This is a genomic window from Alteromonas sp. 4NS20-0143 (genome assembly GCF_057542855.1).
The window spans coordinates 576,715-634,385 of the sequence record NZ_BAAJLR010000002.1; the positions used below are offsets into that span (position 1 = coordinate 576,715).

At 43.9% G+C, this 57,671-nt stretch carries 48 protein-coding genes and 1 other RNA gene (2 of these 49 only partly in view); 27 read left to right on the plus strand and 22 right to left on the minus strand.

The features are described 5' to 3' along the window. From AC27HD_RS06225 to AC27HD_RS06235, 3 genes are all read left to right on the plus strand, one after another. Positions 1–754 carry the 3' portion of an adenosine deaminase family protein gene (locus AC27HD_RS06225; protein ID WP_487104493.1) on the plus strand. It extends 695 nt beyond the left edge of the window, so only the last 754 of its 1,449 coding nucleotides appear in the window; its start codon lies off the left edge, out of view; its stop codon occupies positions 752–754. Between the two features lie 99 nt (positions 755–853). Then, complete coding sequence (locus AC27HD_RS06230; protein WP_487104495.1) at positions 854–1,897, plus strand: AI-2E family transporter; 1,044 nt, start codon at positions 854–856, stop codon at positions 1,895–1,897. Positions 1,898–2,281: 384 nt separating this feature from the next. Beyond that, on the plus strand, positions 2,282–3,319 hold the full coding sequence (locus tag AC27HD_RS06235) for a carbohydrate porin (RefSeq protein WP_487104497.1): 1,038 nt from the start codon (positions 2,282–2,284) through the stop codon (positions 3,317–3,319). An 86-nt stretch (positions 3,320–3,405) separates the two neighbouring features. On the opposite strand, the gene AC27HD_RS06240 is transcribed toward AC27HD_RS06235, so the two are convergent. Continuing rightward, complete coding sequence (locus AC27HD_RS06240) at positions 3,406–3,843, minus strand: SRPBCC family protein (RefSeq protein ID WP_032096395.1); 438 nt, start codon at positions 3,841–3,843, stop codon at positions 3,406–3,408. Positions 3,844–4,054: 211 nt separating this feature from the next. Further along, positions 4,055–5,320, minus strand: a complete 1,266-nt coding sequence (locus AC27HD_RS06245; protein ID WP_487104499.1) for a TMEM143 family protein — start codon at positions 5,318–5,320, stop codon at positions 4,055–4,057. 340 nt (positions 5,321–5,660) lie between these two features. Between AC27HD_RS06245 and AC27HD_RS06250 the strand changes: the two genes are divergently transcribed. The 5 genes from AC27HD_RS06250 to AC27HD_RS06270 all read left to right on the plus strand — a co-directional run bounded on the left by AC27HD_RS06250 (position 5,661) and on the right by AC27HD_RS06270 (position 7,895). Beyond that, positions 5,661–5,888, plus strand: coding sequence for a type II toxin-antitoxin system CcdA family antitoxin (locus AC27HD_RS06250; protein WP_163105117.1), 228 nt, complete (start codon positions 5,661–5,663; stop codon positions 5,886–5,888). Further along, complete coding sequence (locus AC27HD_RS06255) at positions 5,885–6,181, plus strand: CcdB family protein (protein WP_487104501.1); 297 nt, start codon at positions 5,885–5,887, stop codon at positions 6,179–6,181. The genes AC27HD_RS06250 and AC27HD_RS06255 overlap by 4 nt, the downstream gene beginning before the upstream one ends. A 162-nt stretch (positions 6,182–6,343) precedes the next feature. Next, positions 6,344–7,000: a YigZ family protein gene (locus AC27HD_RS06260; RefSeq protein ID WP_487104503.1), complete on the plus strand. Its 657-nt coding sequence runs from the start codon at positions 6,344–6,346 to the stop codon at positions 6,998–7,000. A gap of 20 nt (positions 7,001–7,020) precedes the next feature. Beyond that, positions 7,021–7,545: a YgjP-like metallopeptidase domain-containing protein gene (locus tag AC27HD_RS06265; RefSeq protein WP_032096783.1), complete on the plus strand. Its 525-nt coding sequence runs from the start codon at positions 7,021–7,023 to the stop codon at positions 7,543–7,545. Next, positions 7,545–7,895 (plus strand): YacL family protein, encoded by a 351-nt coding sequence (locus tag AC27HD_RS06270; RefSeq protein WP_032096391.1) that lies wholly within the window; start codon positions 7,545–7,547, stop codon positions 7,893–7,895. The genes AC27HD_RS06265 and AC27HD_RS06270 overlap by 1 nt, the downstream gene beginning before the upstream one ends. Here AC27HD_RS06270 and AC27HD_RS06275 read toward each other — a convergent pair. Continuing rightward, positions 7,892–9,361 (minus strand): esterase/lipase family protein, encoded by a 1,470-nt coding sequence (locus AC27HD_RS06275; protein ID WP_487104505.1) that lies wholly within the window; start codon positions 9,359–9,361, stop codon positions 7,892–7,894. The two genes, AC27HD_RS06270 and AC27HD_RS06275, sit on opposite strands and share 4 nt — an antisense overlap. Positions 9,362–9,820: 459 nt before the next feature. Between AC27HD_RS06275 and AC27HD_RS06280 the strand changes: the two genes are divergently transcribed. Then, positions 9,821–10,426: a hypothetical protein gene (locus AC27HD_RS06280; protein ID WP_032096390.1), complete on the plus strand. Its 606-nt coding sequence runs from the start codon at positions 9,821–9,823 to the stop codon at positions 10,424–10,426. A gap of 223 nt (positions 10,427–10,649) precedes the next feature. Here AC27HD_RS06280 and AC27HD_RS06285 read toward each other — a convergent pair whose 3' ends face one another. Beyond that, positions 10,650–11,735 carry a hypothetical protein gene (locus tag AC27HD_RS06285; RefSeq protein WP_487104507.1) on the minus strand — a complete coding sequence of 362 codons (1,086 nt, stop codon included), beginning with the start codon at positions 11,733–11,735 and terminating at the stop codon, positions 10,650–10,652. Positions 11,736–12,035: 300 nt separating this feature from the next. Here AC27HD_RS06285 and AC27HD_RS06290 point away from each other — a divergent pair, with 300 nt between their 5' ends. Then, on the plus strand, positions 12,036–12,956 hold the full coding sequence (locus AC27HD_RS06290) for a cation diffusion facilitator family transporter (protein ID WP_032096387.1): 921 nt from the start codon (positions 12,036–12,038) through the stop codon (positions 12,954–12,956). A gap of 160 nt (positions 12,957–13,116) precedes the next feature. Here AC27HD_RS06290 and AC27HD_RS06295 read toward each other — a convergent pair whose 3' ends face one another. Continuing rightward, complete coding sequence (locus AC27HD_RS06295; RefSeq protein WP_442853184.1) at positions 13,117–14,949, minus strand: M1 family metallopeptidase; 1,833 nt, start codon at positions 14,947–14,949, stop codon at positions 13,117–13,119. 547 nt (positions 14,950–15,496) lie between these two features. Here AC27HD_RS06295 and AC27HD_RS06300 point away from each other — a divergent pair. Then, positions 15,497–16,720 (plus strand): hypothetical protein, encoded by a 1,224-nt coding sequence (locus AC27HD_RS06300; protein ID WP_032096386.1) that lies wholly within the window; start codon positions 15,497–15,499, stop codon positions 16,718–16,720. Between the two features lie 97 nt (positions 16,721–16,817). Here the strand turns inward: AC27HD_RS06300 and AC27HD_RS06305 are convergent, their stop codons facing one another. Beyond that, positions 16,818–17,246: an organic hydroperoxide resistance protein gene (locus AC27HD_RS06305; protein ID WP_032096385.1), complete on the minus strand. Its 429-nt coding sequence runs from the start codon at positions 17,244–17,246 to the stop codon at positions 16,818–16,820. Between the two features lie 158 nt (positions 17,247–17,404). On the opposite strand from AC27HD_RS06305, the gene AC27HD_RS06310 reads away from it, so the two are divergent. Both AC27HD_RS06310 and AC27HD_RS06315 read left to right on the plus strand, forming a co-directional pair. Further along, a complete protein-coding gene (locus AC27HD_RS06310) occupies positions 17,405–17,848 on the plus strand; it encodes a MarR family winged helix-turn-helix transcriptional regulator (RefSeq protein WP_032096384.1) in 444 nt (147 codons plus the stop codon). 80 nt (positions 17,849–17,928) lie between these two features. After that, positions 17,929–19,098 carry a MerR family transcriptional regulator gene (locus tag AC27HD_RS06315; protein ID WP_487104510.1) on the plus strand — a complete coding sequence of 390 codons (1,170 nt, stop codon included), beginning with the start codon at positions 17,929–17,931 and terminating at the stop codon, positions 19,096–19,098. 43 nt (positions 19,099–19,141) lie between these two features. On the opposite strand, the gene AC27HD_RS06320 is transcribed toward AC27HD_RS06315, so the two are convergent. Then, complete coding sequence (locus tag AC27HD_RS06320) at positions 19,142–19,513, minus strand: hypothetical protein (protein ID WP_487104512.1); 372 nt, start codon at positions 19,511–19,513, stop codon at positions 19,142–19,144. A gap of 495 nt (positions 19,514–20,008) precedes the next feature. On the opposite strand from AC27HD_RS06320, the gene trhA reads away from it, so the two are divergent. Both trhA and AC27HD_RS06330 read left to right on the plus strand, forming a co-directional pair. Further along, positions 20,009–20,665: a PAQR family membrane homeostasis protein TrhA gene (trhA, locus tag AC27HD_RS06325; protein WP_487104514.1), complete on the plus strand. Its 657-nt coding sequence runs from the start codon at positions 20,009–20,011 to the stop codon at positions 20,663–20,665. 8 nt (positions 20,666–20,673) lie between these two features. Next, positions 20,674–21,213 (plus strand): protein-tyrosine phosphatase family protein, encoded by a 540-nt coding sequence (locus tag AC27HD_RS06330; protein ID WP_487104516.1) that lies wholly within the window; start codon positions 20,674–20,676, stop codon positions 21,211–21,213. Between the two features lie 122 nt (positions 21,214–21,335). Here AC27HD_RS06330 and AC27HD_RS06335 read toward each other — a convergent pair whose 3' ends face one another. Continuing rightward, positions 21,336–22,244 carry a hydrogen peroxide-inducible genes activator gene (locus tag AC27HD_RS06335; RefSeq protein ID WP_032096381.1) on the minus strand — a complete coding sequence of 303 codons (909 nt, stop codon included), beginning with the start codon at positions 22,242–22,244 and terminating at the stop codon, positions 21,336–21,338. A gap of 186 nt (positions 22,245–22,430) precedes the next feature. On the opposite strand from AC27HD_RS06335, the gene AC27HD_RS06340 reads away from it, so the two are divergent. Continuing rightward, complete coding sequence (locus tag AC27HD_RS06340) at positions 22,431–23,414, plus strand: universal stress protein (protein WP_032096380.1); 984 nt, start codon at positions 22,431–22,433, stop codon at positions 23,412–23,414. Between the two features lie 166 nt (positions 23,415–23,580). On the opposite strand, the gene AC27HD_RS06345 is transcribed toward AC27HD_RS06340, so the two are convergent. From AC27HD_RS06345 to AC27HD_RS06365, 5 genes are all read right to left on the minus strand, one after another. Beyond that, entirely contained in the window at positions 23,581–24,849 is a 1,269-nt protein-coding gene (locus AC27HD_RS06345; RefSeq protein WP_032096379.1) for an inorganic phosphate transporter, read from the minus strand. Positions 24,850–25,171: 322 nt separating this feature from the next. Beyond that, complete coding sequence (gene phoU, locus AC27HD_RS06350) at positions 25,172–25,888, minus strand: phosphate signaling complex protein PhoU (protein ID WP_032096378.1); 717 nt, start codon at positions 25,886–25,888, stop codon at positions 25,172–25,174. Between the two features lie 119 nt (positions 25,889–26,007). After that, entirely contained in the window at positions 26,008–26,814 is an 807-nt protein-coding gene (gene pstB / locus AC27HD_RS06355) for a phosphate ABC transporter ATP-binding protein PstB (RefSeq protein WP_032096377.1), read from the minus strand. Positions 26,815–26,822: 8 nt separating this feature from the next. Next, a complete protein-coding gene (pstA, locus tag AC27HD_RS06360; protein ID WP_487104519.1) occupies positions 26,823–28,427 on the minus strand; it encodes a phosphate ABC transporter permease PstA in 1,605 nt (534 codons plus the stop codon). Beyond that, entirely contained in the window at positions 28,420–30,588 is a 2,169-nt protein-coding gene (locus AC27HD_RS06365; protein ID WP_487104521.1) for an ABC transporter permease subunit, read from the minus strand. The genes pstA and AC27HD_RS06365 overlap by 8 nt, the downstream gene beginning before the upstream one ends. Before the next feature lie 236 nt (positions 30,589–30,824). On the opposite strand from AC27HD_RS06365, the gene AC27HD_RS06370 reads away from it, so the two are divergent. The 4 genes from AC27HD_RS06370 to AC27HD_RS06385 all read left to right on the plus strand — a co-directional run bounded on the left by AC27HD_RS06370 (position 30,825) and on the right by AC27HD_RS06385 (position 36,499). Beyond that, positions 30,825–31,331 carry a glycine cleavage system transcriptional repressor gene (locus AC27HD_RS06370; RefSeq protein ID WP_487104522.1) on the plus strand — a complete coding sequence of 169 codons (507 nt, stop codon included), beginning with the start codon at positions 30,825–30,827 and terminating at the stop codon, positions 31,329–31,331. 106 nt (positions 31,332–31,437) lie between these two features. After that, positions 31,438–33,510 (plus strand): polyphosphate kinase 1, encoded by a 2,073-nt coding sequence (ppk1, locus tag AC27HD_RS06375; protein ID WP_487104524.1) that lies wholly within the window; start codon positions 31,438–31,440, stop codon positions 33,508–33,510. A gap of 16 nt (positions 33,511–33,526) precedes the next feature. Beyond that, complete coding sequence (ppx, locus tag AC27HD_RS06380) at positions 33,527–35,059, plus strand: exopolyphosphatase (protein WP_032096373.1); 1,533 nt, start codon at positions 33,527–33,529, stop codon at positions 35,057–35,059. Positions 35,060–35,332: 273 nt separating this feature from the next. Next, positions 35,333–36,499 carry a DUF418 domain-containing protein gene (locus AC27HD_RS06385; protein ID WP_487104526.1) on the plus strand — a complete coding sequence of 389 codons (1,167 nt, stop codon included), beginning with the start codon at positions 35,333–35,335 and terminating at the stop codon, positions 36,497–36,499. Here AC27HD_RS06385 and AC27HD_RS06390 read toward each other — a convergent pair. Further along, positions 36,477–38,648, minus strand: coding sequence for a prolyl oligopeptidase family serine peptidase (locus AC27HD_RS06390; RefSeq protein ID WP_487104528.1), 2,172 nt, complete (start codon positions 38,646–38,648; stop codon positions 36,477–36,479). The genes AC27HD_RS06385 and AC27HD_RS06390 overlap by 23 nt on opposite strands. A 328-nt stretch (positions 38,649–38,976) precedes the next feature. On the opposite strand from AC27HD_RS06390, the gene AC27HD_RS06395 reads away from it, so the two are divergent. After that, the gene (locus AC27HD_RS06395) at positions 38,977–39,441 is read left to right on the plus strand and encodes a hypothetical protein (protein WP_487104529.1); all 465 of its coding nucleotides are present in this window, start codon (positions 38,977–38,979) and stop codon (positions 39,439–39,441) included. Positions 39,442–39,638: 197 nt separating this feature from the next. Here AC27HD_RS06395 and AC27HD_RS06400 read toward each other — a convergent pair whose 3' ends face one another. The 4 genes from AC27HD_RS06400 to tkt form a co-directional block, all read right to left on the minus strand. Next, entirely contained in the window at positions 39,639–40,538 is a 900-nt protein-coding gene (locus AC27HD_RS06400; protein WP_487104531.1) for a fructose bisphosphate aldolase, read from the minus strand. Positions 40,539–40,852: 314 nt separating this feature from the next. Then, positions 40,853–42,028 (minus strand): phosphoglycerate kinase, encoded by a 1,176-nt coding sequence (locus tag AC27HD_RS06405; RefSeq protein WP_032096368.1) that lies wholly within the window; start codon positions 42,026–42,028, stop codon positions 40,853–40,855. 92 nt (positions 42,029–42,120) lie between these two features. Then, a complete protein-coding gene (epd, locus tag AC27HD_RS06410; protein ID WP_487104533.1) occupies positions 42,121–43,131 on the minus strand; it encodes an erythrose-4-phosphate dehydrogenase in 1,011 nt (336 codons plus the stop codon). Between the two features lie 17 nt (positions 43,132–43,148). Then, positions 43,149–45,140, minus strand: a complete 1,992-nt coding sequence (gene tkt / locus AC27HD_RS06415) for a transketolase (protein WP_487104535.1) — start codon at positions 45,138–45,140, stop codon at positions 43,149–43,151. Positions 45,141–45,547: 407 nt separating this feature from the next. Between tkt and metK the strand changes: the two genes are divergently transcribed. Then, the gene (metK, locus tag AC27HD_RS06420; protein ID WP_269517433.1) at positions 45,548–46,693 is read left to right on the plus strand and encodes a methionine adenosyltransferase; all 1,146 of its coding nucleotides are present in this window, start codon (positions 45,548–45,550) and stop codon (positions 46,691–46,693) included. A gap of 380 nt (positions 46,694–47,073) precedes the next feature. Next, positions 47,074–47,550: a hypothetical protein gene (locus AC27HD_RS06425; protein ID WP_235207787.1), complete on the plus strand. Its 477-nt coding sequence runs from the start codon at positions 47,074–47,076 to the stop codon at positions 47,548–47,550. Between the two features lie 85 nt (positions 47,551–47,635). Here AC27HD_RS06425 and AC27HD_RS06430 read toward each other — a convergent pair whose 3' ends face one another. Then, complete coding sequence (locus tag AC27HD_RS06430) at positions 47,636–48,169, minus strand: 3'-5' exonuclease (RefSeq protein ID WP_487104538.1); 534 nt, start codon at positions 48,167–48,169, stop codon at positions 47,636–47,638. A 355-nt stretch (positions 48,170–48,524) separates the two neighbouring features. Here AC27HD_RS06430 and AC27HD_RS06435 point away from each other — a divergent pair, with 355 nt between their 5' ends. Further along, positions 48,525–49,268, plus strand: coding sequence for a substrate-binding periplasmic protein (locus AC27HD_RS06435; protein ID WP_487104539.1), 744 nt, complete (start codon positions 48,525–48,527; stop codon positions 49,266–49,268). A 175-nt stretch (positions 49,269–49,443) separates the two neighbouring features. Here the strand turns inward: AC27HD_RS06435 and rnpB are convergent. Further along, positions 49,444–49,795: RNase P RNA component class A (rnpB, locus tag AC27HD_RS06440), an RNA gene on the minus strand. A 145-nt stretch (positions 49,796–49,940) separates the two neighbouring features. Here rnpB and AC27HD_RS06445 point away from each other — a divergent pair. Next, entirely contained in the window at positions 49,941–50,738 is a 798-nt protein-coding gene (locus tag AC27HD_RS06445) for a peptidylprolyl isomerase (protein ID WP_487104541.1), read from the plus strand. 203 nt (positions 50,739–50,941) lie between these two features. Here AC27HD_RS06445 and AC27HD_RS06450 read toward each other — a convergent pair whose 3' ends face one another. After that, positions 50,942–52,060, minus strand: coding sequence for a zinc-binding dehydrogenase (locus AC27HD_RS06450; protein WP_487104543.1), 1,119 nt, complete (start codon positions 52,058–52,060; stop codon positions 50,942–50,944). Positions 52,061–52,205: 145 nt separating this feature from the next. Between AC27HD_RS06450 and AC27HD_RS06455 the strand changes: the two genes are divergently transcribed. After that, positions 52,206–55,196, plus strand: a complete 2,991-nt coding sequence (locus AC27HD_RS06455) for a M16 family metallopeptidase (RefSeq protein ID WP_487104544.1) — start codon at positions 52,206–52,208, stop codon at positions 55,194–55,196. Between the two features lie 325 nt (positions 55,197–55,521). Beyond that, positions 55,522–56,550, plus strand: a complete 1,029-nt coding sequence (locus AC27HD_RS06460; protein ID WP_268746554.1) for a branched-chain amino acid aminotransferase — start codon at positions 55,522–55,524, stop codon at positions 56,548–56,550. Positions 56,551–56,693: 143 nt separating this feature from the next. Here the strand turns inward: AC27HD_RS06460 and AC27HD_RS06465 are convergent, their stop codons facing one another. Further along, positions 56,694–57,671: the 3' portion of a diguanylate cyclase gene (locus AC27HD_RS06465; RefSeq protein ID WP_487104546.1), read on the minus strand. 813 nt of this gene lie beyond the right edge of the window; only the last 978 of its 1,791 coding nucleotides appear in the window; the start codon falls outside the window, past its right edge; the stop codon is at positions 56,694–56,696.

Genomic DNA, 57,671 nt, shown 5'->3' on the forward strand with positions numbered 1-57,671 from the left:
AAGCGACGCTGCGGTAGATACCAATGTGCAAGTACGCTTCCAACTAGCGATTGTTCGCTTCTTACCTAACGCTGAACAACAGCTTGAAGAAGCATGGACGTTTGTTGATGGGCATAGAAGCTACTTTGTTGGCATCAACTTTGTGGGCAGAGAAGATAATGACAAAGGGTATCCACTGCGTTTTTTATCCACACTACGTAAGCTTCGTGCTCAGTCACCACCGGTATCGCTAAGTGTTCATGCTGGTGAGTCGGATGAGCCCAATACTCACATTAAAGATACGTTGCTGCTGGGCGCAGACAGAATTGGTCATGGGTATAACCTGATTGGAGACCCAGACACGCTATTGATGATGCGCAACTCTCCCTACCTAGTGGAGATAAACCTTATATCTAACCTGCTGTTGGAATATGCAGAGAGTATTGATGAACATCCCTTCCCAGAGTACTTGCGAACAGGCGTGCCGGTGACGCTTTCAACCGATGATAGAGGCATGTGGAGCAGCAATTTAACTGATGAGTATTACTTAGCGGTATCACACTTTGATTTATCGTGGGATGAATTGGTTGAGTTAAATACAAACGCGATAGTTCACAGCTTCATGTCAAATGAAGACCGCGAGACATTACTGCTTCGCCTCAAAAAAGAAACTCAGCGCTTTATTGATAATAGGTTGAACAATACGCCAATAGCAGACGTACAGCAGCACTACACCTTTATTTGCAGCTACGCACCTGCTGTTTGCAGCGAATAGTAAAATTGATAGGACACAGGCGATAGTGCATAGGCAATGCAGGAGCTTTGTCAGCCTTTGCACCGCTTAGCTACAGTGTATAACAGGGAGTAAGGACATATGACATCAACAGGAAAAAGGCAGATTCAATACTGGGCACTCGCCCTCGGCGCACTCATCCTTGTGCTGTGGTTTTTAGGCGATGTGCTGTTACCGTTTATTTTAGGTGCAGTGGTTGCCTACATTCTCAACCCAGTCGCAGAAAAATTGGAGAGTAAAGGATTCAGCCGACCCGCGGCTACTGCCCTGATAACACTTTCAGCAACGCTCATTTTTGCGCTCACTGCGCTTCTTGTTGTACCAGCAGTCGTGGCGCAAGCAATAAGCTTATTCGAATCTGGCCCAGATTTGTTCAACAGTTTGAGTGAGTGGTTAAGTAAAACACTCCCGTCAGTGTTTGGTGAAAGTACTACATTACGCTCAGTGATGAATTCTGCTAGTGACGTTTTAAAAGAGCGTGGCGGTGAGTTTTTAAGTACTGCATTTAGCTCTGCTGCAAACATCATCGATTTGGCAATGCTGTTTGTAATTGTGCCTGTAGTAGCCGTTTATCTACTTTTAGATTGGCACCGCATGAGTTCAACTATTTACGGTTTGCTTCCCCGCAAACATGAACCCATTATTCGCGACTTATTGAAAAAAATAGATAAAACCTTAGCTGGATTTATTCGCGGTACCGGCTCCGTATGCATTATTTTAGGCGTTTACTATGCCATCTCGCTGATGCTTGTGGGCCTTAAGTTTGGTCTAGTGGTGGGGTTTGCAGCAGGATTGATAAGCTTCATTCCTTATTTAGGCGCTATCGTGGGCGGATTACTTGCGTTAGGTTTGGCTTTATTTCAGTTTTGGAATGAGTGGATTTCAGTGGCGATGGTTGTAGGGATTTTCGTGTTCGGCCAGGCCGTTGAGGGCAACTTTATTACACCTAAACTTGTTGGGGATTCTGTAGGATTACACCCAGTATGGCTTATTATGTCGCTGTCTATTTTTGGTAGCTTGTTCGGCTTTTTAGGGCTTTTAGTTGCAGTGCCGTTGGCCGCCATAATTGGTGTACTCATCCGCTTTTTCATCGATAAATACAAACACAGCGACCTCTATAAATAAAGGGGGTCAGGTCCACATTTTCGAACTAATTAGTCACGCAGCTCTGAACTTCTGTTCGATAAGCTTCTGTTCGATTAGCTTCTAAGCTTTAAGTTTGTGCTCTTTTAACATCTGGGCTTTTAACAGCTGTTTTTTTTACACCTGGGCCATTGATTTAAGCACCTACTTTGATGCAACTTTTTGAAGCCTATTCTTTAAACGTCGTTTCTTTTAAAAGCTCAGGTGAGCTAATTCGTGTATGACTTACGTAAAAAGGAGTCTAAATGATGGTTAGTAGTGATATTCAACCAGTAAATTGGAAGAAAGGTTTTTCCCATTCTATTCGGCATTTCACAATTAAAAAAACGAGCAGTACGATTTAGCACGCTCAAGCTCAGTGTGGTTTTGGCATCATGCTTTTGTGCTGCCAATACCTTGGCAAACCCGCTCTCACTTACTCTCGTTCACGACACAAGCTATGTAGTATCGGGAGGACTAGAGGAGCGCGCTACTATAAATAGGACGCTGGGTATTGTTGCCTATGAATATCGTATTAACGACAGCACGTTATTTTTTGCAGATGCTCAAGTATTAAGAGGGAACAATGGTAGTGACTCTGTTGGCGATCTTCAGGCATTTTCGAATATTGATGAAGATGAGCTCACAAAAATGTATGAGGTTTGGGTAGAGAAATCATTTTATGAAGAAAGCCTGCGCTTCAAAATAGGTCAAGTCGATGCAAATAATGAATTTGCCTATGCTGAACATGCTGGAGAGTTTATTCACTCGTCCATGGGTTTTAGCCCAACGATTTCCTATTTCCCCACTTATCCAAGCCCTCGTCTATCGGTGAATGCATTTTATAGCGCCACGCAAAATACACAGCTATCTATTGGGCATTACGCCAATCAAAATCGCAGCTTTAGTAACGGTTTCACCGTGGGGCAATGGACACAACATATAGGCAACGTTACGGCTGCCATTGGCGGCTGGATGCAATCGGGAGACATAGTGCCATTAGTAGATAATGAAGATGACAAATCTTCATTATCTCAGGATGCTAGCGGGCTTTTCGCCACTCTGTCTGGTGAGTTTAGTTCTCAATTATTTCCAGCACAGAACGGTGGTTGGTTTTTGCAGTATGGGAGAAGCAGCGATACAACCAGTGAGATAGACACGCATATTGGCGCTGGACTAACCTGGTACGGCATGAATAATCGTGAAGACGACGTGTTAGGGCTTGGCATATCTCATATTACCACCAGCCACCTTCTCGCATCTCAATACAAACGAGACGAAACAGCGATAGAGCTGTTTTATCGTTTTCAGCTAACAGATACCCTTGCGCTTAAACCAGACATACAGTTTATTGCAAACCCTGCCGCCGACAGGGAAGCAAAAGACGCTCTTGTTTTAACAATGAGAGTAGAGTTGTCTATTTAAAGAAGGTTTCTATCTAAAGAAGTTCTCTATTTAAAGAGGCTCTCTATCTAAACAAGCCCCCTATCAACGGAGCACTGTGGCTCACGTTATGAATTGCCAATCTGCTTTAAGATACTACCAAACGCTCTTCCACCGTTTTTTTGAATTTGCTTATCGAAATACAAACTTCCCAACAAGAAAATAGTGATATGGCCTTTTGAGCGCCACGTTGCGTGGGTTTTACCGTCTTTTTCTTGAAGCGTGATTTCGCCTAGCTGATGGTCGTAAGGCAGTGGTTTCGACTTTATGACTTTGTAGCCAAGTTTATAAGGAGGCTCAAACGCGACAATTTCTTCATGTAGATTAGCGCCACCTGCGATAATTTCACGCACAGCGCCTAACCCGTTTTTATCGTCCTTACCATGAACTAGTAAGTTCGCTTCATCCACGCCTTTAAACTGCGCATAGTTTTCGTGATCGCTTAGCATCGCAAACACATCGTGGATAGGTTTATCGATTACTCTTTCTACATGAATTGAAAACATTATATACCTACTAGAAAAAACGTGAGCCTATTGAACGCTAGAATATAGAGCAATGTGTGAATAGCTCAAATAACCACTTTTTATCTGCAACTATAGGCAATTCGGCCATTATTTGAATAGGTTTGTTTTTGGAGTAAGCTGTATCTGCAGAAGATAAACCTGCAAGAAATGACCTTCAATAGATACACCTTTAAAAACTAAACCTACAAAGCTAGCCTTGGTAAATATTATCCCAATACTCGTCTAATTCGTTAATGGCACTTTTTAACGGCTTAGCCGTGAATCGCTCATTATTTTTTTCTACCAGCTTCATTTTAACTAATTTATCGATAGCATCAGACACATCAAAGTCTAAGCTGCAGTTGTGAGTTTGCTTAAACCAAGCTTCAATCTCTTTATCGAGTACATCTGCGCTCATCCCTGCTCCTTCATGTTTCAATAAGAAGGTATAAGCCAATAAAGCTTCTTTACAGTCTTCCTCTTCTGCGGCGTCTACCAGAGTGTGAAACACGCCAGCGTTGTTATCTAAATTCTTAAAATAAAGGTTGTCTGATAAGGCTTTCATAAACCGTATTTTTCGATTTTTAAACTTCGTCCATTCTTTAAAAACAAAGCTGCCAAAAACCCCCATACCAATACCAAAAGTAATAAGGCTTTGCTTAGTAAGCTCTACTGACTCATCTTTAAGCCCCAACCAAAACGCGAGAAACGACGACAGCAGTAATATAGACGCCCCTAATTTCGTCACTAACACAACAATGCCACCGACCGTTGCCGACGCCCCAATGATAAGTTTATCGAGCGGACGCATTTTCACTTCACTGTTTGGAAACAGCATTTCCAGATCTGCTTTGGGCACGTTTTGAAACAGCTTAATAATAGTGGCCCCAGGGGTGAAAGTGACAGGAAGCTGTTTTTTAGTGTTTTTGCGTTGGTCGAAGTAGTCTTTATCTTTAAAGGTAATATAAACCGCCACTCGATCGTAGTTGGTAAACGATATCGATTTTTTGCGCAAACCAAAGAACGTACGTAACGTTTCTGTTTTAACCGATTCACCTCGGCGATAAAACACGACTTCTTGAAAATCGTCAAAACTTACCGTCAAACGAACTTTAAACAGCGACTCTTCATGTAGCGCATCTTCTAAATCAGTATCGGTGACTTTTTCAAAGTTGGCAGAATCTAATAATGTGGAAAACTCACTGGCGAAGTCTTTTTGAACGGCCTTACGTTCGCTATCTGTAATGTCTTTCAGCGTGCGGGTATCTTTGTTGGGGTCGAATAGCGCGTAGCTGTTTTTCAAGCGCTCTAGCTGTTCGTGATACTGAAAGTGAATGCGACTCACCAACAAATTACAAAACACCTCAAAGGAGTTAGCAGTGCTATCAGCATCAGCGGTTTCTTTGTTAATGAGGACATCGTTACACATGTAAACAACATCGGCTTTGCGAAAAGGTATAAATCGTTCTGAGGACATAACCGTTCTAACGTAGGTAATTCACTAACACCTGGCACACCGTTTTTTATTTTGTCAGTGGTGTTATCCAAGTGGCTAACGAAACAAATTCATGTGCTCAGTAAACCATAAATGACTGATAACACAATGCACCTAAAGGCTACTTACAACATAAATTGGTGTTTGATAATAAGGTGCTCTAATTAATGAAAAGTATTAATCAAGCGTAGCGTCAAAGCTGATATTCAAACAATATTTCACCTCTTCTCGGAAGCCCGTTTTTCAACGCTTAAAATTTGCGCCATTGATACACGCATAAAAAATGCGCATAATATAGTTAGAGAGTTGATCGGAGTCAGTCATGCGCCAAAAAGTATCATGTAATACATCAATTAACAGTGAGTTACTCAGTGAGGCTAAATCACTTAATATTAAGTTATCCGAAGTATTTGAAACGGCTTTAATACAAGCTGTAAATGAAAAAAAGAAGGTTGAATGGTTTAAACACAACAAAGACGCTCTAAATACACATAATCAAAAAGTGTTAGAGACGGGGACGTTTTCAGAATCGATAAGTCAGCTTTCGTGATAACTCAGTTTTCTGTTTGTCAGTATTCATCATCATTAGTTGTTATTTTAACTAACACTGTTTTCAATGAAGTTGAAAGTATCTTGGTAGCGCCATTAAAACCGTTTGAAGGCCTTTCTTATGTAAAAGATTTACAGATACCTTGTGAAGTGAGTGGCGTTAATTATTATGTCGACTTGCTAGATATAGCGACGGTCTCAAAGCGCAATTTAAAACCTATCCCAGAACAATCATTGAAACCGATTAGAACAAAAATTAAGAATGGTATCGATCTTCTTATCGATGGTTTTTAATTCCAGCATTCATCAATTTCTAGCTGACCACAAAATATCGCAACATCCTGTTTAGGTTATCCAGCAGCTTTTCAATTTCATCAACTGCGCATACTCCGTATTTTACTTCACTACCTCTACGACCCGCTTAATTGCAGCTGCGCAATAGGTTATACTTACCGAATGAATTATCCCGTTCCCGCCAATCAGGTTGAAGTCCTGTTTGAAGTCAAGAAAAGCAAGTTTATTGCGATGGCAGCATTTGCCAACTCTCGCGAGAGCGCAATGGCTGTGCTTGATGAAGTAAAGCAGCGCTATCCCGATGCACGACATCACTGCTGGGCCTATATTTTTGGTCCTCCAAGCTCTCCCGTAAGCGCTGCTATGGCCGATGATGGCGAGCCAAGTGGCACAGCCGGCAAACCTATTTTAAACGTGCTTCAGCATAAAAATATTGGCGATGTAATGATTGTAGTGACTCGTTACTTTGGCGGTATAAAGCTGGGCGCTGGCGGCCTAGTTCGCGCTTATTCTGCATCGGCGCAGCAAGCCATTGAACAGCTCACTGTACGAGAAGAAGTTACCTTTCACACGCTTACCGTTGATGTAGACTTTAAACACGAACAATTTGTTAGGCATTTGGTTCAGCAAGTGTCGGGCAATATTGCCGACTGTCGCTATGCACAGCAGGTCAGTATTGATATTCAAATACCCGTTACTCACGTAGAAGAAATAAAGCAGCAGCTGGCGCCAATTGTTAATCAAGACATTGAAGGCCAGCTAGTTGAAAGCCCGGACGTTGACAGCAAGCAAAGCAAATTTAATGATTCGTCAGTATGAGTGCCAATATGAGTGCCAATATGAAAAGCAGGCTTCAATATCTCTCACACTACCCTGAGAGACTGCAACAACAAATTCAACAGATGATTGACGACAATGCTCTGGGAGATTGGCTGCGCACTCGTTACCCTGCCACTCATTCAGTGGCAAACGACAACGACTTACGCGAATATGTGATGGGGCTTAAAAACCAGTATATGAAAAAAACTCAACCGTTGAGTAAGGTCATATACGATCAAAAAATCCATATTGTGAACCACGCCCTTGGATTGCACTCCTATGTATCTCGGGTACAAGGCGGCAAATTAAAGAGTAAAAATGAGTTGCGAGTGAGCAGCTTGTTTAAAAACACGCCAGAGCCATTTTTGAACATGATAGTGGTGCATGAACTAGCCCACCTTAAAGAAAAAGAGCATAACAAAGCCTTTTACAAACTCTGCCAACACATGCTGCCCGATTACCATCAGATTGAATTTGATGTACGGGTGTACCTCACTGAACTCGAATTAACCGGGCATGTTTATCAAATGCCTAAGGAAGCCTAATGGATTTTCAATTTCGCACTGACATGTTAGGGGAACCCTCCGCCAAATGTGATATTGAATGCGAAGCATTTGGTGATTGGTTGAGTAACGATTTAGGCACAGATCGCGCAAGCATTAATACGGTGCTAGATGCCATTGAAAACCTGCTGTGTCGCAATATTCCTGATTACCAATTTATTGGCAAGGAATATACGTTAACCATTGAGGACGACGAAGTGATACTTACCCTCAATCACAACGAAACCAGTCACAAAGAATTTGCCGAAGATTACGACCAAGAGATGCAAGCAGGTTGCGGCTTAGCAGATTTCAAACATTTACTGCAAGAATGGAAGGCGTTTATTCGTTAATAAGCGCCCTTTGAAAGCCATCGGTGAATAACGTCGTAAATGGTTTTATTTCCCAGTAAACCAAGGTGACTGATGTTATTCCCCACCCACAGATTCTCTGGTTTGAAATCTAGATTAAACGCTTCATTTTCATGAATGCCTAGTGCGCTATTAAGGGGCACTAAACCATCACCAACGAGATGCTTATTTATAGCGTTAGGCGATGCCGAGGACGTTGTTGCAATGGCAAAACACGCTACCCCATCAGGCAATGGAATTGGCTTGCGTTGGTCACTCGCAAAATCGAACCGCCGTTCAGAGTGGGTGTCGCTTTCAACGATATATCCGTGTCGAAGGTCGGCAATACCTGCACTGCGAATTTGAGTAATGCGTGTTAAAGGGGCCGTGAAGTGATGCATACCTAAAAATAGGTCTACCCAGTTACCCGCTTTTTCAAGAGGCGCACCGTGATGTGGGGTGCCAAGAAACACTATTTTTTTCAAATACTCGGCCCATTGTGCCTTTTCTTCGGCTGCCTCTGTGATTGCGTCCGCTTCTGATATTGCAGCTTTAGCATAATAAAGCGCGCTTCTTGTGACCAACCCGCCCATGCTATGGGCAACCACTGAAATATCTAATGAATGCTGGCTTTGTAGCAGCCCAAACTGCGTCGTCAACTTGCCTAATAGCGCGTTTAACTCTATCCCGTTTTGGAAGATATGCCGCCCCGTATTGTAGTGCAAATAAGCCGTGGTGCATGAGAGGTCATTAGCAAGGTGATAACCATGATCGTGCTCACTTTGCCGCCACTGCACATCATTCATACATAAGCCGTGTACCATGATAAGAAGCTTACCCTCAGACTCTGCGATGTGTCGCGCCAATGCGTCTAGCTCTATATCGTTGCCGTGTTGACGAAATGTCATTGCGATGGACAGCGGACTTTGCTGTGTATGAAGGTAATCGCCTATAACGCCATTTATGGCTGAGAGTAATGTAGGTTTTATCGATGAAGGTGATGGTGAATGCGTTGATGATAGCGGTGCTGCTTCGCTTACATTGCCATTTACACTATCATTATCACTAGCACTGCCACCGACATTGTCTTTGAGGCTGCCGCTGTCTCTGTTATTCAAACTGTCGTTTAATACCGAGAGCGGCACACTAATGCGCTTGCTTACCTCGTTAGTAATGCCGCGTATACTGTCGTAAACCATGCCAGTAATACCACTGCTAAGCGTCTGATTTGATTTTAGTGTTGATTGTTGTATTGGTGGCGAAAGCCAATTCAGCGGATTAATACGGTTGTGCATCGTTTCAATTACCAAGGTAAGTTGAATAACCGCATCGGCAATTAGCCGATTAGCTTCTTGCGCCTGAGAGGGCTTTTTTGTTTGAGTTTGTTTGCCAGTATTTTTGGCATCAGCACCCTTGGTATTAATAGCCTTGGTATTAGTTGCTTGGGCATCTGTTTTTGGGTTAGACAAAGCATGCCCTTCCTATTATCAAGTTGCTCTAAGCATAGCAGTAATGGCGTAAGGGCAATCTAATTTTTGTACAGCACGGTTTGCTCTAATTGCTTTTACTGTACTTATTTTGCCTCTCTTACTTTGATTTGCCTATTTCAACCTATTCACCAAATTTGCACCAGCAGGTAAATACCTGCGCCTTAACGAAAAAACAAAAAATTAAAAAATAATAATCATAGCGCAGCTCACTAGAATTAGTACGCTAAGCGACATATGAGGATAGCTACTGATATCAACGACTTGTTCAACACATTTTAATTTGCTACGTTTAACTTGTATAAATTTAAAGCGCTCCTTACACAACATTGTAATAAGTAATAAAAAGAATGGACGTATGCCTATTGCAATTCACGAGCGCAGCAAGAAAAATTTTTAATAGCAAGTTGTCGTTATTCTGAAGGAAAAGAGGATTTCACTATGCTCAAAAAATACCAAGCCAAAAACTACACAGCTATACCGGTTTTCTGCCAACAATACGCCAAGCTAGCAGTATTTCTTTCTGCAGTTGTTAGCCCATTTGCCATGGCTTCGTCATATATTCCATCAACTGGAAATGCCGCAGACACAGTCACCAATGAAACCATCGAGGTATTAGGCAAACGACCAGTTTCTTATTACCGAAGTAAGCTTTTCGACGCGCAAGTGTCGTTTTTCAAAACATACAATACTGTGGCCGAAAAATCAGGCTATAAGGTAAAGTGTAAGCCATGGGAAAATAATCTTAACCACCGTGGTTGCCAGGCACTATTTGTAAATGAAATCCTCGATGAGTACAGAAATCCTGTTTTCTTAGCTTCTGGCTATTCTAACGACCACTACACTGGACCAGGCGTAGGAGGTTCAACAAGTTATCGAATAAGCCAATCTGAACTGCAGAAAAAAATGCAGGAAGTGCAAGCGGCGCAATACGAAGATATGATTGAAAAAATAGAAACCGTTGATGAAGTAAAAGAAAGCTTTACAGCATTGACTAGAGCGAAGATGAGATATGCCAAACGTGTCTCACAAGAGCAAAGCGAATAGGCTATATCAGTTTAATCAATCGGTTCAGCTTAATTGGCCGTGCTGGCTATGTTCGTTAAGCGTTTTAGTAAGCCACAGCAAAAATAGAAAAAGGCCTGAGTCCGATACAATATCGAAATCAGGCCTTGGTTGCCGCTTAGAAATGAGTCCAACTTAATGGGGTCACTTCAAAATACGCTCCTTTTTTATGTCAGTTATCTGCGACTTTGTATCATGAAGAACACTATGGACATGGTCCCTGCATAGAAAACATTTGTTCGTCTTGCGGCGAGTAAAAACGCCATGTACAGGTTTCAAGTCCACCACCACTGCTGCTTAATTGGGGAATGAACCCTCTTCCTCTGCCATAATCCACTGGGCTGCTATCGCCAAAATTTCCGCCTACAGGGTCAGATTGAACACTCGCCTCTATATAATTATTTAACTTTTCAAGTAAGCACGCGTTTACATTAATTGCTCCGCCTTGTCTCAATGCGCTAATTGCAAGACCATCGATACGTGAACCATGGTCATTTATCCCTAGAGCAATGATGTTGTTTTTCATAATAACGCTATACACAATTTTATTTCTAGCTGGGCTCGAATCATCGCTAGAAAAATTCACCTCTAATAGTTTGCCAATAGAACGAAAGTCCCGAGTGCCCTCGATTCCAACTCCTCCTGCACCAACAGAAAATGTATCTGCTGCGAAATAGCTATAGGCAAATTTAGATTCGGGCTTGGAATGCTTGCCTTTGTATTCGATTTGCAAGTATTGCTGTATGTTACTTCGGGTCCTTGCGTCAAAAGTAGCTCTTACCGCTTTTGCTATGTTTGAACTATCATCGCAGTTACTGAAGGGTTTTGTACCAGATGTATTCGCTTTGCTATCAAACAAACTTGGTGTGTTTTCGAGGTGTTGATTAACCGTTTCTCTAACAGCATCGAGCTCAGAGTAGGTTGTAAGAATATCCGTCATCAACATCTCAGCTTCACCGCTTACCGAGAAGCGCTGTACGTTTAATTTCCCGTCGTCTTCTCCTCCGCCTTTATTATCGCGAAATAGTTCAAAGCCCCAGACTTGCCCTGTAGATGGGTTGGCCACCAAAATTTGATTTGGTTGGTAGTAACATTTAGGGAGTTCTAGACCAATATCAACGTCTTTATGGCAGGTAATTTCAGTCTTGAATTTAAGTGCAATGCGTTTTGCCTCAACTTCATTGCAGTCATTGCAGATTTTGGCGCGGTAATTTTCTGCTGTGGCTGAAAAGGCAGTGAATAGCGTTGCAAGCAGGCATGATTTGGCTAGCACTTTTATCCATGTGTTCATTCGTCCATTTTTCCCTATTTCCATTTTACTATGTATAAATATAAATGCGATGCGACCTCTTCACCGCCCTCTTAACGTCTCAAATTGTCTACTCACTGTCAAAGAAACTGTTTTTGTTTATCCTTAGCGTTCTCGCAAAATACGACCAGCGTTTCTACTTTCAATCTAGTTTGCTGTTCTTGCTATAGGTGACATCCAGCCTTAAAAAAATTATTCGTTACCCACCATAAATTCGCTATCTTATTTTCAAAACAAGCGTATTATCCGCCGAATATTAACACTTGAGTCTTTGAGCCGAAAATGGCCATAGGTTTTCACCACACTAAAGAAAAAACCTTACTACGTGTATCGTTTTACGTAGCGGGTTTGTTTGTATTTATCGCACTTGGCTTTGCCTTTATTACCCATTCAGCCGCCATCCTGTTTGACGGCGCATACTCACTCATTGCCTTTTTCATGTCGTTGCTCACGCTGAAAGTAGCAAATTTGGTGCAACTGCCCGATGACGACCGTTTTCATTTCGGCTATACGGCCATAGAGCCTACGTTAAACTTATTCAAATCCATTGTTATCATTGCCACATGCTTATATGCCGTTGTGGGGGCTATTGGTAGCCTCACAGACGGCGGAATAAAGGCTGAGTATGGTTATGCAATAATTTACGGTGTTATTGCTACTACTGCGTGCTTTGCTGTGTCTGGCTACATGAAGTATCAAAGCAAGCCCTTGCGTTCAGATTTAGTGGCGGTAGAAGCTCACACTTGGTTTGTAGATGGCGTATTGAGTGCTTCCATTCTATTAGGGTTTGCCACTGCGTATGGTATTGAGCAAACCCGTTTTGCTGAGTATGCCTCCTTTGTCGACCCCGTTTTGCTAATAATATTAGGACTCGCGATATTGCCAGTGCCTTTTAAAATCATGCTTAACAGCCTGAAAGAAGTTATCAATAAAGCGCCACCAGAGTCGGTAACTGCCGTCATTGAAAAGCGTTTAAAGCAAACCTTGATTGCAGTGCCCTATCAACATGTTGAAGTACGGATAAGTAAAAGCGGAAGAGACATTTATTTACTCGTGCATATTATTGTTGATAAATCGTTTTCCGTTGCCACGATTAGTGAGTTAGACGATATCCGCATAGCCAGTGAGACCGCCATGCGACAATGGGATCCAGCCATTATTATGGATATATTGTTTATCGCTAATCCAGCGTTAGCTGATTAGCCAAGCTACTCTTTTTCACGCGACGGCTACAACCAATACAGTACAATAAAGCTACATAAAAAAGCCCTACCAACTAAAGTTGATAGGGCCTTTATATGGCGTATATTCTGAGAGAACAGGCTTTACCTACTCACTCTTTAAAACATTACTCATAAAGCGCTTAGTTAACAAAACCTTCGTTAGCTCTTATCGTTAATGGATGGTAGCCAGGCTTTGCCTCTTCAAATGCTTTTTTCGCAAATGCTTTACCTTCTGGTGTTTGCGAAAGCGAGCGATAAAGCGGCTTAACCAGTTTGTTTCGGCCAATGCTAACCAGATAGCTGTACAAACGCTCGTATGCTGGCTTGTATTCATTGGCTACCGCAATCATCAGCCAGCTGTGGGCAATTTCGTTGTTTTGCGTTTCTGTTAGCGAAAACGCACTGTCTAATTCGACAAGCTGCTTGTCGGTTAACGACTCGGGCATATTGTTAAGGAAGTATAACCATTCATGCACGGTCCATTGCGCAGTGTCAATGGCACTTGCCTTAGTGGTATTTGCTAGCCATTCGCCGCGTACCTTATCGATATTAACAAAAGCATCAGACTCAGGCTTTGGTGCGCCCTCAGGAATACCAGGTTCAAAAATCCACTGCTGAATACGCTCAGCGTCCAACTTTTCTGGATATTGCTTAAGTAGCGTTTCGTCCAAATAGTCGATAAAGGTATCTGTAGTGATGCTTTTGAATGCAAAGTCTTCGAAGTACTGCATTAAAAATGCATCAAAATTCTCGCGCCCTACTTTTTGCTCTAATTCTCGAAGAAAAAGCGCGCCTTTTTCGTAAGGGATATTTGAAAATACATCGTCAGGGTTACGACCACGTAAATCGATAGCAAGAATTTCATCGTTTTGTTCTAGCGCAGCGATATCGTTTTGCAAGTCTTGATAGCCTAGCACGGCCTCCTTCTTAAACCGCTCATGACCATAAATCATTTCCATGATGCGATAGGTTAAATAGGTGGTAAAGCCTTCGTTTAACCACAAATCACGCCATGTAGCGTTGGTAACTGTATTTCCAGACCAGCTATGAGCTAACTCATGTGCAATAAGAGACACTAGACTTTTGTCACCCGCGATCACAGTTGGAGTGATAAACGAGAGACGAGGGTTTTCCATGCCGCCAAAGGGAAACGATGGCGGTAAAATGAGAAGATCGTATCTGTCCCATTGATAAGGGCCGTAAGTCTCTTCAGTGACTTCGAGCATTGCTTCGGTGTCTTCAAATTCTTTAGCTGCACTTTCAAGAAGCGCAGGTTCGGCATACACCCCTGTTCTCTCCCCCATGGCCTTAAACTGCAGATCGCCAATGGCTAATGCAATAAGGTAAGAAGGAATAGGTTGCGGCATGGTAAAGGTGTATTCACCATCGCGCTGTGTTTGAGGATCGTTTGCTGCGCTCATTACTGCCAATAAGCTTGGCGGTGTTTTAATGGTGGCCTCATAAGTCACACGCACTTGCGGGGAGTCTTGCAATGGTATAAAGCTTCGGGCGTGAACGGCCTGTGCTTGAGTAAATAAGAACGGATGCTTTTTACCTGCAGTTTGTGCTGGTGTGAGCCACTGAACGCCTGACGCACTTGGTGATGTGGAATAGTTCACGGTAACTTGATTGGCGTTCTCGGGTAACGAGATGGAAAGAGGCGTTCCTAGGTCAACATCGGTTTCGCCTAAAGTAAAGGGAACTGCCTCACCATTTACGGTAACAGTTTCAATTTTAAGAGCGCGAGTATCAAGAACAAGCTCATTGTATTTTGGGTCGGTGCGCTCTACCTTGAGCGTTGCACTTCCTGATAACTGCTGAGTATCAAAATTAGCGCTAAGATCTAACGCCAAATGCGTTACCCGTACTTCATCGGGATTAGAGAATGAATGATAATCAACGCCTGAGGCCATGTCAGATGACCCCTCTGTAATTTCTGCTCTAGCGTTGTCTTCTGCCGCCTTGTTTCCCATATTTTTGTTTACAACGTCTTTCATGGCAGCGCTAGCGTCGGCCTTACTTGAAGGCTCAGTTGTGGAATCGCTGCACGCAAAAAGTGCTGGTACACAAATTAGCGTAGCTAGCATTTTGCAGTAGCTCATAGTGTGGTTCCCATGTTGGTTCATGCTTCTTCCTTTATAGTTCTTTCTAGCTCGTTCTATTTCTTTATAAGTTTGGGCAATTCTGTCTAAGAGTTCGTTCTACATGGTCATAGTAGCAAGTCGAGACTTCAGGAGCGATAAATAAACAATAGGGTCTAGAGAAGTTGTTCACTGGAGAGCATTTTCAATACAAATAGCACCTAAGAGACTAAAAAATAGACTATTTTTAATTTAAGTTTGATATTTCCTATCTAATATTTTCTAATAACGGGAGCAAAGGATATGCGACCATTCTTTAAAACTTATTTCACTGCAGGATTGCAGGGTCATAGTTTCTGTACGTCTATACCTTTGCTTCCATATAAAAAGCTTCAGCGCTAATAATTGCAATAAGAAGCACTCTATAGAGAAAATACTAATGAAAGCAAAACTCTTAACATCACTTATCTCAGCAACGCTTCTCACTGCTTGTGGCAGCACACCCATGACCCCAGAAGAACAGGCAATGGCAAGTCAAATGCAACAAGCCTTTTTGGCTCGACTTCAAAGTTCTACCATGCCTGGCGGCGCAGCCACACAAGCTCAAGAAACTGTCGAGCCAGAAATTGTAATTAGTGAGAATGAGCTTTTAGCACAAAAGCAAAAAATAGATTTAAGTGGTGGACCTGCAATCTTTTATCGCGAAAAAGACGGGATCCTAATAAACAACACAATATTTAACGACTTTGAAGGCCAAGTGGCTAACTTTGGCGGGAATCGTTTTACTGGCGAATTTACTTATGCTGTGAAAAACTTTAACGGCTCTTTTTCATTAAAGTACCATAAGGCTAATTCACAAGAGGCGCCCGTTAAAATTGCTACTGTTTTAAAACGTGGCAACCAATTTGAAGTGAAAACAGTAACCGGGAAGACCATTCCTGGGAACAACGTTATTCCTACGTCTGATGGCTTTATAGTGGGCCGCCCTGGCTCTGCATTCCGCTATACCATAGGCGACAATAATGTGAAGTCTATTTCCCTCCTTGATAACTATCACATTGCCAAATATCAAAATGGAGATGCGGCATCGACAGGGTTTATTCTTTTAGAAAAGAATGCTCGCAACAAGAACGATGATGTCGGCGGACTACTTGATACCTTCAAGGAAATGGGAAGTACGTTTGGACTTAATAAACTCGACGACTACGTGCTAGTTAGCCTTGACGGCCAAACTATTGTGCCTATGGATGTTGGCTTAGGCGGAAAGGAAATTGCAGAGCACTCAAATTGTACTCGCCAGAACTCGGTAATAAACAAGTGCGAGAACGTTGACTTCCGCGAGTCACTTTACACTGAGCTAGGTCTACCAAATTATAGTCACTATTACTGGTCGATTAATTGGGTGCAAACTCAGGATGGTCCGCTTGCGATATACCGCACATCTACCAAAATCAAAATTGTCGATATCAACAACAACCAAGTACACACTGCATTTTCTCGTGTGTTAGGTGTCAACGAATTCGATGTCATTGAAAATGCAAACGGTACTACTGGTATTGAAGCTCGATTAGGGTTTAGCAAAGAAAAAATTGATGATATTGAGTCTTTTATCAAAAACAATACTGTTGATATTGAGCCTATTCAAACCTTGCAAACATCGTAAGGTAATTTTTGCGGGTAGAGGCATATTGTGCCCTACCCGCATTTAAACGCCAATTTTAGAGTTTTATTAATTCACTTAAAAATAGCACTTCAACTCTTTAAGCTAGCGCTATCTCTACTTCAATATTGCCGCGAGTTGCATTTGAGTACGGGCACACTTGGTGCGCTGCATCTACTAGCGCCTGCGCTTTGTCTGTTTCCACATCACCAAGGTCAACGGTAAGCTTAACGGCAATGGCAAAGCCTTGTTCGATAGGCCCAATAGACACATCGCCAGTTACGCTAATATCGTCTGACAATTTAATTTTTTGTGAAGCAGCAACGTGCTTCAGTGCACCGATGAAGCAGGCTGAGTACCCTGCTGCAAACATTTGCTCAGGGTTTGTCCCCTGCCCACCTGCGCCGCCAAGTTCTTTTGGTGTAGAAAGTCCAAGCTCAAGTTTGCCGTCACTAGACTTTGCCGTACCTTCTCTTCCGCCTGTTGCCGTTGCTGTACCGGTATAAACGACCTGTTGTAATGTATGCATCATAAACTCCGTTGTTAAAAAGAAAATTGCAAAACAGTAAGCGAAGACTTTAGTTAGCCACACTTACTTTGCATGCAAAGTAAAATAACACTATCCCGGCTTGAAGTTCAAGTACTTTGCATACAAAATATAAAACTACTATTGAATTGGAGTTGCCTGTGTCTGAATTATTAAAATTAGAAAATCAGCTTTGTCATCGCTTTTATACGCTTTCAAATGCATTTACACGTGCTTACAGGCCGCTGTTGAAGGCGCTGGATATTACTTATCCACAGTACATTACGCTTATGGCTTTGTGGGAAGCGAATAACATCACCATTGCCGAACTATTAGAGCGCACCGCGATTGATGGTGGAGCTATGACGCTCATTCTTAAAAAGCTGAATGAAAAACAATTCCTCACTATTGAAAAAGACGAACACGACAAGCGAGTTAAACGAGTAATGCTCACCGAGGAAGGTAAATCGAAAAAGCAAATAGCCCAAGACGTACCCTCGCAGATGCTGTGCAAATTAAAAGGCATGAGCCATGAAGAAAGCGTGCAGCTTCGTTACTTACTAGACAAACTTGGTAGCTGCTTTAACGCTGACGAACAAAGATAGAGAATGAAAATTGATTCTTGACCTGTCTATAACTATATAGTTTACATTCAACGTCGCATTAAAAATGTATGGAGTTATACGTGTATCGTATTTCTGAGTTAGGTGCATTGGTAGGTTTATCGAGAACCACCTTACTTTACTACGAAAAGCTTAATTTGATTTGCGGCAAGAGGTTAGGAAATGGCTATCGAGTATATAGCGATAGAGACATACAACAAGTTCGCTTAATTCAACAGCTACAAAGCGGCGGATTGACGTTGGCTGAATGTAAATCTTGCCTTGAAAGTAAGTTGGATAGGTCTGTTCTTAAATCTCGCTATGACGAGCTAACGCAAGAGATCAGCCGAAAACAGACGTCGTTGGCGTTGTTGTCTTCCCTGTTAGGTGAAAGAAGCAGTAGATCGTGGCACCAAATACTTGCTGATGTAGCGCCAGATGCACATATAGACTGGTTAAAAATTCAAGGGTTTGATGAGAAGCAAGCTCTAAGGGTCAAATGGTTATCAAAAGACATGAATGAACATGACAAGTATATGCAAGATTTCATGAACGTATATGAACCCCTCGAATCGTGGGGGCCGAACAGCGAGTCTGACACTGTGAGAGCGTTTCAAACACTTAGTATTAATCCTAGAAAAATTTTAGAGATTGGTTGCGGCAAGGGTAATTCAACCATGCTCTTGGCTAGATTATGCGATGCACACATTGTAGCGACGGATAATGAACAAAGTGCCTTGGATGAAGTAGAAGATAAAATAAAGCAAAATAACATGGGCGAGCGAGTATCAACCCAATGTATTAGCATGACGGAATTAAGCTTTGGCGAAGAGAAGTTTGACGTAATTTGGGCTGAAGCCTCGGCCTATGTAATGGGCATAGAGAACACGTTAGAGAAATGGAAATCGCTCATCTCGGAAGATGGTGCGTTGGTGTTTAGTGATTTAGTTTGGTTGACAGAGACCCCAAGCAAAGAAGCGATTAAGCATTGGAAAAGTGACTACCCAGATATGCAAACTGTTGATACTCGAAAGTTACAGATAGAAAAGGCTGGATACAAACTACAGCATACCTTTACTCTGTCTGAACAAGCGTGGAAAAACTATTATGAGCCACTTGAACAGCGGTTAAATGAGGTTGGCCCTACACTGGCTGGTTCACAAGCAGTTGTCGATATTCAAAACGAAGTAGCGTTGTTTAAATCTCACCTTGGCGAATTTGGCTACCAATTTTTCATAGCAGAAAAGTGTTGAAGCTTTGTCTACGGCGTTTCAAACGAAACGCCGCTTGCGCCTATCAAGCAGAGGTATACTGCGACATTTCAGCATCAACTTCTTGCGCATATTGCGTTAAGTGATGCGCTAAAATGTTTTCTACTCTTCTCATGATGTCTTTGCGTTGGTGATCCCACCCACGCTTATCAGCCTGTTTCGCTTGCGCAAGATAAAATTCAATTCGAGTTTTACGTAATAGATGAGTTTTTCTATTTACGTTAAATTCCATGCTGGTGTAAGTCTCTTCCACATCCGTAATGTCTGTATGATAAGGCTTTGCATTATCCTCAGCAGTCGCCTGACTTACAAAGGTATTTCCATTGCCTACTACTCCTATCATAACGATGAGTAACGACACGACTATTCCTGAAGAAATCCATTTTAGAAAAGACATTTATTGCTCCTTGTTTCTGGCTTCTGTTTCAGCGCTACAATTTTTGGCTTTATAACTTTTTGCCATCGCTGGTTTAAACTCTTGCGACAAAACACCTATTACGTTGCATCAGTAGTGGTGCTGAAACTGTAAATTGTTTGGTTAACTTTTATGAGTTATCAACCCATTGTTCCCTAGTTGTTGCAGGTTTCGAACCAAGAGTAAAAAATCATTAAAATCAGATATTTATTAAAATAGGAGCAAGGTAACTGTGTTGATATTGGAAGTTTCTACACAAGAGGGCGTAAAAAGCACCGAGTAAAATATAACCTACCGAGCTGTAAAGGCGGCTTTGATAGGCGGGGCGGTCAGCTCTGAACGAAAAGCGTAAGAAGTAGTCTTTAGAAAGTTGAAAACTAGTGTCAATATCAGCCCGTTTTCTGCTATCATTATTTCAGCGAACACTTGTTCACTGAAATTCACAAAAATGACGACAAACACGTGATAGGATTAGTCATGTCAGAAATGCGAGACCAACTTGAAAGCATACCCGCAAGGGCTTACTCGATAATAGAGGAATGGCTTAATAGTATTAGTCACGGCGTCGGTTTGGTTGCTGCCATTGTTGGCTTAGTGTTTTTACTCTACCGAGCTGAAGGTACGCTTGCCCTAGTTACCGTAGCAATTTATGGCACTACCCTTATTCTGATGTTTTTAAGCTCTACTCTTTACCATGCTACTTCACATCATAAAGCCAAAGAATGGCTTAAGCTTTTCGACCACAGCGCAATATATTTATTGATAGCGGGCACTTACACACCTTTGCTTTTAGTGTCTATAGGCGGCGCGTTAGGTATGGTTATGACCGGGGTTATCTGGAGCCTTGCATTTGGCGGCGTCGCCTTTAAGCTAGTGGCGCAGCATCGCTTTCCAAAAGTGTCTGTTATGACGTATCTGCTTATGGGCTGGATAGCCATTGGACTTATTTATCCTCTTTATATGGCATTACCTGGAGCTGGATTGTGGCTACTCGTAGCAGGGGGACTTTGTTTCAGCGTGGGCGTCTGTTTTTACGTGGCAAAAAAGGTAAAATACACCCATGCTATATGGCACGTATTCGTTATAGGCGGATGTGGTTGCCATTATTTTTCAATTTATTATTTTGTGGTTTAACGCTCGCTGTGAATACAACTGAAACTGAGACTAACATTACTGGCACTACTGGCAATATCACTAATGATAGGTCGCCCGCCATCGCCTGGTTCTCACTGAAAGCGGGCAAGATCTGTTTGGGCAAGAAGCCCGTTGCCGAGGCCTATAGTGCATTAAAGAGCTTAGGTGTGACTCATGTGGCAACGGTTCAAACCGGTGAAGAACAAGCCCCAAATGTTCGAGACAGCGCATTGGAAAATGGTTTGGAATGGTTGTGGGTGCCCTTTAGTCATCCTTCATCTCAGTCGCCAACCGATGATGTTCACTTACATCATTACCTCCATGAGCTATCAAAAATGTTATCTGAAGGTGCCAGTATTTATTTGCACTGCGATGGCTCTCAGCATCGCTGTAGCCTACTCTTTTACGCACTTTGCCACTACGTGGGCATTCCATCAAACAGCGCTTACAATGCCCTGCATAGCTTTGGTCGAAATGCGGCAAACAACTTATCACGCTCTGAGCTTACGTGGGCTGCCGAACTCGGTCATTCAGCTCCGCATATCTAATGTTAAATAGAGCCACCTAGCAGCTGATGGCTCTGCATTAACTTCCTAAGATCATCGTTCTAAGATTATTCTTCTAAGATCATCTTTCTAATATTTGCGCTATTAAGTGTTTGCTTGCTCTATTATTTGAGCGTCGGTATTGGCAATAATGGTGAAACAATTTCACCAATACGTCGAAACAGCTGCATGCGAGTGGTACCAGAGCGCCATACAAGGCCTATTTCCCTGAAGCCTTTTTCCTCAGCAGGATAACTTTGAAGCCCAGTGTGCTCTAAAATAGACTGGTTAATCGCCAGCTCTGGTAAAAAGGTATACCCCATTTTGCTATTTGCTAATTGTACTAAGGTATACAGGCTACTCGCGGCGACACTGCTTATTTGGTCGCTGTGCTGTAAGTTACAGGCGCTTACCGCATGCCCCGTCATACAATGCTCTTGTTGAAGTAAGAAAATACTTTTCTTAGGCAGTGACGATATATCAACAGGATTCGGTAAGGCCGGCATCATGTCTTCATGGGCGATAAGGTGAAATGGGTCGTGCCCTAGCACCATTTGCTTGCACCCTGGGGTTTCCATAGGCAATGCCAGAATAAGTAAATCTAACCTACCGTCTGTTAACTGCTGAAGCAGCTTCTCCGTAGTGTCTTCCTGCATCTCTAGGTTAATTTCTGGCAGAAACGCCTTAAAAGCTCCCAACATTCCTTCAAAGAGAAAGGGTGCAATAGTAGGAATAACCCCTAGCTTTATGGTACCTCGTTGCCAATTGCCCGCATTTTGCGCGTATTCAACCAGTTCACCTGCTTCTTGCAGTATTAACTTACTGCGCTCCACAATGTCTAACCCTAGCGAGGTAAACACAAACGTTTTATGTTCGCGCTCTAGAAGCTGGCTACCGAAGTGCTCTTCGAGGTTTTGGATGGCAGTACTCAATGTTGATTGGCTCACGTTGCAACGCTGAGCGGCACGATGGAAATGCTGCTCTTGATGCAGGGTTACAAGGTAGTGTAAATGCTTAAGGTTTGGCCACTTCATACTCATCTCATAATTGATTAATAATATGGTTCTTAATCTAGCATAAGGATTACGTGTATCACATTAAAAACCCGAAAACGTCATGAAGAATTCTTACTTTCACACTGGCAAGCAAGACATTCTGGGTTTAGGATAAAGTGAAAGCGTATTCGGTAAACACAACAACCACATGCTAATGAGGCCACTATGAAGGGACACTACAAAAACATTCTCTGTGTACTAGGCGACTCTCATCGTCAGGATGATACGGTGGCACAAGCACTTCACATTGCTAAAACCCATCAGGCGAATATCACCATTGTGCTTGCACTAGAGGCGCTTCCGCCAAATGCCAATATGATCATGGAGTCGTTTTCTTATATTGAATCTCAACAGGGTATGGAAACCCAGGCTCAACAGTGGCTAACTGAGCAGTCTAAAAACTGGAGCCAGCATTATCATGCTGATACCGAGGTACTGATAGGCGATCCGCTGATTAATGTTGTGAGTTACGTCATTAATAACAATATCGACTTAGTCATTAAGCGCGCAGAAGAGAGTTTTTTAGATAAGCTTTTCGGCAGCTTAGACATGCGCCTATTGAGAAAATGCCCCTGCCCTGTTTGGGTTGTCGATCGCAAGCCCAAAAGCCAGTACAAGAATGTGGTTGCTGCACTTGATTTGAACTATCACTATCCTAAACACGAAGTCTCCGTGCGCCAAGAGCTCAATCGCGACATACTTCGTCACGCAAGTCAGATTGCCTTACTTGAATTCGCTCAACTGCATGTTGTGCATGTATTCGATGCGGTTCCCGAAAACATAGCAAGAGATGGGTTTATCACCGTCGACAACGATAGAATGGAACACGACCTCGCCAAAATATTTGCGGAACGGGATACCGAACTGGCTCTTCTGCTCAACGAACTTTCTGATGAGCTAGACGATGACGTACTGGATTTCCTTAAACCGCAAAAACACATTGTACATGGCTATCCTAGACGAGAAATTGCGGCCACTGCAGCGTCTGTTAGTGCAGATGTGGTTGTCATGGGTACCGTGGCAAGGCTTGGTGTGCCTGGTTTTATTATGGGCGGTACCGCTGAAGAAACTATTCATCAGCTGCATTGCGCGGTTGTCGGAATAAAACCAAATGGATTTCAAACACCTATTTCTGTTGAGAAAAAATGAGTACTTGAACGAAATGACCGTGGGTATAAAAAAGCCGCGATAAGTTTTCACTTATCGCGGCTTTTTTGGTGTTCTCTACGTTTACAATCACATCACTAATTAGTGTATTCGCGCTATCTAAACGAGCTTTCCAACATACTTGTGCTCGATTTACACTGCTTTGGTTTTACACCCCAAACGATGCTCTTAATATGTAGAACGAGATAATTGAGAGAATGGCGCCCGCAGGAAGCGTAACAACCCAAGACACTACAATATTTCTTACAATGCCAAGGTTAAGTGCAGAAACACCTCTCGCTAAGCCTACACCTAGCACCGCACCAACGAGCGTTTGCGTGGTAGAGATAGGTAAACCTGTTCCTGACGCGATAACAACGGTACAGGCTGCTGCCAATTCTGCTGCGAAACCACGGCTGGGTGTAAGGTGAGTTATCCCCTGCCCTATGGTTTTTATTACTCGATGACCGAATAGCGCTAAACCAGCAACTATTCCTAAACCACCAAGAGGTAAAATCCATACCGCGAGCTTGGCATTTGCATTAATTTCGCCGCCACTGCTCACTACACTCACAACGGCCGCTAATGGTCCGATAGCATTCGCTACGTCGTTCGAGCCGTGGGCGAATGCCATGCAACACGCCGTCACTACCATTAATAGTGCAAACACTTTTTCTACGTTTGCGGCCTGTAGATCTGTATCTTCAGAGCCACTGAACTTCATGCGGCCAATATACCACTTGCCTAAAACACCTAGTAACACTGCGATAATCACGGCGAGAATGTATCCATTCACCGCGCTCATTTCTAAGCCTACGTGCTTAAGCCCTTTTTTAATCGTTACGAGTGACATAACAAAGCCCGCTAACGCCATATAAAATGGCACGTAGCGCTTAGCACTTTCAAAAGGAGAGGCAGTTTGGAATATGAGTTTATGCGCACTCATAAATATTAGATAGGCAATGACACCCGAAATAGCAGGCGTAACCACCCAGCTTCCCACAATACCGGCAACTTTATCCCACGAAACCGCGTCCATACTCACGCCAGCCGCAGTAAAACCGATAATTGCGCCGATAATAGAGTGCGTAGTAGATACAGGCCAACCCAACCATGATGCTACGGCCAACCAAATACCAGCAGCCAACAGCGAGGAAATCATGCCCAGTACGAGCAATTCGGGTATGTCTGTAAAGAAGCTTGAGTCGATAATTCCTTTGCGTATGGTAGAGGTAACCTCACCACCCGCGAGGTAAGCGCCAGCAAACTCAAATATCATCGCAATAAAAATTGCTTGTTTTATTGTTAATGCTTTTGACCCTACTGATGTCCCCATTGCATTGGCAACATCGTTGGCTCCAATTCCCCACGCCATGATGAAACCTACACCACCGGCAAGAAGAATTAGAATTAGGCCATAACTTTCAAAAAAATCCACTAAGTATCGCTCCCGAGCTAATGCGATTTGGGCTTTACGCTACTTCACTGTGTAGCAGTTCCCCGAGCCAAATAGGCTAGAGTGTGATGTTAAAGACAGATTATGTTTTAGCATAATGTTCGTTTTTTGCACGACCTGTCCTCGGCTCCGGCGCATGATAACGTAATCATCTTCGAAGCCATAGCGAAAATCATCGAAATTCGGTAAAAGTATATCTCGACGCTGATTATTCAATCAAATGTTTCATTTTTATGACAGCTATATTTCAAAAAACACGCCATGCCACGCCACGCGGGCGGTATAGCGGCATCTACGCAGATAATTAAGTCAGATCTTCTATCTTCTGATGGATGCTTTCAAGGGAGGTATGACGCACATCGGTTCCCCGTGTTAGGTACACAACATATTCGCAAACGTTTTTACATCTATCGCCAATGCGCTCTAGTGAACGCAATGCCCAAAGCACGTCCAGCCAATCTTGCATATCTTCGGTGATTTTTTCCATTTCAGACGTGGTGTACGTTATCAGGCGTTTGTATTCACTGTCTATTTGATTGTCCTGGCGATAAACCTCAAGGGCTGCCGACTCATCTTGTCGCGCGAAAGCATCGAATGTGCCGCGCATCATATCGATAACCTGTTCGCCTATTTTTACCATACTACTTTTTATGGTGTCAGAAGAAGGAAGCTTGTTTCGCGTTACCAACTTAGCAATGCGCTCTATTTCATCACCCATACGCTCAATATCAGTAATAGCTTTAGAAATGGTCATGATTAAACGTAGATCGCTTGCCGTAGGGTGCCGCTTGGCAATAATTCTCAGGCATTCTTCGTCTATCTGAATCTCCATAGAATTTATTTTTAAGTCGTTCAACACCACTTTTTCAGCAATGGCCGCATGGTTGTGCTTAATGGCATACAGCGTATCTACCATCTGCTGCTCTACCTCGCCTCCCATGGTTAGCACGGAGTTACGCAAGTTTTCTAATTCAACGTTAAACGTACCCGAAATATGATTGTTTAAAGCAACTTGACGCATTCTAGTAACTCCGGTGAACGGCAAACGTGGCACAAGCAAACATCACGCATGCAACAGAGGCAGCTACTAAAGGTAGCGCGCCTCTTCGTATATGGCTAGCGGGAATAAAAAAGTCGTTCTTAGCCATATCGCCCCGTGATGTAATCTTCTGTTTGTTTTTTCTCAGGCATGGTGAACAGCGTGTCGCTATCGGCATACTCCACTAGTTTACCTTGATGGAAAAAAGCCGTGTAGTCGCTAACGCGAGCAGCTTGCTGCATATTATGAGTAACAATCACTATCGTACATTGCTTTTTAAGCGACTCCATCAACTCTTCAATGAAAAGCGTCGTCAGCGGATCAAGGGCTGAGGTTGGCTCATCAAGCAACAACACTTCTGGTTTTAAGGATAAAGCCCGCGCAATCACTAATCGCTGCTGCTGACCGCCCGATAAGGTCATTGCAGGCTCAAACAATCGGTCTTTCACTTCATCCCACAATGCGGCCTGCTTTAATGCATTTTCTACCGCATCGTCTAAATTCCGTCTTTCACGCACACCTTGAAGCTTCAGTCCGTAGCATACGTTTTCGTAAATACTCATAGGAAATGGATTTGGCCGCTGGAAGACCATACCCACTTTGGCTCTTAGCCGTGACACGTTGGTTTTTTTACTATTAATGTTTTTACCATCAATAATCACTTCACCCTTATACTGACAACCGTCATATAGGTCGTTCAGTCGGTTAAAGCAGTTTATTAGTGTGGATTTACCGCACCCGCTTTGACCTATTAACGCCGTAACTTTGTTTTTTGGGATCCGCATGGTGATGTCTTTTAACACGTGCTTATCACCAAACCATAAGTTGAGTTCGTTAACCTCAACCGCTGTCTGCGCGCTCGATAATTCGCTAACGGGCTGTATATTATGTTTAAACAACTTCAGCATGACAGCTTTTACCCTTTTAAATACCGTTTACGTAAGCGTGTTCTAAGTAGTACCGCTAAAATATTAAGTACAAATACAACCACCAGCAGTAGTAAGCACGCGGCAAACATCATAGATGCACTTTTAGCATCGGTTTGGCTGTGAAATGCACTATCGTAAATTAACACACCTAGGTGCATGAACTGTCTATCGAGGTGTAAAAATGGAAACTCACCGTCAATAGGTAAGGCAGGCGCAAATTTTACTGCCCCCACCAACATAAGTGGCGCAACCTCACCCGCGGCTCTGGCAATAGCCAATATAACGCCGGTCATAATACCGGGAGAAGCAATAGGCAATATCGTGCGTACAATGGTTTCAATTTTAGTGGCACCTAGTGCATAGCTGCCCGCTTTTAGTCCTTCTGGCACCCGCCTAAGTCCCTCTTCGGTAGCGACAATAACCACCGGAAGTGTGAGTATCGCCATGGTTAATGCCGCCCAAAATATACCTGGGCTACCCATGGTTGGCGCAGGTAGCGTATCACTAAAAAAGAGGCTGTCTATACTGCCGCCAAGTGTGTACACAAAGAAGCCAAGGCCAAACACACCATACACAATGGAAGGCACACCGGCCATATTGCTTACGCTTACGCGAATAATGGTGGTTAGGGCTGTGTTTGGCGCATATTCGCTTAAATAAATAGCCGCCATTACGCCAAACGGGGTAACGATAATGGTCATAATAAATACCATTAGCACCGTACCGAATAGAGCAGGAAACACGCCACCCGACGTATTCGCTTGTTTAGGCGATTCAGTGAGAAACACAAACACTTCACCAATGGCTACCTGCCACTTCTCAAACCCTGTTAATCGACTAACAAAATCGACACTTTGAATCGTAAATATCGGAATACTAAAGGGCTGCCCGTCGGCAAAGCTCACCGCAAGCTTGTATTGATCTCGCTGGGTTTCAAGTGAACGAACTCGCTGTTGATACTCATTGAACTGAGCGACTAGTTTTTCTCGCGCTGGTGCATCCGCTGCCACATCTCGATTGTCAAAGCGAGAGAGTGATTCGTGAATTGGCGCTAAAAACTGTTTGTTTAATTTTGTAATTTCATCTGAGATGAGTGTTACTGACTCCATTATTTGCGGCAATTTAGCTAGCGGAATATTGGCGCCCTCTGGCGTAACCACATTTTCAGGCACAGCCATTACCTGCCGTCCGTCATTGAGCTTTATCTCGGCGCTGTTTTTAGCCAGGTCAATACGCTTTATACGCTCACGCTCAACTAACAATTGCGCCCCGTATGGGTTTAGCGCGTCTGCATACTTAAGCCTAATCTCCGATTTAGCTTCATCATCGAATACATTTGCTAAAAGAGTTTCAACCTGCGGAGCAGCTTCTTTAGGTGGAACTTGGTCGGAGGCAAATTCTGGAGAGGATATGGGAGCAAGCGCAACGCTGTAGATGGGTTTTGGCCAAAAATAAGCGCCGCCCCTTGCCGTAATCAACACTAGTACGCTTATAAGGGCAATCAGCAATAGGCCAGTAAAAAAGGCGGTTAAACTAATCACCAGCGACTGACGCTGCACCGCATTTAAGCCAGAAAGGCGAAGCTTAGCCATGCTCTTTTCTCCTTCCCAGTCGCTGACGCATAACCTCGGCAATGGTATTTACCACAAAGGTGAATGCAAACAAAATGCAGGCGGTAAAAAAGAGAATTTGATAATGGGCCGATGAAACATCAGCCTCAGGTAATTCGATAGCTAAATTAGCGGTTAATGCCCTTAGCCCTTCAATAAGGCCCCAGCTAGATATGGGGGTATTGCCCGTTACCATGAGCACAATCATTGTTTCACCAAAAGCGCGACCAAAGCCCAGCATTATGGCAGCAATGATGCCAGGCAGCGATACGTGTAACACCACATGCATTAGCGTTTGAAGCCGTGTTGCTCCTAGCGCAAACGAGGCGTTTTTTAAGTCTTCGGGCACCCCGTTTATGGCGTCTTCAGCCAAAGAATAAATACTAGGCGAAATTGCAATCCCTAAGGCAATAGCAACCACAATGGTTGTTTTACCAATTGGACTGTCTGACCCCGACGCCAACAGTGCAAACCCATCAACGCCCATGATGGAGAATATAAATTGAGGCGCAAACTCCACGCTGATAAAGGCGAGTAATAACGTGCCGCCTAAGGCAAATACCAACTCGCTACCGTGGCGAATACGCTTTGGTAGGTATTGCGCTACTTGGCGCTGAAACAGCGACACAATAATAAGTGCAATTGGCACAAAGATAATAAAGAAGGCGACGGAAAATAGAAATTGCTCCGCCTTGGGCGACAGCCATATAGCGGCAATAAAACCAATGAGTACGCTGGGGATAGCCTCTAACATCTCAATAGCCGGCTTTAACAGGTGGCGAAGTCTCGCTTTTGCAAAGTAAGCAGTATAAATGGCCGCGCCAATGGCAACGGGAATCGCGATAACCAAAGCCAGTAAAGATGCTTTAAAACTGCCAATTAATAGCGGAGTTAAACTAAATTTAGCTTCTTGGTAGTCTGATGCACTGGTGGTTTGCCATACCGTCGCCTCGGTGTCGTAGCCTTCATAATGCTGTGGCTCAAATAAAGAAGACCACGTGGTGATGCCACTTAAGTGCTTACCCTGCCATGCCGTTACCGAACTGTTACTTCTTCCTATTAACACATCACCGTGCCAGTCAATACTAGAAATAGCCGTGTCACTTCGGCGAGAGCTTATTATCTCCCCAGTAATTCGGTTGATGAGCAATAGCGTATTGTTGCTCGTTAGCACTGAAATCAAATTCATGCTGGCATGCTCGGCAATATCTAGCGTTACCTCATCATCGCTTAACACAATTGAGTAAGTCTTTTGAAAGTGTAAGCCTTCGCTGCCTTTACTCAATACCCACCGCGTCAATGCTTGGGTGTTAAGGTTGTGTAAAAAGAATGAACGCTGTTTGGCCAAGGGGAATACCAATGCATCACTGCTTTCGTGAGACACATTGCTGATAAATGGCGCTGATGCATTAGCCTTGTCGTAAAGGCGATGAAGATAAACATCGTTATTTTTATGCAGCAGCATGCTTTCACTGCCAGGCATCAGCGTGACCTGTTCTACACCCGAAAAATGCTTATCGATAAACGTGGTGGGCGCTTTGCGATTAACCCAGCGCACAAAAACACCGCTATCAAGGGTAACCTGCGTCACCACCCACCGATTGGATAATTGAATTTGCCAGTGCTTTTGCCCCTGCCAAACCTGTTTAGGAAGCGCAAACGCAATGGTATTAGACGGAGTGCTTTGCACTACCTTCTTATCTAACAATTTGTCTGCATTGTAGGTTCGAACAGGAATAACACGCACCTGCCCTGTGGGTGAAATATCAATAATGAAGTTTTCGCCCATTACGCTCATAGCAGAAAGCGTGTGACCACAAGGCTTTGTGTAATCCTGTGTATTCGTTAGCTTACCTTCAGAAAAGGCGAGAAGCCCTAATCGGCAGTTTGCTTTTTCTGCCAACAGCGGTTGTCCGTTAAAGATATCGCCAGTGCTAATAATAGATTCATTGTTAGGCACGGTGGTGTGGGCAACTAGCTTAAGCGTAGGCGTGTAGGTAAGCGGTATTGCTTGGCTTATGAGGTGTGAAACTAAAATAACCAGCGTCAGCAAAACCAGACCGCCAAAGCCCGTCACTAAAAAGCGAGACCGTCTGTCAGTCCGTTGGCGTCTCTTGTTTATGCTATCGCTATCGGGAGTCATTCTACTTTTTAGTGTTTATATAATAAAAACCCTTCGCTGTGGAAGAATTTGGAGTAAATTGCACTGGTGAGCAGTGTAAGTTTTGTTATGCTAATAGCAAGTGAAAATTTTTCGTGCTACATGTTTTAGGCGGTGTGTTTATGGCGCTAATCAAACCATTGAGCGCTAACACACAAGCCATTAGCCTGCGTAAGCACGTTCAGCTTATTTCTCAGCCATTCATCAAGGAGTTTTGCATGCAATCTATAGTTATAAACATAATGGGGCAAGACAAGCCTGGGTTAGTCGATTCGCTTGCGAAATGTATATATACACACAAAGGTAACTGGTTGGGATCAAGCTTTGCGCACATGGCGGGCTTATTCACAGGCTTTGTTGAAGTGCATGTAAGTGCAGAGGGAAAACAGCTTTTAATAGACGCCATTGAAGCGTTACCCGACATCACCGTTCAACATGTAGCCGCACTTGGACCTCAAGAAAGCAACGCCGTTAAGTATACCGTTGAAGTAATGGGTAATGACAAACCCGGTATAGTGCAAGAACTGACTAATGTACTTAATCAGTTCAACCTCAACATACTTACCTTTGCCTCACACTGCGAAAGCGCGCCTAACTGGGGTAGTTTAATTTTTAAAGCGAAAGCAGAAATTGGTGTACCAGCAGAATTTGACGATGGCGCATTGCAAGATGCCCTTGAAGCTTTGGCGAATGACTTAGTTGTCGACATCACCGCAACGCATTAACGTGAAGAATACGCCGTTTCACCCATTGCCAAGTATTGCCTTGTCATCAAAGTGTAATTAACGGATGACAGCCTTTGACCATTTTTTGAGTCTTGAATGAGAAATTATGGATAACAACGTTTTATATTATCCTGCGGAACTGAGTTGGTTAGCTTTTAACGAACGCGTGTTGCAGGAAGCCGCCGATCAAAACACCCCTGCTGTTGAACGTATACGCTTTTTAGGTATTTACTCAAACAACCTTGATGAATTTTATCGCGTACGGGCGGCGGGTGTAAAAAGACAAATCACTATTGCACAAAACGACGGCAACGAAGAAGAAGCCGAGCGTCAGACAGCACTAATGGCTTTGATTCAAAAGAAGGTGGTTCAGCTTTCAGAAAAATTCGATAAAATTCATAGAGACGTCGTAAAAAGTTTAGCCCGATACAATATACATATACTTCGTAAAAACGACTTAGATGATTATCAGCAGCAGTGGGTTCGCAACTTTTTTATCAATAAAGTGCTGCGTCACATTGCGCCTATCATTATTGATAAAAAAACAGACCTTTTAAAACGGCTAAACGGCACGTCTGTTTATCTTTATGTAGCCCTGAGAAGAAAAGAGAAAAACACGAAATTCGCAGTCATTCAGGTTCCTACCACTGAAATGTCTCGCTTTATGCTTATTCCCCCAGAAAAAAGTAAAAAGAAAAAGCATATTATTATGCTCGACGACATGATTCAGCTTTGCCTTGAAGATATCTTTCGAGGTTTTATCAAGTTTGACGAGATAGAGTCATTTTCATTCAAGATGACTCGGGATGCAGAGTATTCCATCAACGATGAGATAGACGAAAGCTACGTTGAGAAGATGTCTGAAAGCATGAAGCAGCGCCTTATTGCAGAGCCGGTTCGGGTTATTTATGACACCGACATGCCAGACGATATGATGCAAGACCTGCGCAAGCGCCTTAAAATTACTAAGCTCGATACCATGCATGCCGCGGGACACTATCGTAACTTTAAGGACTTTATTGGCTTTCCCAACGTGGGCAGGGAATACCTTGAACATACGCCGCTGCCGGCTATTGATAGCAAAGCATTTTCGCAACACAACACCGTGTTTGATGCCATTACAGCCAACGATATTTTATTGCACTATCCTTACCACCGCTTTTTGCATTTCACTGAATTTTTGCGTCAGGCAGCTTTCGACCCTAATGTTCGCACCATACGCATTAATATTTACCGAGTGGCCAGTAACTCTCGCATCATTAACTCGCTCATTGACGCGGTGGATAACGGTAAAAAAGTGACCGTGGTTGTAGAGATACGCGCCCGTTTCGACGAAGAAGCTAATATTGAGTGGTCGAAACGAATGACCGAGGCGGGAATTCGCGTTGTGCTTGGGGTGCCTACTCTTAAGATTCACTCGAAGCTGTGTATTGTGACGCGAGAAGAACGTGGAACTTTAGTTAATTACGCCCATTTTGGTACAGGTAATTTTAACGAGAAAACCGCTAAGATATACACCGATTACAGCTTGTTTACGCGCAATCAAGAATTAGCTGACGAAGGCGTAGCGGTGTTTGACCTTATTCAATACCCATACCGCCGTTATAAATTCCAGCATTTACAAATTTCGCCGCTAAACTCTAGAACCAAGATCCAGTCGTTAATTCGTCAGGAAATTCAGCATTTAAACCAAGGTCACGATGCGCAAATAACGTTCAAAATCAACAACCTTGTTGATAAAGAGTTGATTGACGATTTATACCGAGCTAGCCAAGCAGGCGTTAAGATTCGCGGTATAGTTCGCGGAATGTGCTCACTGAACCCAGGTCTTAAAGGTATTAGCGACAACATTGAAATTATCTCTATTGTGGATAGGTTCTTAGAACACCCCCGCGTGATGATTTTTGAAGGCGGCGGTGACCGAAAAGTGTTTATCTCTTCTGCCGATTGGATGACACGCAACATGGACAATCGTATAGAAGTGGGCTGCCCAGTTTACGATAGAACCTTGCAGCAGCGCATTGTTGATATTATGGAGCTGCAGTTTAACGATACGCTGAAAGCGCGCGTTATCAACTCTGAGCAGACGAATAATTATGTACTGCGCGGTAATCGCAGAAAGGTACGCTCTCAAATAGAAATATACGACTACCTTAAACAACTTGAAGACAACCTGTAGGATAACCTAATCACTAATGACTGAGCATGAATCCATCTTTGACGGTGTAGAGTCCCGGGAAGTAAGTAAAGTCGCCGCGCTAGATATTGGCTCAAACAGCTTTCACCTTGTCGTGGCGAGAATTGTAGCGGGATCTGTTCAAATTCTTCACCGCGTTAAACAGAAGGTGAGACTTGCCGAAGGGCTAGATGACGACAATATTTTGTCTGATGAAGCCATAGAACGTGGCCTTGCCATGCTCAAAGTCATTGCTGAAAGTTTAAAAGGCTTCGAGCCCGATTCAGTCAGAATTGTGGCCACGCACACCCTGCGAAAAGCGCGAAACGCCAGACAGTTTATTCGCGCAGCAAAAGACGTGCTGCCCTACCCCATTGAAGTTATCTCCGGGGTGGAAGAAGCGCGCTTAATCTACTCCGGTGTTGCCCACACTAATCATGCTGATGGCCAGCAACTGGTGGTAGATATAGGCGGTGGTTCAACGGAGTTTGTTATTGGCAAAGGGTTTAAACCTCTACTTTGTAGAAGCTTGCAAATGGGCTGCGTAAGCTACACCCAGAAATTTTTTGCTAACGGCGAGCTAAAGCGCAGTGCGTTTAATAAAGCAATAACCAGTGCCGCTCAAGAGCTTGAGATGATAGACGTTAAGTATCGCAAGCTTGGCTGGGTGCAGTGTGTTGGCACCTCGGGGACTATTCGCTCTTTATTCACACTATGTCAGCAAGACAAAACCAACGAACACGATATTCCCGTTACGTTGAAAGCCTTGCGTAGCCTTATGGACCAATTCATTGATGCGGGGCATGTTGATAAGCTGGACTTTCCCAATTTAAGCGAAGATCGCCGTGTAGTAATAGCCGGTGGTATCGCTATTTTAATTGCAGTGTTTAAGGCTTTAAATATTAAAGCACTTGTTTATTCCCCTGCGGCATTGCGCGAAGGCGTGCTTTACCAAATGGAAGACGAGCTTCATCACGCGGATATTCGTGGAAGAACGGCCAGTAGCTTAGCAACCCGTTATGATGTGGATACCTCGCAAGCAACCATGGTGTTAAATACCTCGCTAATGCTGCTGCGAAAAGCGGAAAAAGCATGGAAGCTCAAAGGCCAAGACTTTAAAAATATGCTGGGTTGGGCAGCGCTGCTGCACGAAGTAGGTATACAAATTAATTCCCGTGGCGTACAGCGTCACAGTGCCTATATTCTCGCTAATGTTGATATGCCCGGCTTCACTCAAGAGCAGCAGTTATTGTTAGCCACATTAGTGCGTTTTCATCGTAAGAAAATACGCATTAGTGACTTACCTAGCTTTAACCTTTTTGACAGCAACGCCGTGAAGCGCCTTATTGCACTGCTAAGGCTCGGGGCGTTACTTAATTTAAAACGACAAGAGCAATTCTTGCCAGATATGACCATTGACGTTAACCCATCATCATTATCGTTGCGCTTTCCTGAAGGTTGGCTTGAGGAAAAGCCCATTTTATCTGCTGATTTAGCCAGTGAGAGCCAGCATTGGCAAGCGTTAGACTTAGAGTTATTGATTAATAGCTAGCTGGGTTTCTTTCTACAGCGTTTAACATCAAGAAAATAGCTAGCAGTAGTGCTAGCTATTTTTTTTAGACGTTAAACGCTGGGGCAATGTAACAAGTAACAGAGGCAGTATCGCTGGTGTCGCATGTCGTCTTAAAAACACTCCAGAAGAATCATAGGCGCAAAACACATAAACGTTTCGATACATTTTTCACTTCGATCTTATTTATCAGACTCGCTACACTGCTGTAACTCCAAACTAATGGCACTCCATCTTCTTTTACAAGGAATGTAAATGCGAATTCAATCAATAGACGCCATTCGAGGCCTAGCTATCCTCGGTATACTCTTTTTAAATATTACGTTTCACCAAAATTTTTACACTGGCTACGCGTTTTTTGAAGAACCGCTTTTATCTGATGACATCATTTCGCTAGTTAATGCCCTTTTCTTAGATGGAAGATTCCGCTCGTTATTTTGTTTGCTCTTTGGTGCAGGCTTGGCTATTCAATTTGAACGCTGCCAATCGCGAGGATACGATTTTTTAACGTTTTCTAAGTCGCGATTAAAGTGGCTTTTTGTATTTGGACTGCTGCACAGCGTATTCATTTTTGGTGGCGATATTCTGCTGTATTACAGTATTTGTGCGTTTTTAATTCTAAAAAGTTTTTCCCTTAGCCAAGACAACCTGAAAAAGAAAAGCCTCAATTTTTTGGTAATAGGCAGCGTTATTATGCTTGTTGTTGGCGTGATATCAGCATATTTTTACGAATTCGGCAGCGAACTTCCACTTAGAGCCAGTGAGGTTTATAGCGAAGAAGTGGCGCAGTGGCAGAGCAGCTATTTATTCCAAATTGAAACACAAGCTACCTTTCAGATAATAAGTATTGCTGTCGCTCCATTTACTATGTTGTGGCAATCTATGGGCCTTATGATGTTTGGCGCGTACCTTTACCGAAATGGCTTTTTCAACGAGGGCTTTTCTTCAGCGTCGTTTATAAAGATAGCCGCCATTGCAATAGTGACATCCATCGTTTCGACCCTTCCTTTGATATTGATTGAGCAAGTGACGGCAGATGTCACACCGATGCTGTCGAGTGTCCCAGCTATCTTTTGCGCGTTGGTTTACGCTCATTTATTCGTTAAGGTAAAAAATACAGCAGCGTGGTGGTATCAGTCGCTAGTTAACTGCGGAAAAATGGCGTTTACGCTATACCTCACTCAATCAATGGCGATGGCGGTGCTCTTTCGAATAGTCATGCCTGCGTACTTCCCTGACTTTGCCTTTACAGTCACCTTGCTCGATTTGCTTATCATTACGTTAGCCTTTACTGCTATTCAGGTAGTGCTGGCGAATATAATGGCTAAGCACCTCCGCCAAGGCCCTTTTGAAGCCCTTTGGCGAAAGTTGTATTTACATAGCTTTTATAAGAAACGTACTAAGGAGCATCTGGCGTTGTAACGTCATCAGCACCGCTGTACTTTTTAAACCACGCTAAGATATTTTCTACCTTGCCAATCATTCGCGACGGTTTTGCGGCAATGCCATGAGACGATTCAGGTACTTTTACGAGTACTGTATCTACTTTCTGAATTTTAAGCGCTTGGTAAAACTGCTCAGTTTCAGACATAGGAGTACGTTTATCGTTCACTCCAGTGATAAGCATGGTAGGCGTTGTAACATTGCCAACTAGCGACAGTGGTGAGCGCTTCCAATAATGCTCTACGTTATCCCAAGGTTTGCCAGGGAACTGAAAAGGTATTTGGTATAGCCCTGAGTCAGCGGTAAGCACTTTAGACAGCCAATTAATAACAGGCTTTGCCACTACCGCGGCTTTAAACCTATCCGTTAGACCAATGGCATAAGCAGATGCAATTCCCCCGGCTGAGCCACCGGTGATGTAAAGCTTTTCAGGGTCGGCAATGCCTTTTTCAATGAGCGCATCAACGCCCGACATGTGATCGGCAAAGTCATACTTTGAGCTGTACTTGCCTTGAAGTAACAAAGCAAAACGCTCTCCATAGCCAGTGCTGCCTCTGTGATTATCGTAAAACACTACGTAGCCTTCGGCCGCCATTCGCTGTAACTCTGCCGTAAACACTGGACCATAGGCCAAATTTGGACCGCCATGAATTTCTAAAATCAGTGGGTAGGTTTTACTGCTGTCGTAGTCTGGAGGAAGAATATACCAGCCCTGAATTTCCTCTCCATCTATTGAAGACTTGTAAACAATCTCTTTCACTTCACCCAGCGTTTTGTGGCCAAGTACATCTTCATTCAGCGACGTCAGTTGACGCTCATCATCGCTAGTAACATATAAGTCAGCAGGTCTGTTAGTAGTACCTTTTGTGTAGGCAATAACATCACCCGCGGCGTGGTATGTGGCAAAGACGTATGGCCTGCCTAATGTAGTGCCCCCCAACCCAGATGCCATATTGGTTACTTTACCCGATAGCGACACACTATCGACTTGCGCAAGACCTCTTACCGACTGCTGAAAATAGATGTTCTTATTATCTTTCCATACAAAGTTAGACACGGAATTGTCGATGGTTTCAGTGAGATTTTTGTGCTCTGTACCATCGGCATTCATCACATACAAATACGTATTTTTATACATGACTTTTTCATCGCTTCGGCGTTCATAAGCGACATATTTGCCATTAGGCGATACAACGGGTGACGCTTCACGACCTTTAAAACTGGTTAGCTGCTCGATATGCCCCAGCATGTCTACCGTATAAATGTCTGCTCCTATTGGCTCGTATTCCCAGTTGCTGCTTCGATTGGCTGAAAAGTAAATTTTTGCGCCGTCATGAGAGAAGCTTAAGCTTCCTCGATGGTGATAATCGCCAGAGGTAAGCTGCCTTGCGGTACCGCCTTGTGATGGCACGACAAATATATGTGTATACGCTGGCTCTAATACCCCTCTTCCGTCGGCTTGGTACCTTGCTTTAGTAATATATTCAAAGCTTGGAGACCAGTTGGCCCCTTTCGGTTTTTTAGGCATATTCACTTTCAGCGGCTTTTCTTCGGCATCGACGCTCATGGTAAATGCAATGTGCTTTCCATCAGGCGACCAGGTAATGGAGCTAGGGGAAGAGGTGACATTGGTAACAAGTGCCGTTTGCCCTGTATCCATCCAGCGTACATACAGCTGTGGCTTACCTTCTTCGTTCGACAAGTACGCCAAACGTTTTCCATCAGGAGACCAACGAGGCGAGTAGAAGTTATGTTTAGACGATAGTAAAGGCCGGTGCTTACTGCCGTCGACACTGGCAAGCCAGATATTAGCGCGCGTGCTATCAGACATAATGTCATTAGAGCGGCGCACGTAGACCACCTGCTTTTTATCTGGCGATACCTGTGCTTCGCTCACATACTCCAAATTGAAAATATCTTCTGACGCAAAGTGGTGAGCTTTATTGGATGCTGGTGATGTTGGCGTCGAATTCACAGTGCTTGTGTCTTCTTGAGCCACACTGGTAGCAGGAAGTAACGTACTCAGCAAAGAAGTACCTAAGGAAAATAATATGGCCGTAGAAATGCGGCCTGTAGAAAATGACTTCTTGGTCGTTTTGCGATGTAGGTGTAAATAATGTGCTGTCATTGTTGCCCTATTTTTTTTTGTTTTTGATCTTCAAACTTGTTCAGCTCTCATACTAGCGCAATCAAACGCCATGAAGATAAAGCAGGGTTAAATATGCGGCCACTCACTCGATTTAGTCGATAAAATGTACATACTTTTAAGACAAACTGTCCTTTATTTAAAGCTGTAGACCACGCTTGCTGCGATTTACTCTTACCGCGTTCTTTGCTCTTCGTCCAATTGTAGAGTCTATTTTTAAGCAACCGCTAACCGTATACGAAGGGAGAATATTGAAAAAGTAGATGACATGGTAGTGTGACTTTACCAACAAAAAGGTGGCATTAGGTATATGCATAATCATCATGGTGAATACAAAAGCGCAGTGAGCGAGCAGCTTGTGCTTTTTTCTGCAAGAGGCCCGTGGAATGACGAAACAATGCGACATGGCGTGGTCAAACTCTCACAACACATAGAGACCGTATCAAGCAACACAGACAACCCAAGCAAGCAGTGGGCGCAATTAAGTGTGTTATATGGTGAAAGCCTTATGCCTCCCTCCACATTTGATATTTTCATCAAGCAAACCCGCATTCGTCAAACTCGTGGATTAAGATTACTTGCAGTAGTGATTAAAGATTCTGATGTGGCAATGACAATAAGACAGCAACTGCGCTTTTGTTACGATGCTGCTGAAATTGAATATGCGTTTTTTGATGACATTGATGCCGCCCTTAACGCTATTTCACAAGCAGGGTTGCGTTTTGATGAACGAGAAGTCAGGCAGTTTTTAAGTCAAAATGACTTTTCATCTTGAGTCAAATGCCCTTTCGCTTTCTTTATGAAAATGGGATATTTCAGCACGGGATAAACAGGCACAAAAAAGGAGAGCGATGCTCTCCTTTTTTGTGCCTGTTTTGCAAAGCTCATATTTCGAAGCTTCTGTTGCAAAGCTTATGACGCAAAGCTAATGCCGCTTGTGGCGGCAAAGCACAATGCCATACAAGCGCTAAATTAAGACTTAGAAGCAGTATAAATACCATCAATTGCGGTATCGAGTAGTGCTTCAAATTCTTCTTTAGACTGCTTGGCAGAGGTACCCTCGGTAAGTGCGCGAGAGAAGCTTGCGATCATGCCTTGGTTTTCTGACAACTTTGCATTAGCGTCGTTACGAGTATAACCACCCGATAAGGCAACTACTTTTAGTACACGTGGATGGTCTACTAACTCTTTGTAGAAGTTAGCTTGGTCAGGTAATGTTAGTTTTAACATCACCTCTTGCCCTTCACTTAACAAGTTAAGCTGGGTAAGGATCTCAAGCTTAAGGAGTGCTTCAGCTTCGGCTTTCTGCGGGCTGTGAATATCAACCTCTGGCTCGATAATAGGCACAAGTCCTGCGGCAAGAATTTGCTTACCTACTTCGAACTGCTGTTCGACAACGGCTTTAATACCCTGCTGATTAGCGAGCTTTACTACGCTTCGCATTTTAGTACCAAACACGTCTTGCGCCACGGCTTTCGCTAGCAGTGCATCTAGTTCTGGCATCGGCTTCATGAGCTGTACGCCATCACTTTCTTCCTGAAGCCCTTTGTCTACCTTCAAAAACGGAATAACACGCTTCTTCTGCCATAAATAGTGAGCAGTGGACATGCCTTCAATTTCTCTATCTAAGGTATTTTCAAACAAGATGGCGCCAAGAACGCGCTCGCCACTGAAAGGAGCACTGGTAATAATACGAGTGCGCATGTCGTGTACAAGGTTGAACATTTCTTCGTCTGAACTGTATTCTGACTCTTCAATGCCGTAAAGACGTAGCGCTTTCGGTGTACTGCCGCCGCTTTGATCTAGCGCTGCAATAAAACCGATTTGTGTGTTGAGTTTATCCAGCATAGATTGCTGAGCTTGTGATGCCATTGCAACACTCCTTTTGTATTGTTCTGCCTATACGACAGCTGTAGGGTTTATAGTTATTTCGTCAGCAAACATCACTGTAAAGCTAACCAGTTCTTCTTCACAAAGAACCTTTTTTAAAAAAAGAGTCTTTCGAAAAGCGCCGTTTTCAAAGAAGCTTGCTCTTTAAAAAGGGGCAATTTCGAAAGGCACTTACCTACACCATGTTATTGCTGTTTTCAGTATAGGTAAGCACCGGTAGCATACTAGGCGCTATTTCTTACGTTATAGTTTCAAGTTAATTAATTTGATTAGCTAACTTGAGGCAACGACAGCGCTTATTTATTTTTTTCTTCTAGTATCGCTACAGCAGGCAGTGTTTTTCCTTCAAGAAACTCAAGGAATGCACCACCGCCTGTTGATATGTAAGAGACCTTATCGGCAATCCCATACTTATCGACTGCTGCAAGTGTATCACCGCCCCCTGCAATAGAGAATGCGTCACTTGCTGCAATTGCTTCAGACAGGGCTTTCGTACCTGCGCTGAACTGTTCAAATTCAAATACACCGACCGGGCCATTCCACACAATGGTACCCGCATTTTTAATAATGCTTTCCAGAGCTTTCGATGAGTCTGGGCCAATATCAAAAATCATATCTTCATCAGTGACTTCAGACACGTGCTTTAACGTGGCCTCAGTATTTTCATCAAACGCTGCACCTACCACTACATCGGTTGGCACAGGAATGTTTCCGCCATTGGCCTGGGCGTTGTTCATTAGCTGAGTAGCTTGTTCCGTCAGGTCCATCTCAACCAGTGACTTACCTACATTGTGGCCCTGGGCAGCAATAAATGTGTTTGCTATACCGCCACCTACAATAAGCTGATCGACCTTTTCTGCCAGTGTTTTTAATACGGTTAGCTTAGTCGATACTTTTGACCCACCAACAATGGCCACCATTGGGCGCTTAGGATTATCTAGCGCTTTACCTAGTGCATCGAGTTCGGCAGCTAGAAGCGGCCCGGCACATGCTTGGGTAGCAAATTTCGCTACACCATGTGTAGAAGCTTGTGCACGGTGAGCCGTACCAAATGCATCCATCACGAAAATATCGCACAGTGCAGCATATTGTTTTGAAAGGGTTTCGTCGTCTTTCTTCTCGCCTTCATTGAAGCGTACGTTTTCTAGGATCACTAGTTCGCCATCGACAAGCTCAACACCGTCTAGGTAATCTTTAACTAGCTTTACAGGTACATCGAGGGCGTCGTTTAGGTAATCGACAACAGGTTGAAGCGAAAACTCTTCGGCAGGCTCGCCTTCAGTTGGACGGCCAAGGTGAGACATCACCATAACGGCAGCTCCAGCATCAAGCGCTGCTTTAATGGTTGGAATTGATGCTTTAATGCGAGCATCGGAGGTTACTTTGCCGTTTTTAACCGGTACGTTTAAATCTTGTCTAATGAGAACACGCTGACCGTGCAAGGCCATATCGTTCATACTTGGAATTGGCATCATCTTTCCTATGTTAATTTAAAAATGTTGTCATTCATTAACGTGTGAAAGCTGCGCGGGTTGGTGCCACCAACCCTGGCAGCATTTACGATTTATTTTGCTTCAAACATCACTTTGGCTGTATCTAGCATTCGATTTGCAAAGCCCCATTCATTGTCACACCACACCAGAGTTTTAACTAACTGCTTGTGGCTTACGCGAGTTTGTGTGCCATCTACAATACACGAGTGTGGGTCGTGATTGAAATCTACTGATACCAGAGGCTCTTCGGTGTAGTCTAAAATTCCCTGCAAGCGACCGTCTTTTGCCTTTCGTAACGCTTGGTTGACTTGCTCAATAGACACTTCACTTTCGAGGCTAACACTTAAGTCCATCGCGGTGACGTTGATGGTGGGTACCCTTACCGCTATTGCTTCGAACTTGCCGGCAAATTTGGGTAAAATACGTTCAATACCCGCCGCCAAGCGCGTATCTACAGGAATGATAGATTGGCTTGCAGCCCGAGTTCGACGTAAATCTTCATGGTATGCATCGATAACTTGCTGGTCATGCATTGATGCATGAATGGTGGTAATTGTGCCACTAAGTACACCAAACGCCGCATCAAGCGCCTGAATAACAGGAACAATACAATTTGTGGTACATGAGCCGTTAGAGACTAATTTATGGTCACTGGTTAAGGTATCTTCGTTAGTACCGAAAATGACTGTGTTGTCTAAATCGGGAGAACCAGGGGATGAAAACAGCACTTTTTTAGCACCCGCATCGAGATGAGACTGCCCTGAAGCACGATCATCAAATACACCGGTACATTCAAGCACAATGTCTACACCTAGGTTTTCCCAGGGAAGATTGCTAATTTCGGCTTCAGCAAGCAGCTGGATATCATCGCCTGCTACCGACAGCGTTTTATCTTTTAAGGCCACATCGAAACGAAACCGCCCGTGGGCGGTATCGTATTTCAGTAAATGTGCAATGCCTTCGGGCTTAGCAATGTCGTTAATGGCTACAACATTAAACTCGTTATTACGCCCACTCTCGTAAAGTGCGCGTAATACGTTGCGACCAATTCGACCAAACCCATTTATGGCAATATTTACCATTGGCTTTTATTTACCTCTTACAGAGACAGCGCGGCCTCTATGACAGCGTCGGTAGTAATACCAAAGTGCTTGAACAGGTCGCCCGCAGGTGCCGATTCGCCAAAGGTATCCATACCGATAATAGCGCCATTAAGGCCAACATATTTGTACCAGCTGTCTTTTGACAGTGCTTCAACCGCTACACGCTTGGTCACTGAAGAAGGCAATACGCTCTCGCGGTAGTCTTTCGACTGACGATCGAACACGTCTGTCGATGGCATTGATACCACGCGCACGGCCTTGCCTTGCTCGGTTAATGCAGCGGCGGCTTCTACTGCCAACTGAACTTCAGAACCCGTAGCAATAAGAATAATTTCAGGCGTGCTGTCACTATCGACAAGTACGTAGCCACCTTTCGCAATATCAGCCACTTGCTGTGAGGTTCTTTCTTGCTGCGCTAAACCTTGGCGCGTAAAGATAAGAGTGGTTGGGCCGTCAGTACGCTCGATTGCCGATTTCCACGACACCGCTGATTCAACTTGGTCGCAAGGGCGCCAGTTATCAAGATTCGGTGTAGAGCGAAGCGCAACTACTTGCTCAACAGGTTGGTGAGTTGGGCCATCTTCGCCCAAGCCAATTGAGTCGTGTGTGTACACAAAAATAGCAGGCTGCTTCATTAGTGCTGCCATGCGAACTGCGTTACGTGCGTATTCCATAAACATCAAGAATGTTGCACCGTATGCTTTGAAGCCGCCGTGTAACGTAATGCCATTCATCATGGCAGACATACCAAACTCGCGCACACCGTAGTAAACATAGTTACCCGATGCATCCTTAGCTTCAACGCCTTTACTGCCTTCCCAAATTGTTAGGTTAGAGCCTGCTAGGTCAGCAGAGCCGCCTAATAGTTCTGGCAACAATGGACCGAACGCATTCAGCGCATTTTGAGACGCTTTACGCGACGCAATGTTTTGCGGATTAGCTTGCAGCTCGGCAATGATTGCATCTGCTTTGTCACTGAAATCAACTGGCAGTTCACCGTTAACTCGGCGCTTAAATTCTGCGGCTAGTTCAGGGTATGCGGCTTCATAAGCTGCAAAAGCATCGTTCCATGCCGACTCTGCTTCACCGCCTTTACCTTTGCCATCCCACTGAGCATAAATGTCATCAGGAATTTCAAACGCGCCGTGCTTCCAGCCTAGCTTTTCACGTGTTGCTACAATTTCATCATCGCCTAGCGGTGCACCGTGACAAGACTCAGTACCTTCTTTGTTTGGAGAACCAAAACCAATGGTCGTTTTACAACAAATAAGGGTTGGCTTAGCGCTGTTTTCTTGCGCTTTTTCGATGGCAGCTTTCACTTGTTCTGCATCGTGACCGTCTACACCTTCAATCACATCCCAGCCGTAACTTTTAAAGCGTGCTGCCGTGTCGTCGGTAAACCAACCTTCAACTTCACCGTCAATTGAAATGCCGTTGTCATCCCAAAACGCGATAAGTTTGCCTAAACCTAAGGTACCTGCAAGAGAGCACGTTTCGTGTGAGATACCTTCCATTAAGCAGCCATCGCCAAGGAATGTATAAGTGTAATGATCAACAATGTCGTGACCATCGCGGTTAAACTGAGCCGCAAGTACTTTTTCAGCTAGCGCCATACCGACTGCATTGCTCACGCCTTGGCCTAATGGGCCTGTGGTGGTTTCTACACCAGGTGCATAACCATATTCTGGGTGACCTGGAGTTTTAGAATGCAACTGGCGGAAGTTTTTAAGCTCTTCAATTGGCAGTTCGTAGCCCGATAAATGAAGCAGAGAATATAACAGCATTGACCCATGACCATTCGAAAGCACGAAGCGATCGCGGTTAGCCCATGATGGGTTAGCTGGATTATGGGATAAAAAGTCCTGCCATAATACTTGAGCAATGTCGGCCATCCCCATTGGGGCGCCTGGGTGACCTGATTTAGCTTGTTGAACCGCATCCATACTTAATGCACGGATAGCATTGGCGAGTTCGCGACGAGAGGGCATGTTGTCTCCTGGTTATAATTCGTATCTAAGCGAGCGTGGAGGTAAGTCGCGCATTCGACTTAAGCTTTGCTTTTTAATGTACGTTTGAATGTGGCGTTATTCTTACCCATGCCACCGCACAGTTCAATGGGTTTATAATGCCAAAAGCGAAACTACTCACAAAAAATGGTCTATTAAGCAAAACACACGTAAATGCTCATTGATAAAACGCAAATTTGTATGTCAGTACTCGACGTTGTTCGATCTCAATACGTAACTAAAAAAGAGAAACTGATCGGTAAATGTCAACAAATCGTAACGGTTTAAAGTCACAAGACTTTTAGACGTCTAGAAGTAAAGACTGGTATTTATAACTTGATTTAGTACAATACAAATAATTTCGATAATTAAATGCAAACGGAGTACACATGGCCACGAATCTATTCACTTCTGAATCGGTTTCTGAAGGACATCCGGATAAAATCGCTGACCAAATTTCAGATGCAGTGCTTGACGCTATATTAGAGCAAGACTCTCGGGCACGTGTTGCCTGCGAAACCTATGTAAAAACAGGTATGGTTTTGGTTGGCGGTGAAGTTACCACGTCAGCATGGGTTGATATTGAAGAAATCACTCGAAATACAGTGAAAGAGATTGGTTATACCCATTCTGATATGGGTTTTGATGCTGATTCGTGCGCCGTGCTTAACGCTATTGGTAAGCAGTCTCCCGATATTAACCAGGGTGTAGACCGCGCCAGCTTAGAAGAGCAAGGTGCAGGCGACCAAGGTTTAATGTTTGGTTACGCAAGTGACGAAACCGACGTGCTTATGCCAGCGCCGATTACTTACTCGCACCGTTTAGTACAAAAGCAAGCTGAAGTACGCAAATCGGGAAAGCTTGATTGGCTGCGCCCTGACGCGAAAAGTCAGATCACGTTTAAATACGAAAATGACAAGCCTGTTGGAATTGACGCAGTAGTGTTATCAACACAGCATTGCGACTCAGTGTCTACTGAAACCGTTCGCGAAGCTGTCATGGAAGAGATAATTAAACCGGTTCTGCCAAGCGAATGGATTGATGGAAATACCCAATTTCACATTAACCCCACCGGTCGATTTGTGATTGGTGGCCCAATGGGCGACTGTGGTTTAACCGGTCGCAAGATAATTGTTGATACCTACGGCGGTATGGCACGTCACGGCGGTGGTGCATTCTCAGGAAAAGATCCATCAAAAGTTGACCGCAGTGCCGCTTACGCTGGACGTTATGTAGCGAAGAATATTGTAGCGGCAGGGTTAGCCAAGCGCTGTGAAATTCAAATTTCTTACGCTATCGGCGTTGCGCAGCCTACCTCTATCAGTATCGATACTTTTGGTACCGGCGTGGTTGACGAAAAAACATTGGTTGCACTAGTGCGCGAACATTTTGACCTTCGCCCGTACGGCCTAATTAAAATGTTAGACCTTGAGCGTCCAATTTACCGTGCAACTGCGGCTTATGGTCACTTTGGTCGTGAAGCTTTCCCTTGGGAAGCGACTGACAAAGCCGAAGCGCTTAAAGCATCGGTTTAGTTAAATAAATAAGGGCGTGTTAGCGCCGCTAAAAAGCCCTCGTTAATGCGAAAAGCATATTTATAGCGGGGGCTTTTTGTTTTTTAAAGTAAAAGAATTTGCGTTAAGTATTTTAAATGCATTTCCGTAACCTGCATTTTTGTCTATGCTTAGATAAAAGCTATTTATGCTTTTAATAGTTAGTCAATTAATAAGTAGCTATTTAATAAGTAGCTATAAAAATACGTACTGCATCAGCATGATACCGTAGACGCCGATAAGCAGTGCCATAATAAGATTGTTGAGTAAAGAATGGTGCTCTTTTTCTTTCTTTACTCTAAACTTCTTTGTTGCTGATTGTGTTGTAACAAGCAATGAAATTGACACTTAAAGTGAAACACATGACAACCAAGCGCTTCTACGTTTTATTGCTACTATGCGGACTCTGTTTTGCCGCTAGCAATGCGAGTGCGCGTGAAAGAAGTGTAGAATCTAACTTTGGTCCCATTCATTTTAAAAGCGCGAAGATGGCAAACTGGCAGCTGAAAAGCCGCTACAGACCACATTCCATCACAGAAACCCATCAGTACGACAGTAGCTTTACCTACCCCGCTGGGTCGCAAACGTCTGTGAGTGCCAAACGCAGTTTTAATACGCGCTTACCTCAACATGTTTACGCCACGTACAATACGAAAAACACTGCATTTAGTCATTACGCAGAGTGGCTGTATGTTCCAACTGATATAGGCACGTTTACCCGATTAGGATGGCTTTTAGGCGATAATAAAGGGTTGAACATGGCGGTAGAAATTGAACATCGACAGGTTGGAGAAGAAGAAAATATGGCGCTTTCTCTAGGTGTGCATTACCTCTTTTAAGGGGTTATGTTTTGAAGGTAGGCTCTTAGTTCGTTTTGGCTTTATTTGTTTTCCCTAATTTGTTCGGCCCTTATTTGTTTTGCCCTTATTTACTTTGTTTAGGCGACTGGTGAGCCTTTTTACTGGTCTTAATCTGAGTTTGTATAAACGTTTGCTGAATTAAATAGGCGTCGGCACTAGCTCTATGTCGCTGGGTATCTAAATTCACTGATAAATTATCTTTCACCTCATGCCACATGTTCATCTGCGGCTCGCTCAAAATGTATTCCATTGCCCTGCACGTGAACGCCATCTCAACCTGAGCGGCGCTAAACAGCTTTATCAACCATGGGTTATCAACCACCCAACCGTCACTGTATACTATGGTATTGCCTAAAAAGCGATTAAGCTCGTGACACACTCTCACAGGCTCAACGCCGCGAGTGTGAAGCATCTCTCTTGTTATACCGTGCAGTTGTTCGGCTTTGTCATCCCAGTGGATCCACGAATCAAACGGGCGGATCAATTTACACCACTTTGCACCATCATAGCGCACGATGCCGACTTCAATGGGGTAACTCGCCGCCCCAAAACCACTTGCTTCAACATCGACGATAGAAGGGAGCCATCTATTTTGCACTTTTTCTCCGCATAATTAATTACTAGCACGTTATATTGCCCACACACTGCACCTGTGTCTTAAAGGGTAGCAGTACATTTTTCTTTTAGGCTACTAAAAGGCGACTCAGCCGAATATACGCACTTTTTCTTATTTTTTACTTCTAGCATCGCAATAGTAGAATCATGCCACTTTTCATCATCGTTAATTTGAACTACTCTGACCACATGGGTTGCGTTTAAAGCGTCTCGCTTATTAATAAACAATACCTAAAAACGTCTAAACAAACGATGCAAGCGCTTTTGATAGAATCTTTAATCTTTTTTATAAATGATGCAGTGTTTACGAGCGACTTTTTACGATGTGGATGGACCCAGTGAAACGACGAATATATCGAATTTTAGTAAAGATGTTGCTGCTCTCGTTAGCCTCTTCAGCCTGTATTGCCAAGGAGTCGCTGAGATATAATCTAGGTACTTCAGGCAGCTCAATACCCTATGAAAATGCGGTGGATGATCATCGTCCTGGCATAATGGTGGAATTACTACCATTAATTATGGACACTGCCGGGTTTAAAACCGAAAAAGTCATGCTATCTACAAAACGAGCCGCGCAAGCGTTTAGAAATGGGGCACTTGATTTTGACTTTTTCAGCCCAGAATGGGTGCCATCAAATGAAGCAAACGGTAACTTTGTTTTCACCGACCCTATTATCGACGTAACAGAGTACTTTATTACCCTTCCAGAGAATGCAGATCGTTATCGCACTCGTAACCAAATTCGAAAGGACAGTATTGTTGGTACCGTAGAAGGCTACGTTTATTTTGACGCTGATACCTTTACGCCTCTCGCCTTTCAATCGGAAAGTGACCTCATATTGGCCTTGCGTAATCAACGGATAGAAGTGGTAATTATGGAAGAGGCTGTTGCTCGCTATTGGTCTGCTAAACACGGTGTTGAAATTAGCTTTGGCGCTATTCACACCAAAGGCTCCCTCGCCCTTCGTTTGCACAGCCGACATAAAGATAAAGTAGGTACGTTGAATAACGTGATACAGAAGTTAAGCGCTGAAGGGAAGATTCAATCAGTGATCGACAAATACGCCGATTTCTCTATCTAACTGCTATCTGGCTATTAATGCCAACGAGTTATTGTCTTGCTATTACCTTGCAAAGAAGCTTTTAAAAAGAGCGTTCACAAAAGGTTAAATAAAGGCTTAATCGCCTCATCGCCGCGCAAAACAAATATGCCGACGAAAGTGGTAAACAACGTGATTACGTTGCTCACAAAAATAAAGGTGGAGTTGGCCGATAAGCCGGGTTCTGTCGTGGGCAACCATTCCTCTAGATCAGCAATTACTCACTGATTCAAGCAACCTACCCGATCCCCATGCGGGCCACACGTTAAGGGATCCTATTTGGTCTTGCTCCGGGTGGAGTTTACCTCGCCACACTCTGTTACCAGAGGTGCGGTGCGCTCTTACCGCACCCTTTCAGCCTTACCGGCATGTAAACATGCTTAGGCGGTCTTCTCTCTGCTGCACTTGTCGTCGGCTTGCGCCGCCCAGACGTTATCTGGCACCCTGCCCTGTGGAGCCCGGACTTTCCTCCCCTTTCTTGCGAAAGCGGCGATTGCCTGGCCAACTCCGCGGCGCATTCTACAGTAAGGCAACATGAATAGCGACTAGGTAACGCCTTTGAAGAGAAAAAATGCGGATTGATCTTTATTTGTATTCGTTTCGGCTTCTACCGTAGAATCAGGCCTCTCATTTTTTCTATAAGCGTATCAATTGATGTTTACTCTAGCTAAATCAAACTCTCTCCGAGTCGCGGGTGTTTTAGGCCTGTTAATGGCCGGCACAGTGCAGGCCACTGTGGTTGAAGTACGAACCGCACTAGGCAACGTACAAATAAATCTTTTCGATGAAGAGACTCCTGAAACCGTCGAGAACTTTTTGGACTATGTAAACTCAGGAGCCTATGCAAACACGGTGGTACATCGTTTAGAGCCAGGCTTTGTCGCGCAAAGCGGCGGTTTTGTTTATAACGGTATGTTTCCTCTTGATAGCGTACCCACAGGAACGCCTGTTATTAATGAGCCAACGTTATCTAACGTTCGCGGCACTATTGCAATGGCAAAGCTTGCCAGTTCACCAGATAGCGCCACATCACAATGGTTTATTAACTTATCTGACAACAGCGCAAACCTAGATGTGCAAAATGGCGGGTTTACCGTGTTTGGCCAAGTGTTAGGTAATGGCATGGAAGTGCTTGATGCTATTGAAGACCTACCACGTTTTAATTTGGGCGGCGCAGCGGAAACTATTCCCCTGCAAAACTATACCAGCGCCGATGCGAGTAATGATGTTGAAGTAACAGGCGACAACTTGGTGATTATTACTGACGTAGTAGTGACAGATAGCGCAACGGTGACCAATCCAGATATTATTCCTGTTGAAAATACGCTGATAGACGCAGTCTCTCCAGATGTTCCAGGCTCTGGCAACAGTTCGTCTGGCGGAGGAAGCTTAGGCTTTTTCTTACTGAGCTTAGCGCTGGTATGTCGCTGCGTTAAGTTTAAGCGTTCATAGACTTCTAGCTGCTTTTGCAAAGCCTTTAGCTTCAATGGAAAGCCTTTAGCTTTAATGGAAAGCCTATAGCGCTACTGTAGAGCCTTTAGCTATAAAAAAGCATTTAGCGGCCAAATAAAAAGCCACCTCTTGGTAAGAGGTGGCTTTTTTAGTATTGCGAAAAATGGCTTCTTCTAAACTCAAATTAGCCTTATCAACAACATCTATTTCTGAGGATTGATTAAATACTTTTCGCCGGTTTTCTTTGCATTATATTGAGCTATTCTTTCAGGCTGCAATGCCTCTTCTAAGCTTAATACATCAGTAAAGTCGCTTTTAAACGTGGTATTAATTTCATTTGCCACGCGATGATGTAGCGCACCCACTTTTTCAGGGGCTAATTTGCCTAAGAAGCGCATTAATAGCCACCCGCCAATTCCCCAAGTCATGCCGTAGGCACGGTTTAAGATAGTAGGTGAAAAGTCTAGGCCGCCGTAAATATACACTTGTTTGTTGGCGTCTGAGCCATAAGTATTAAAACCTTCAGCGTCTTTGCTTCCAACCGCTTCCATTGCCGTTAAAATGTCGCTAACCAACTCACCCCCACCAATGGCATCAAAGGCTAATGTGGCACCGGTTGCTTCAATGGCTTTGTAGAGGTCTTTTTTAAAGCTATCGCTTGACGAATTGCACACGTATTTCGCGCCAATATCTGTCAATAAATCAGCTTGAGACTGCTTGCGTACTATATTGACCAAGGGCACGCCTTCGGCAATACAAATTTTGTTTAGCATAATACCTAAGTTAGAGGCCGCTGCGGTATGAACTAATGCGCTATGTCCTTCCATGCGCATGGTTTCAACCATACCCAAGGCCGTTAGCGGGTTAACAAACGATGACGCAGCTTGCTGCGGTGTAGTCTCTTCTTTATGAACGATACACGCTTGAACCGGCACGCAGCAGTACTGCGCAAAACAGGCACCTGATAGTACCGCGACCGTTTTACCCAACATAGATTGAGCTGCTTCACTTTCACCGGCAGCCACTACCACGCCAGCACCTTCATTACCGATAGGTAATGACATGTCCAAGCGAGATTTTATACGAGGTAGTAAACCAGGGTGCACGGGTGCCGTTAGCTGACCCTTGTCTGCATCGAAGGTCGCTTCATTCAAATTTGCTGGACCAAACATAGGCCACATATCCGACGGATTGATAGGTGTGGCTTCAATTTTAACAACAACCTGGTGCGCTTTTGGCTCAGGGATATCCGAGTCAACAAGGTTAATTTCTAGCTGACCTTGCGAAGTAATTTTTGTTAGTAGTTGTTTTGATGTTGTCACAGTAATCATTCTCCGTGTAATTATATTGAGTAGTAGCGTTTGCTTATAACCTTACGCTAGCACTAAGAAAAGCTGCACGCGAATCACTTAGGTGGATAGGCAACCATAAGAATTTTATCGGTATACGGTGCTAAATGGAGTATTTGTGCAGTCAGTTGTACTTTACAAAAACGTACTGTCGTCTCTTTCTAAAACCACCAGCAACTTGTGCCTACTATCAATAGTTACTATTGTAGAGCGACTAAGAATAAATAGAAGGGATTACTCCATGAAAGCAGGTACTTACCTCTTTGGTATTATTGCTTTGGCAACTGCGGTAACCGCATGTGCCCCTACTGCGCCATCATCAAAAGATAGTGTAAAAAAAGAAGCGAAGGCCGAAGAGCCAGGTCTTAATATCGAATACGAGAAATATCAGTTAGACAATGGTTTAACGGTCATTTTGCATGAAGATAAGTCTGACCCCATTGTCTCGCTTGCCACCGTGGTGCACGTAGGCTCCAACAGAGAAAAACCTGGAAGAACAGGATTTGCCCACTTCTTTGAACACATGGCCTTTAACGATTCTGAAAATGTGCCTAAAGGCGCCAATCGCAAAATGATCCCTGAATTAGGTGGGAGTCGAAATGGCGGCACCTGGAGTGACGGTACTATTTACTACGAAGTGGTGCCAAAAGATGCGTTTGATAAGCTGCTTTGGATAGACTCAGACCGTTTAGGCTTTATGATCAATACGGTTACCGAGCCTACTCTTGAGCGCGAAAAACAGGTGGTGAAAAATGAAAAACGTCAGCGCGTGGATAACCGCCCTTACGGCCATACCGACCACGTTATTCGCAAAGCGCTTTACCCCGCTGAACACCCGTACAGCTGGACGGTTATTGGCGATTTAGAAGACTTACAGGCAGCTACGCTGGAAGATGTAAAAGGCTTTTACAACGAGTTTTATACCCCATCAAACGTAACGCTAGTGATTGCCGGTGATATCGACATTGAAGCAACAAAAGAAAAAGTGGCTTATTGGTTTGGCGAAATTGATGCCGGCAAGTCGGTGGCGCCTATAGAGCCTATGCCAGTGTCGTTAGATAGCGATATTACTTTGGTGCATGAAGATAATTTTGCTCGCCTTCCTGAAATTAGAATTACGCTACCTACTGTTGAGCAGTATCATCCTGACGCATACGCTCTTGATATGCTTGGCGAATTATTGGCAGGGACTAAAGACACACCGCTATATGAGTTACTCGTTACTGAAAAGCAAGTGGCTCCAAATGTATCGGCTTATCACTCTGCCCAGGAAGTTGCTGGTACATTCACATTGCGAGTACGAGCAAATTCAGGCCAACCGTTAGATGAAGTCCATGCCCTTATTAAACAAGGTTTAGCTACTTTCAAAGACAAAGGCGTTACCGATGCTCAGCTGACTCGCATACGCGCGCAAACCGAAACCGCGTTTTATGAACAGTTTGAAAGCATCCTTAACAAGTCCCTTCAGCTTGGAATATACAATGAGTATGCACAATCTCCTGATTTTTATCATACTGAAATTACGCAGATTAACAGTGTTACTACCGAAGACATCGTGCGTGTGTTTAACCAATATGTGCTAAACAAGCCTGCCGTTATTACCAACTTCGTTCCTAAAGGCGAAGTTGAACTTGCTATGGACAACGCCACTAAGGCAAACGTGGTTGAAGAGCAAATTATAGAAGGGGCAGAAAAGGAGTTTAACGAGTCGGATAACGTCGCATTCAAGCGCACTAACACCAACAACGATCGCAGTGAACCCGCACTAACAGACCTGCCTGCTATTAACGTACCTGATGTGTGGCAGCATACTACTGAATTAGGTATTAATGCTTATGGTATTGAAGATACCGAGCTGCCATTAGTGAATTTCAGCATGCGTTTCCCGGGTGGCCAGCTGCTAGACGCAAGCGGTAAGGAAGGCACATCAGCGCTACTTGCCGATATGTTATTTGAGGGTACTGAAAAAAGAACGGCGGCAGAGTTTGAACAAGCACTTGGTCTACTTGGTGCGTCGGTTAACGTAAGTGCATCGAAGTACGATATTACGCTTCGAGGAAGTGTGCTCGCTAAAAACTACCGCGAGACAATGGCGTTGGTCTCTGAAATGCTAACTATGCCTGCTTTTAAACAAGCTGATTTTGATAGAATAAAACAAGCTCAGCTGACGAACATCAAGCAGAGCTTAAGTAACCCATCGCGCACAGCATTCAACGTTTTCTCTACCAAACTTTACGGCGATAATCACCCATTAGGCGTTGCCACAGGTGGAACGCTCACCAGTATCGATACCATTACATTGGACGATGTTGAGGCCTATTACGCAGCTAACATTAAGCCGCTAGGTAGCCAATACCATAGTGTGGGTGCAGTCGATAAAGCGTCGGTCATTGCCGCACTTTCTTCGTTCAGCGATTGGTCTGGTGCAACGGCTTCACTGCCTAAGCTAAAACCTGCCGTTACATCGGCAGATAGCCGCGTGTTCTTTATTGATATTCCAGATGCAAAGCAATCTGTTATCTATATGGGCAAGCTGCTTCCAAATGCACAAAACGACGACATTTACCCCATTGAATATGCCAACACATCACTTGGCGGTGGAATTAGCGGACGTTTAGCTCAAACATTGAGAATTGAGAAAGGCTACACCTACGGCGCTTATTCGTATGTAAGAGGCGGCCCTTATCATTCAGCATTTATTGCAAGTTCTCAGGTGAGAAGCAATGTAACTAAAGAATCGCTAGAGGAATTCAAACGTCTTGTGGGCGATTACAAAGACACCTTTGACCAGCAAGATTTGTCTGTCATGCAAAACATGGTGATTAAAGGCAATGCGCGAGCGTTTGAAACCTTGGGAAGCAAGTTACGTATGCTAGAGGAGATTAGCGAATACAACCGCCCTGCTAATTACGTAGAGCTACAGCAAAACTACGCACTAAATGCCAACTTAGATGAGGTGCATCGGGTTATCGAGCAGTATATGCAGGAGCCAGCCATGATTTATGTTATTGCGGGCGACGGTAATACTCAGCGAGAAAAGGTAGCTGCATTCGCGGCATCTCTAGACTCGCCTCTGGTAGAACTGGATATTCACGGTACTAAGCTCTAGTTCGCTTTAGTACGCTTTAGTATGCTTTAGTATGCTTTAGTATGCTTTAGACAGCCTAAATACACTGCAATACTGAAAATAAGCCGAAGGCTACAATGTGCCCTTCGGCTGTAGTAGTGAAAAGCCCTAGTACCAAAAGTGCGAGCATCAACAGTGCTAGTATCAAGAGCGCGACTACCTTAAGTCCCTAGCATCATAAAAGCATAGGGCCTTTTCTTTGTGTCGAGAAAGGCCTCAAGTTTACAATTTACATGACAAAGATGATTTCCTTTTGCACATTCTTTTAGCAAACAGGGTAATTTTTGATAAACTCACCGCAGTATTTTTGAGAACACATAAACAGGAAACCCTAATGGCCGTATTCGGTACCGTATTCATGCCTGAAATGGCGCTTACCCGCTTTGAAAACGACGCATGGTCTGAGACTGAGTTTGTCAGTTCAGACGCCATACAAATGCATCCTGGCGCGCATGTTCTTCACTACTCGAGCACATGTTTTGAGGGTCTTAAGGCGTTTAAGCACGAAGATGGCAGTATTAACATTTTTCGTATGGACAAAAATATCGAACGCTTTGCACAAAGCAGTCGTTTACTCAACTTGCCTGAAATAGATAAAGCGCAAGTAGAAGCAATGATTATCGACGTGGTATCGAAGTACAGCTCAGAAGTTCCAGAGCCTCCTGGTTCAATGTATATTCGCCCAACGCATGTAGGTACTGAAGCGTCTATTGGTAAAGCAGCTGCACCGTCGGCCACATCAATGCTATACGTGCTTTTATCACCCGTTGGTGATTATTTTGCCGGTGGTTTAAAGCCGCTTCGTCTTTTACTAGACGAAACGGGTATGCGCTGTGCGCCGCACATGGGTATGGTAAAAAGTGGTGGTAACTACGCCAGTGCATTACCGCCTATTCTAAAGGCAAGAGAAGAAGTGCAGGCCGATCAAATTCTGTTTTGTCCAAATGGTGACGTACAGGAAACTGGCGCGGCAAACTTCTTACTTATCGATGGCAACGAGATCATCACCAAAGGCCTAGATTCTAGCTTCCTGCACGGTGTAACTCGCGCGACAGTTCTACAACTAGCAAAAGACCATGGCATGACGGTAAGCGAAAGAGAGCTTACGGTGAGTGAATTGCTAGAACGCGCAGCCAAGCCTGGCGCAGAGGCTGCTCTATCTGGTACAGCGGCAGTGCTAACGCCTGTGGGCACGCTTATTCACAACGAAAAAGAGTATCAAGTAGGTAACGGCGAAGCAGGCCCAGTTACTATGAAGCTTCGTCAAGCGCTGAACGATATACAGTGGGGCAAGGCAGAAGATACGCATAACTGGTTAGTAAAAATTAATCCGTAACACTAGGCTACTGATTAAGAACGGTTGATTAGGCTCGTTAGATATTTCCTCTCGAGCCGCTATTGACAGCATGGCGATGTCGCTTGTTGTGCTGTCAGTGTCTCTATCACGGTGCGCTCGAACTATTAAAAGCACGCTTTGGACTAGGGCGCATTATACTGCTTCACCTGATTTCTACCATGGGTTTTCGCTTGGAACAATGCTATGTCGGCCTGTTTATATAGCACATCGTATTGAGCCGCTTTCATACTTCCGATAGCAACACCTATACTTACCGTAACGCTTATATCTTGCGGGCATTCACTGGGTGGAATCATCGCCTCCACGTGTCCTCTCAAACGTTCAGCAAACGCCATTGCGTCAACTTCGCTTTTGTTGAAAGTCATAATGACAAATTCTTCGCCCCCAATACGGGCAAAAATATCATCACTTTGACATAGCGCTTTCACTGCATTAGCCAACGCAACCAGTACTTTATCACCAGCATCGTGACCATGAGTGTCGTTTATGGCTTTAAAATAATCGATATCTAGTAACAGAAAGGCCATGTCTATATTGATGCCCCGTTGACTTCGAAATTTTCGGTCAAGGTAACGACGATTGCCAATTCCTGTTAAATAATCCGTTTCTGAGGCATCGATTAACACCTCATTGGCATGCTCCAATCTAAGTAGTTTTTGTCTTCGCAATAATAATGTGAGGAACAATAATGCGCATATTAATGAGATAACTACAGCAGAAAATAAATAGAACGAGGAATTACGAGCCTCACGCTCTCGTTGTAACAGGCTTTCTTGAAGCTTAATCAACTCTTGTTCGTTTTTAATCTGAGCTTCGAGTTTTTTGATAATACCCGACTGAGTAACAGGCTGAATAGCATTTCGCCTGTCAATATATTCCGCCTGAACTTTTGCTGCTTCTTCGTAGTTTCCTAGCTTTAATTCAAGCATGGCTAAGCTTTCATACAGCGCTATTTCGCTCTCAACTGAGGTCTTGTTCTTAACGGTGACAATGCCCTGGCGATACAAACGCAGCGCATCATCATACCGAGTTAATGACTGGTACAAATCGCCTAACCCGAGATAAGCGGAAGCTAAAGCCTGAGGGTAAGAGCCTGCGCG

Coding starts and splice junctions, on each gene's coding strand:
- phoU (WP_032096378.1), bottom strand. CDS start 25,888: ATGCGTCAAGTTGCTTTAAACAATCATATTTCGGGTACGTTTAACGTT.
- AC27HD_RS06445 (WP_487104541.1), top strand. CDS start 49,941: ATGTTTACTCTAGCTAAATCAAACTCTCTCCGAGTCGCGGGTGTTTTA.
- AC27HD_RS06300 (WP_032096386.1), top strand. CDS start 15,497: ATGAAAGCAAAACTCTTAACATCACTTATCTCAGCAACGCTTCTCACT.
- AC27HD_RS06340 (WP_032096380.1), top strand. CDS start 22,431: ATGAAGGGACACTACAAAAACATTCTCTGTGTACTAGGCGACTCTCAT.
- AC27HD_RS06245 (WP_487104499.1), bottom strand. CDS start 5,320: ATGTCCTCAGAACGATTTATACCTTTTCGCAAAGCCGATGTTGTTTAC.
- tkt (WP_487104535.1), bottom strand. CDS start 45,140: ATGCCCTCTCGTCGCGAACTCGCCAATGCTATCCGTGCATTAAGTATG.
- trhA (WP_487104514.1), top strand. CDS start 20,009: ATGTCAGAAATGCGAGACCAACTTGAAAGCATACCCGCAAGGGCTTAC.
- AC27HD_RS06295 (WP_442853184.1), bottom strand. CDS start 14,949: ATGGGAAACAAGGCGGCAGAAGACAACGCTAGAGCAGAAATTACAGAG.
- AC27HD_RS06405 (WP_032096368.1), bottom strand. CDS start 42,028: ATGCCAATTCCAAGTATGAACGATATGGCCTTGCACGGTCAGCGTGTT.
- AC27HD_RS06285 (WP_487104507.1), bottom strand. CDS start 11,735: ATGAACACATGGATAAAAGTGCTAGCCAAATCATGCCTGCTTGCAACG.
- epd (WP_487104533.1), bottom strand. CDS start 43,131: ATGGTAAATATTGCCATAAATGGGTTTGGTCGAATTGGTCGCAACGTA.
- AC27HD_RS06280 (WP_032096390.1), top strand. CDS start 9,821: ATGCTCAAAAAATACCAAGCCAAAAACTACACAGCTATACCGGTTTTC.
- AC27HD_RS06240 (WP_032096395.1), bottom strand. CDS start 3,843: ATGTTTTCAATTCATGTAGAAAGAGTAATCGATAAACCTATCCACGAT.
- AC27HD_RS06385 (WP_487104526.1), top strand. CDS start 35,333: ATGCGAATTCAATCAATAGACGCCATTCGAGGCCTAGCTATCCTCGGT.
- AC27HD_RS06260 (WP_487104503.1), top strand. CDS start 6,344: ATGAATTATCCCGTTCCCGCCAATCAGGTTGAAGTCCTGTTTGAAGTC.
- pstB (WP_032096377.1), bottom strand. CDS start 26,814: ATGCTGAAGTTGTTTAAACATAATATACAGCCCGTTAGCGAATTATCG.
- AC27HD_RS06390 (WP_487104528.1), bottom strand. CDS start 38,648: ATGACAGCACATTATTTACACCTACATCGCAAAACGACCAAGAAGTCA.
- AC27HD_RS06400 (WP_487104531.1), bottom strand. CDS start 40,538: ATGGCATCACAAGCTCAGCAATCTATGCTGGATAAACTCAACACACAA.
- AC27HD_RS06230 (WP_487104495.1), top strand. CDS start 854: ATGACATCAACAGGAAAAAGGCAGATTCAATACTGGGCACTCGCCCTC.
- AC27HD_RS06365 (WP_487104521.1), bottom strand. CDS start 30,588: ATGACTCCCGATAGCGATAGCATAAACAAGAGACGCCAACGGACTGAC.
- AC27HD_RS06370 (WP_487104522.1), top strand. CDS start 30,825: ATGCAATCTATAGTTATAAACATAATGGGGCAAGACAAGCCTGGGTTA.
- ppx (WP_032096373.1), top strand. CDS start 33,527: ATGACTGAGCATGAATCCATCTTTGACGGTGTAGAGTCCCGGGAAGTA.
- AC27HD_RS06320 (WP_487104512.1), bottom strand. CDS start 19,513: ATGTCTTTTCTAAAATGGATTTCTTCAGGAATAGTCGTGTCGTTACTC.
- AC27HD_RS06270 (WP_032096391.1), top strand. CDS start 7,545: ATGGATTTTCAATTTCGCACTGACATGTTAGGGGAACCCTCCGCCAAA.
- pstA (WP_487104519.1), bottom strand. CDS start 28,427: ATGGCTAAGCTTCGCCTTTCTGGCTTAAATGCGGTGCAGCGTCAGTCG.
- AC27HD_RS06250 (WP_163105117.1), top strand. CDS start 5,661: ATGCGCCAAAAAGTATCATGTAATACATCAATTAACAGTGAGTTACTC.
- AC27HD_RS06395 (WP_487104529.1), top strand. CDS start 38,977: ATGCATAATCATCATGGTGAATACAAAAGCGCAGTGAGCGAGCAGCTT.
- AC27HD_RS06425 (WP_235207787.1), top strand. CDS start 47,074: ATGACAACCAAGCGCTTCTACGTTTTATTGCTACTATGCGGACTCTGT.
- AC27HD_RS06305 (WP_032096385.1), bottom strand. CDS start 17,246: ATGCATACATTACAACAGGTCGTTTATACCGGTACAGCAACGGCAACA.
- ppk1 (WP_487104524.1), top strand. CDS start 31,438: ATGGATAACAACGTTTTATATTATCCTGCGGAACTGAGTTGGTTAGCT.
- AC27HD_RS06265 (WP_032096783.1), top strand. CDS start 7,021: ATGAAAAGCAGGCTTCAATATCTCTCACACTACCCTGAGAGACTGCAA.
- metK (WP_269517433.1), top strand. CDS start 45,548: ATGGCCACGAATCTATTCACTTCTGAATCGGTTTCTGAAGGACATCCG.
- AC27HD_RS06335 (WP_032096381.1), bottom strand. CDS start 22,244: ATGAAGTGGCCAAACCTTAAGCATTTACACTACCTTGTAACCCTGCAT.
- AC27HD_RS06290 (WP_032096387.1), top strand. CDS start 12,036: ATGGCCATAGGTTTTCACCACACTAAAGAAAAAACCTTACTACGTGTA.